At 67.3% G+C, this 56478-nt stretch carries 53 protein-coding genes, 1 tRNA gene and 1 pseudogene (1 of these 55 only partly in view); 40 read left to right on the forward strand and 15 right to left on the reverse strand.

Annotation, left to right across the window (positions count from 1 at the left end):
• From BM031_RS13500 to BM031_RS13510, 3 genes and pseudogenes are all read left to right on the forward strand, one after another.
• Positions 1–148: pseudogene (locus tag BM031_RS13500) on the forward strand (transposase); the annotation flags it as partial.
• Between the two features lie 423 nt (positions 149–571).
• On the forward strand, positions 572–1234 hold the full coding sequence (locus tag BM031_RS13505; protein ID WP_091875103.1) for a thiol:disulfide interchange protein DsbA/DsbL: 663 nt from the start codon (positions 572–574) through the stop codon (positions 1232–1234).
• Complete coding sequence (locus tag BM031_RS13510) at positions 1231–1560, forward strand: hypothetical protein (protein ID WP_091875104.1); 330 nt, start codon at positions 1231–1233, stop codon at positions 1558–1560. The genes BM031_RS13505 and BM031_RS13510 overlap by 4 nt, the downstream gene beginning before the upstream one ends.
• A 15-nt stretch (positions 1561–1575) precedes the next feature.
• Here BM031_RS13510 and BM031_RS13515 read toward each other — a convergent pair whose 3' ends face one another.
• From BM031_RS13515 to BM031_RS13535, 5 genes are read right to left on the reverse strand one after another with little or no spacing between them, the layout of a single operon-like run.
• Positions 1576–2166, reverse strand: coding sequence for a DUF6151 family protein (locus tag BM031_RS13515; protein ID WP_091875105.1), 591 nt, complete (start codon positions 2164–2166; stop codon positions 1576–1578).
• Positions 2163–3062: a hypothetical protein gene (locus BM031_RS13520; RefSeq protein ID WP_091875106.1), complete on the reverse strand. Its 900-nt coding sequence runs from the start codon at positions 3060–3062 to the stop codon at positions 2163–2165. Before BM031_RS13520 ends, BM031_RS13515 begins: the two co-directional genes overlap by 4 nt.
• A 7-nt stretch (positions 3063–3069) precedes the next feature.
• The gene (locus BM031_RS13525; protein ID WP_091875107.1) at positions 3070–3369 is read right to left on the reverse strand and encodes an antibiotic biosynthesis monooxygenase family protein; all 300 of its coding nucleotides are present in this window, start codon (positions 3367–3369) and stop codon (positions 3070–3072) included.
• Positions 3366–3938, reverse strand: a complete 573-nt coding sequence (gene lptA, locus BM031_RS13530) for a lipopolysaccharide transport periplasmic protein LptA (protein WP_091875108.1) — start codon at positions 3936–3938, stop codon at positions 3366–3368. The genes BM031_RS13525 and lptA overlap by 4 nt, the downstream gene beginning before the upstream one ends.
• Before the next feature lie 18 nt (positions 3939–3956).
• Positions 3957–5258 carry an ATP-binding protein gene (locus BM031_RS13535; RefSeq protein WP_091875109.1) on the reverse strand — a complete coding sequence of 434 codons (1302 nt, stop codon included), beginning with the start codon at positions 5256–5258 and terminating at the stop codon, positions 3957–3959.
• 292 nt (positions 5259–5550) lie between these two features.
• Here BM031_RS13535 and BM031_RS13540 point away from each other — a divergent pair, with 292 nt between their 5' ends.
• The 3 genes from BM031_RS13540 to BM031_RS13550 all read left to right on the forward strand — a co-directional run bounded on the left by BM031_RS13540 (position 5551) and on the right by BM031_RS13550 (position 8386).
• Positions 5551–6774: a protease complex subunit PrcB family protein gene (locus BM031_RS13540; RefSeq protein WP_143084585.1), complete on the forward strand. Its 1224-nt coding sequence runs from the start codon at positions 5551–5553 to the stop codon at positions 6772–6774.
• Positions 6775–6842: 68 nt separating this feature from the next.
• Entirely contained in the window at positions 6843–7688 is an 846-nt protein-coding gene (locus BM031_RS13545; RefSeq protein ID WP_091875111.1) for a MipA/OmpV family protein, read from the forward strand.
• Positions 7688–8386 carry a hypothetical protein gene (locus BM031_RS13550; protein ID WP_091875112.1) on the forward strand — a complete coding sequence of 233 codons (699 nt, stop codon included), beginning with the start codon at positions 7688–7690 and terminating at the stop codon, positions 8384–8386. The genes BM031_RS13545 and BM031_RS13550 overlap by 1 nt, the downstream gene beginning before the upstream one ends.
• Positions 8387–8401: 15 nt before the next feature.
• Here BM031_RS13550 and BM031_RS13555 read toward each other — a convergent pair whose 3' ends face one another.
• The gene (locus BM031_RS13555; RefSeq protein ID WP_091875113.1) at positions 8402–9091 is read right to left on the reverse strand and encodes a response regulator; all 690 of its coding nucleotides are present in this window, start codon (positions 9089–9091) and stop codon (positions 8402–8404) included.
• Positions 9092–9338: 247 nt separating this feature from the next.
• Between BM031_RS13555 and BM031_RS13560 the strand changes: the two genes are divergently transcribed.
• Positions 9339–11327, forward strand: coding sequence for a S9 family peptidase (locus tag BM031_RS13560; protein WP_091875114.1), 1989 nt, complete (start codon positions 9339–9341; stop codon positions 11325–11327).
• Positions 11328–11429: 102 nt separating this feature from the next.
• Here the strand turns inward: BM031_RS13560 and BM031_RS13565 are convergent, their stop codons facing one another.
• Positions 11430–12497 carry a tartrate dehydrogenase gene (locus BM031_RS13565; RefSeq protein WP_091875115.1) on the reverse strand — a complete coding sequence of 356 codons (1068 nt, stop codon included), beginning with the start codon at positions 12495–12497 and terminating at the stop codon, positions 11430–11432.
• Positions 12498–12592: 95 nt separating this feature from the next.
• On the opposite strand from BM031_RS13565, the gene BM031_RS13570 reads away from it, so the two are divergent.
• Positions 12593–13504, forward strand: a complete 912-nt coding sequence (locus BM031_RS13570; RefSeq protein WP_091875116.1) for a LysR substrate-binding domain-containing protein — start codon at positions 12593–12595, stop codon at positions 13502–13504.
• Between the two features lie 89 nt (positions 13505–13593).
• Here BM031_RS13570 and BM031_RS13575 read toward each other — a convergent pair whose 3' ends face one another.
• From BM031_RS13575 to xseA, 4 genes are all read right to left on the reverse strand, one after another.
• Positions 13594–15147 (reverse strand): TerC family protein, encoded by a 1554-nt coding sequence (locus BM031_RS13575; RefSeq protein ID WP_091875117.1) that lies wholly within the window; start codon positions 15145–15147, stop codon positions 13594–13596.
• Between the two features lie 125 nt (positions 15148–15272).
• On the reverse strand, positions 15273–15596 hold the full coding sequence (locus tag BM031_RS13580) for a hypothetical protein (protein ID WP_091875118.1): 324 nt from the start codon (positions 15594–15596) through the stop codon (positions 15273–15275).
• A gap of 102 nt (positions 15597–15698) precedes the next feature.
• The gene (locus BM031_RS13585; protein ID WP_091875119.1) at positions 15699–16277 is read right to left on the reverse strand and encodes a superoxide dismutase; all 579 of its coding nucleotides are present in this window, start codon (positions 16275–16277) and stop codon (positions 15699–15701) included.
• Positions 16278–16362: 85 nt separating this feature from the next.
• A complete protein-coding gene (gene xseA, locus BM031_RS13590) occupies positions 16363–17724 on the reverse strand; it encodes an exodeoxyribonuclease VII large subunit (RefSeq protein WP_091875120.1) in 1362 nt (453 codons plus the stop codon).
• A gap of 931 nt (positions 17725–18655) precedes the next feature.
• On the opposite strand from xseA, the gene BM031_RS13595 reads away from it, so the two are divergent.
• The 6 genes from BM031_RS13595 (at position 18656) to adk (ending at position 22547) form a co-directional block, all read left to right on the forward strand.
• Positions 18656–19264 carry a MotA/TolQ/ExbB proton channel family protein gene (locus BM031_RS13595; RefSeq protein WP_091875121.1) on the forward strand — a complete coding sequence of 203 codons (609 nt, stop codon included), beginning with the start codon at positions 18656–18658 and terminating at the stop codon, positions 19262–19264.
• Entirely contained in the window at positions 19264–19704 is a 441-nt protein-coding gene (locus BM031_RS13600; RefSeq protein WP_091875122.1) for an ExbD/TolR family protein, read from the forward strand. The genes BM031_RS13595 and BM031_RS13600 overlap by 1 nt, the downstream gene beginning before the upstream one ends.
• Positions 19705–19755: 51 nt before the next feature.
• Positions 19756–20784 carry a tetraacyldisaccharide 4'-kinase gene (gene lpxK, locus BM031_RS13605; RefSeq protein WP_091875123.1) on the forward strand — a complete coding sequence of 343 codons (1029 nt, stop codon included), beginning with the start codon at positions 19756–19758 and terminating at the stop codon, positions 20782–20784.
• Positions 20765–20935: a Trm112 family protein gene (locus BM031_RS13610; RefSeq protein WP_091875124.1), complete on the forward strand. Its 171-nt coding sequence runs from the start codon at positions 20765–20767 to the stop codon at positions 20933–20935. Before lpxK ends, BM031_RS13610 begins: the two co-directional genes overlap by 20 nt.
• Positions 20936–20945: 10 nt before the next feature.
• On the forward strand, positions 20946–21698 hold the full coding sequence (gene kdsB, locus BM031_RS13615) for a 3-deoxy-manno-octulosonate cytidylyltransferase (RefSeq protein ID WP_091875125.1): 753 nt from the start codon (positions 20946–20948) through the stop codon (positions 21696–21698).
• Positions 21699–21890: 192 nt separating this feature from the next.
• Positions 21891–22547: an adenylate kinase gene (gene adk, locus BM031_RS13620; protein ID WP_091875126.1), complete on the forward strand. Its 657-nt coding sequence runs from the start codon at positions 21891–21893 to the stop codon at positions 22545–22547.
• 125 nt (positions 22548–22672) lie between these two features.
• Here adk and BM031_RS13625 read toward each other — a convergent pair whose 3' ends face one another.
• A complete protein-coding gene (locus BM031_RS13625; protein WP_091875127.1) occupies positions 22673–23185 on the reverse strand; it encodes a DsbA family protein in 513 nt (170 codons plus the stop codon).
• A gap of 161 nt (positions 23186–23346) precedes the next feature.
• On the opposite strand from BM031_RS13625, the gene BM031_RS13630 reads away from it, so the two are divergent.
• From BM031_RS13630 to ggt, 3 genes are all read left to right on the forward strand, one after another.
• Positions 23347–23937 (forward strand): hypothetical protein, encoded by a 591-nt coding sequence (locus tag BM031_RS13630; protein ID WP_091875128.1) that lies wholly within the window; start codon positions 23347–23349, stop codon positions 23935–23937.
• A 132-nt stretch (positions 23938–24069) separates the two neighbouring features.
• Positions 24070–24828, forward strand: coding sequence for a 3-hydroxyacyl-CoA dehydrogenase (locus tag BM031_RS13635; protein ID WP_091875129.1), 759 nt, complete (start codon positions 24070–24072; stop codon positions 24826–24828).
• Positions 24829–24932: 104 nt separating this feature from the next.
• A complete protein-coding gene (gene ggt, locus BM031_RS13640) occupies positions 24933–26702 on the forward strand; it encodes a gamma-glutamyltransferase (protein WP_229408872.1) in 1770 nt (589 codons plus the stop codon).
• Between the two features lie 71 nt (positions 26703–26773).
• Here the strand turns inward: ggt and BM031_RS13645 are convergent, their stop codons facing one another.
• Entirely contained in the window at positions 26774–27301 is a 528-nt protein-coding gene (locus BM031_RS13645) for a PH domain-containing protein (RefSeq protein ID WP_177207753.1), read from the reverse strand.
• A gap of 109 nt (positions 27302–27410) precedes the next feature.
• On the opposite strand from BM031_RS13645, the gene BM031_RS13650 reads away from it, so the two are divergent.
• Both BM031_RS13650 and BM031_RS13655 read left to right on the forward strand, forming a co-directional pair.
• A complete protein-coding gene (locus BM031_RS13650) occupies positions 27411–27608 on the forward strand; it encodes a hypothetical protein (protein ID WP_091875131.1) in 198 nt (65 codons plus the stop codon).
• 96 nt (positions 27609–27704) lie between these two features.
• Positions 27705–28202, forward strand: a complete 498-nt coding sequence (locus tag BM031_RS13655; RefSeq protein WP_177207754.1) for a hypothetical protein — start codon at positions 27705–27707, stop codon at positions 28200–28202.
• A gap of 203 nt (positions 28203–28405) precedes the next feature.
• Here the strand turns inward: BM031_RS13655 and BM031_RS13660 are convergent, their stop codons facing one another.
• Together BM031_RS13660 and BM031_RS13665 are read right to left on the reverse strand one after the other, a co-directional pair.
• Positions 28406–29185, reverse strand: a complete 780-nt coding sequence (locus tag BM031_RS13660; RefSeq protein ID WP_091875133.1) for a YdcF family protein — start codon at positions 29183–29185, stop codon at positions 28406–28408.
• 6 nt (positions 29186–29191) lie between these two features.
• Complete coding sequence (locus BM031_RS13665; RefSeq protein ID WP_091875134.1) at positions 29192–29524, reverse strand: hypothetical protein; 333 nt, start codon at positions 29522–29524, stop codon at positions 29192–29194.
• Positions 29525–29758: 234 nt separating this feature from the next.
• On the opposite strand from BM031_RS13665, the gene BM031_RS13675 reads away from it, so the two are divergent.
• The 21 genes from BM031_RS13675 to BM031_RS13775 all read left to right on the forward strand — a co-directional run.
• Entirely contained in the window at positions 29759–30340 is a 582-nt protein-coding gene (locus BM031_RS13675) for a CHRD domain-containing protein (protein WP_091875136.1), read from the forward strand.
• A 114-nt stretch (positions 30341–30454) separates the two neighbouring features.
• Positions 30455–31609, forward strand: coding sequence for a patatin-like phospholipase family protein (locus BM031_RS13680; protein WP_370660055.1), 1155 nt, complete (start codon positions 30455–30457; stop codon positions 31607–31609).
• Positions 31610–31617: 8 nt separating this feature from the next.
• Positions 31618–35841, forward strand: coding sequence for a two-component regulator propeller domain-containing protein (locus tag BM031_RS13685; protein WP_177207755.1), 4224 nt, complete (start codon positions 31618–31620; stop codon positions 35839–35841).
• Positions 35842–35895: 54 nt separating this feature from the next.
• Complete coding sequence (locus BM031_RS13690) at positions 35896–36558, forward strand: response regulator (protein ID WP_091875138.1); 663 nt, start codon at positions 35896–35898, stop codon at positions 36556–36558.
• A 72-nt stretch (positions 36559–36630) separates the two neighbouring features.
• The gene (locus BM031_RS13695) at positions 36631–38262 is read left to right on the forward strand and encodes an AMP-binding protein (protein WP_091875139.1); all 1632 of its coding nucleotides are present in this window, start codon (positions 36631–36633) and stop codon (positions 38260–38262) included.
• A 7-nt stretch (positions 38263–38269) separates the two neighbouring features.
• Positions 38270–38794, forward strand: coding sequence for a MarR family winged helix-turn-helix transcriptional regulator (locus tag BM031_RS13700; RefSeq protein WP_091875200.1), 525 nt, complete (start codon positions 38270–38272; stop codon positions 38792–38794).
• 203 nt (positions 38795–38997) lie between these two features.
• A tRNA-Arg gene (locus BM031_RS13705) sits at positions 38998–39072 on the forward strand.
• A gap of 46 nt (positions 39073–39118) precedes the next feature.
• The gene (locus BM031_RS13710) at positions 39119–41956 is read left to right on the forward strand and encodes a hybrid sensor histidine kinase/response regulator (protein WP_091875140.1); all 2838 of its coding nucleotides are present in this window, start codon (positions 39119–39121) and stop codon (positions 41954–41956) included.
• Between the two features lie 339 nt (positions 41957–42295).
• Positions 42296–44233 (forward strand): ATP-binding cassette domain-containing protein, encoded by a 1938-nt coding sequence (locus BM031_RS13715; protein ID WP_091875141.1) that lies wholly within the window; start codon positions 42296–42298, stop codon positions 44231–44233.
• 41 nt (positions 44234–44274) lie between these two features.
• Positions 44275–45003: a CAAX prenyl protease-related protein gene (locus BM031_RS13720; protein WP_091875142.1), complete on the forward strand. Its 729-nt coding sequence runs from the start codon at positions 44275–44277 to the stop codon at positions 45001–45003.
• A gap of 61 nt (positions 45004–45064) precedes the next feature.
• Entirely contained in the window at positions 45065–46282 is a 1218-nt protein-coding gene (gene epsL, locus BM031_RS13725) for an XrtB/PEP-CTERM-associated polysaccharide biosynthesis outer membrane protein EpsL (RefSeq protein WP_229408876.1), read from the forward strand.
• Between the two features lie 29 nt (positions 46283–46311).
• Complete coding sequence (locus BM031_RS13730) at positions 46312–47694, forward strand: undecaprenyl-phosphate glucose phosphotransferase (protein ID WP_091875143.1); 1383 nt, start codon at positions 46312–46314, stop codon at positions 47692–47694.
• Positions 47695–47964: 270 nt separating this feature from the next.
• Entirely contained in the window at positions 47965–49080 is a 1116-nt protein-coding gene (gmd, locus tag BM031_RS13735; RefSeq protein ID WP_091875144.1) for a GDP-mannose 4,6-dehydratase, read from the forward strand.
• 2 nt (positions 49081–49082) lie between these two features.
• Entirely contained in the window at positions 49083–50117 is a 1035-nt protein-coding gene (gene fcl, locus BM031_RS13740) for a GDP-L-fucose synthase (protein ID WP_307186873.1), read from the forward strand.
• A gap of 98 nt (positions 50118–50215) precedes the next feature.
• The gene (locus tag BM031_RS13745) at positions 50216–51226 is read left to right on the forward strand and encodes an EpsD family peptidyl-prolyl cis-trans isomerase (RefSeq protein WP_229408877.1); all 1011 of its coding nucleotides are present in this window, start codon (positions 50216–50218) and stop codon (positions 51224–51226) included.
• Positions 51227–51277: 51 nt separating this feature from the next.
• Complete coding sequence (gene epsE / locus BM031_RS13750) at positions 51278–52066, forward strand: polysaccharide export protein EpsE (RefSeq protein WP_091875146.1); 789 nt, start codon at positions 51278–51280, stop codon at positions 52064–52066.
• Positions 52067–52121: 55 nt separating this feature from the next.
• Positions 52122–53525 carry a chain length determinant protein EpsF gene (gene epsF, locus BM031_RS13755; protein ID WP_091875147.1) on the forward strand — a complete coding sequence of 468 codons (1404 nt, stop codon included), beginning with the start codon at positions 52122–52124 and terminating at the stop codon, positions 53523–53525.
• 55 nt (positions 53526–53580) lie between these two features.
• Entirely contained in the window at positions 53581–54465 is an 885-nt protein-coding gene (gene epsG, locus BM031_RS13760) for a chain length determinant protein tyrosine kinase EpsG (RefSeq protein ID WP_091875148.1), read from the forward strand.
• 1 nt (position 54466) lies between these two features.
• The gene (gene xrtB / locus BM031_RS13765) at positions 54467–55384 is read left to right on the forward strand and encodes an exosortase B (protein WP_091875149.1); all 918 of its coding nucleotides are present in this window, start codon (positions 54467–54469) and stop codon (positions 55382–55384) included.
• The gene (gene epsI / locus BM031_RS13770) at positions 55381–56109 is read left to right on the forward strand and encodes an exosortase-associated protein EpsI, B-type (RefSeq protein WP_091875150.1); all 729 of its coding nucleotides are present in this window, start codon (positions 55381–55383) and stop codon (positions 56107–56109) included. Before xrtB ends, epsI begins: the two co-directional genes overlap by 4 nt.
• Before the next feature lie 13 nt (positions 56110–56122).
• Positions 56123–56478 carry the 5' portion of an O-antigen ligase family protein gene (locus BM031_RS13775; protein WP_091875151.1) on the forward strand. It continues 1117 nt past the right edge of the window, so 356 of the gene's 1473 nt are visible here — the first part of the coding sequence; its start codon is at positions 56123–56125; the stop codon falls past the right edge of the window.

Genomic DNA, 56478 nt, shown 5'->3' on the forward strand with positions numbered 1-56478 from the left:
GCCCAGCGCTATAAGGAACGCTGGGGCATCGAACTGTTCTTTAAGTGGATCAAACAGCATTTGAAGATCAAGTCGTTCCTGGGCCGCTCGGAAAATGCAGTCAGAATCCAGATCCTGACTGCCCTGATCACTTACTTGCTCGTGGCTCTGCTGCACCATTCAAGGCAAGCCACCAACTCGCTGTGGGACTTTCTCTGCCTGATCAGCGCCACCCTTTTCCAACGTCCTGACGCGGAAGCCGCTGCTGTCCGAAGGCGACGAGAATGGCAGACGCACGCCAAAAATCAGGGGTGCCTATTCTGATGAAGAGGTCAACAGAATTATTCCGGACAGCAGTGGGCCTGCGCCGGGATGACGGTCTTAAAGCTAACTAAGCAAGCACACCGTCGTTCCGGCGAAGGCCGGAACAATGCCACTGGCATTGTTTCGCCCAAGTCAGATCCGTACCCGCCAACGTAACAACCCCCGTTAATTCCGTAAGCAAATGCAAAATTCCCCCCTTCCCACGAAGGACAAGCCAAAAAAGTGGTAATCTCCCGGCGTTTGCTCAATCAATTGTGGAAGGAATCCCATGCGTTCACTGCGTTTTGCCCTCATCGCCGCCACCATGGTCGCCAGCGCTGCCTTTGCCTCGCCGGCCGATCCGAAGAACGGTGTCGATTTCCAGACGCTGGCCGCCGCGCAGCCGGTCCAGGCGACGGGCAAGAAGGTCGAGGTCATCGAATTCTTCGCTTACCACTGCCCGGCCTGTAATGCGCTGGAGCCGGCGTTCAACCAGTGGGTCAAGAAGCAGGGTGACAATATCGTCCTGCGCCGCATCCACCTGCCGTTCCAGGGCCCGGCCGATCCGGAAGCCCACCTGTACCTGACGCTCGAAGCGATGGGCAAGGTCGAGGAATACCACCACAAGATCTTCCGCGCCGTGCACGTCGAGCGCAAGCGCCTGATGACCGACGACGCCATCATCGACTGGGCCGTCAAGAATGGCCTGGACCGCGCCAAGTTCATGGAAACCTGGAACTCGTTCGGCGTGACCACCAAGCTGCGCCGCCTGGGCCAGGTGCAGAGCAGCTACAAGGTCAGCGGCACCCCGACCATCGTCATCGACGGCAAGTACGTGACTTCGCCAGGCCAGGTTGCCGAAGGCAACAAGATCCAGGACGGCAGCCAGGTCATGTCGGCCACCACCCAGGTGCTCGACGCACTGGTTGCAAGGGCGGCAAAAACGAAATGAGCAAGGACGTGGAACGCGAAGTCCTCAAGATGTACGATGGGTCCCGGCCCAACGAGGAGGACCTGTTCGAGACCAGCCATGTGAACCACGTGGCCTGGTCGCTGGCGGCGTTCTTCGCGGGCGTGGCGATCTGGCTCTGCATTGCTCTCGTCAATGCCGAGAACCAGCGCTACGCCCTGATGACCAACAAGTGCCCGGACCCGCTGTTCAAGGGCGGGATCGACAAGGCCTGCCTCGTCACCGTGCATTCGCGCGACCACTGGTGGGAACACCTGTGGTACGGCATCACGCACGTGCGCACCGTCCCCGAGACCAGCCAGCGCTGATCTCCCGCGCTGGCCCTACGGGGTCAGCGCCTGGCGTTCTTCCAGCGACAGCACCTGCGGCGACCTCAAAGGCTCGCTGCTGCCTGGCTTGAAGAACGGATTGTCCTTGTAGCCGCCGCCCAGGCGCGCCTTCAGCAGCATCACACTGACCTTCACCCCCACCCACGCCAGGCTGGCGGTGCTCGCCGGTACCGGCGCGGCCGCCGACGCGGTTTCGGCCCGCGCCTTGAGCGGCCCGAATGCGCGGTCGAGTTCAGCATCCGGCGCGTCCAGGCAGGCCCGCACGACCCCGGCATAGGACATGCGCGGGTTGCGCGGGGTATTGGCGATGGGCGTGCGGCAGCAGCCGGCATACCAGCGGTACAGGCCTTTCGGGCTGAGCGACATGCAGGCCAGGTGTTCGACGCCTTCGCTGAAACGCACGGCGGCGGGCAGGGTGGCCGCCACTTCGGTGCCGCCCGCCGGGTCGAGCACGTCCGTGCCGAGGAAATGCCCGTAGGCCTGGCAGTCCTTGCAGTAGCACATGGCGCGCGCGGCGACGCCCTGGGTGTCGACCTGGCCGCGGACCTGGCCGCAGCGGCAGCGCAATGCCATCGTCATCGTCATCGTGGTTCTCCTGGACAGCCGGGTTGGACGCAGAACCAGGCCGACACCAGCACGACCTTGCTCGCGAGTTCATGGACGGACGTTTCCGTCCCTTGTTCAGTATAAGTCCGCAGCCGCACCGTCGAGCGGCGCTCGCTGTCGCCGCCCAGCGCCGGCAGCCATGTCGACGGGTCCCACCAGGACGCGCCATGCTCGGCGGTGACTGCCTGCCAGCTGCCCTGGTCGGGCAGCTGGACGTCGAGCACGTCCTCGCCGGTGTTCACCAGGGCGGCGATGCGCGCCGGCGCGCCGAGCTCGACCAGCTGCACCGACTGCTGGCCGGTGAATTGACCCTCCCATTGCACGGTGCCGCCGATGGCGGGGAAGCGGATGCTGATTTCTTTCGATACCAGGGCGATGCGGCGCCGGTTGGGCGAGACCCGCAGCAGCGCACCGGAGGCGCCGCAGGCGGTGCCGGCCAGGCGCTTGCCGGTGGCGCGCTGCAGGATCACGGCTTTCTGGCCGTTGCCGGAGGCGACCAGCACCAGGTCGCCGTCCAGCGCCAGCGCCATCATGTCCCAGGCGCGCTCGCCATTGCCCAGCGCCAGGGTCTGGCGGCGCACCCACTTGTCGCGGCTTTCCAGCTGGTCCGGCGCGATGCCACAGTCGAGGAACTGGCCCATATAGGCCGCGTACAAGGCTTCATAGCCGGGGAAGGAGGCGAGCGGCACGGCGCCCGGCAGGGTGCGCACAGGCCGGTCGATGGCGGCGCGCCGCCCGAGCAGGCGCGGCGGCGTGTCGGCGCCGGCGTAGATGCGCACTTCGCGCGGCTTGTCCAGCACCAGCGCCAGGTCGGCCGCCGTGGCGGGCGCGCCGATGGCGAGCGCAAGGAACAATGCGAATAGGCGCCGGCTCATCGGACCATCAGGCGGCAAGGCTCACCGCGGTGTAGTGTTCGACCGTGGGGAAGGGGTCGTAGAAGTGGTGCAGCAGGGCTTTCCATTGCTGGTAGCCGGGCGAGCCGCGAAAGCCCACGGTGTGGTCTTCCAGCGCCTGCCAGTTCACCAGCAGGACGTAGCGGTTCGGTTTTTCCAGGCAGCGCTGGAGCTGGTGGGAGAGATAGCCCGGCATGCCGGAAATGATACCCGAAGCCTGGCGGAAGGCCGCTTCGAATGCGTCTTCCTGGCCCGCGCGCACGTCGAGGGTGGCGACTTCGAGGATCATGGCGTCCCCGCGCCGGCTGCCGCTTGCGCCGGCGCGCTGCGGCGCGGCTGCAGGATGATGGTATTGCGCCCGGCGCCCGGACGGTCTTCGCCGGTGTTCGTATTGCGCAGGGTGAAGACCTCGGTGCGGCTGTCGTAGGAAATGTACTCGCCCTCGGCCTGCTGGGACGGGCGGCCGTCGATCGTGCGCTGCATCTTCGCCGCCGAGAACAGCTTCACGGTGGCGGAGCGCTCGTCGTATTCGATGCGCCGGGCTTCGCCGTCCATCCATTGCTCGCCGGGGCCGTCGCCCTTCTGGCGAAAGCGCACCTTCTTGCCGGGGTCCGCTTCCAAGGTCACCCGCTGGTAGCCCTCGGGCGACTGCTCCACGCGCCCGCTGTCGGCGTCGATGCGCAATGTCCCGCGCGTGAGGTCGACGCCGCCGGACATCGTCATGATGCCGCTCAGGCCGTTGGCGTCGCAGGAACGGCAGTTGATCCTGGTGGGCTGGAAGGCGTCGTTCTTTTCGGCCGCGGCCGGCATGGACGCCAGCAGCAGGACAGGAAGGCAACGGGAAAGTAAACGCTTCATGGCAGTCTCTGGATAAGGTTAGACGGGCAGGGTGATGACGAAACGCGCGCCGCCCAGCGGCGAGCCCTCGGCGCGCAGGCTGCCGCCGTGCAGGGCCACCGCCTTGCGCGCGATCGACAGGCCCAGGCCGAAGCCGCCGGTGGCGCGGTCGCGGCTGCGGTCGAGCCGGTAGAAGGGGTCGAAGATCTTCTCGCGTTCTTCGTCCGGGATGCCGGGGCCGTCGTCATCGACCGCGATCTCCACCGCGCCATCGCTGCGGGAGGCGGACAGCACAATGCGGCCGGCGGCGTACTTCTGGGCGTTGCGCAGCAGGTTGCAGACGGCGCGCGCCAGCAGGCGGGCGTCGATCTCGAGTTCGCCCAGGTCGTCCGGCACGGTGCAGTCGAGCTGCTGCGGGGAGGGCGGCAGCATCTGCGTGCAGCCGCGCAGCACCGGCGCCAGCTCGGCCAGTTCGGCCTGCAGGTTGCGCGCGCTCTCCAGCTTGCTCATATCGAGCAGTTCGTTGACCAGGGAATTGAGCTCGCGCAGGTCGCCTTCCATGGCGCCGATGCGCCGGCTCAGGTCCGGGTCCTTGGCGCGCGCATCGAGCAGCTCCAGCGCGAATTCCAGCCGCGCGATCGGGGTGCGCAGCTCGTGCGACACCGAGTGCAGCAGGCTTTTCTGCGCTTCCAGCAGATCCTCGATGCGGTCGGCCATGTGGTTGATGCGCTCGGCCAGCGGATAGATGCTGGCGGACGGCTTCATCTGCGAGCGCGCGGTCAGCTTGCCGCTGCCGAATTCGTCGGCCACCCGCGACAGCGACTGCAGCCCCTGCCAGTGCGAGCGCGACCACAGCGCGATCGGCACCAGCAGCGCCACCGCGACGATGATGTAGCGCAGCGCTTCCATGATGAGCGCCTGCTTGACGTCGACCGGCAGGTTTTGCGCGCGCAGCACTTCCTCGTGGCTGCCGATGTAGCGCTCGCCCTCGAGGTCGACCCGGCGGTAGAAGCTGCGGCTGGACGGGTCGAGTACGATCTCGCCGCGGTCCAGCGCGGCGCGGCGGCTGTCGGGCAGCGCGCTGCGCGCCTCGCCCAGGGCGATCAGGTCGTAGCGCACCTCCGACACTTCGCGCACATTGTTCAGGCGCGTGAGCCAGTCGTCGGTCGCCGCCTTGTCGACGTATTGTTCGAGCAGGAAGATCTGGGCCGCCGCCTGGCGCCGCGCGATGTCGTCGAGCGGATCGCCGAACAGGCGGCTGAACGCGAAGTAAATGACGAAGGTGGCCGCCGTGATCGACAGCATGACCAGCACGAAGAAGCGGAAGAAAATCCGGTTCACGTGCCCATCCTGCATAACTGGCGGTTACGACGTGCTGCCCACACCATAGTATCTCCTTGGCGGCATTGTATAGGAGCAATCGATCGCGTGCGACTTACAAATTGATGACAATTCCTCGACAGTTCGAGGGGGAATAGATCGCCGGGAATTCTTACTATGCTCATACATCAGGTTCAGGTTTATCTGGTTTTCCGTTTGCCCGCCTGATATGCGAGTGTCCGGCGGGTTTTTTTATTCATAAGGAAACGATCGGTGCCATCCAGCGCCGGCGACGTATGGGGAGAAGAAGAACATGAACATGGTTGGACGCATCCTCGTTACCGCCTTCGTGGCCGGCGCTACCCTGTCAGCTTGCGGTGGCGGCAATGACGGCCCCGCCGTCATGCGGAACCAGCAGGCGGGACAAGGCATCGCCGTAGGCGAGCCGAACGGTGGCGTTCCGGTCGTTTCCGAGTACATCAAGCTGGCACAAGAGGCCTCGTGCGCCTCGACCCGTAATAACTTGTACCTGATCGACAGCAAGTACGTGCTGTGGGACCGCGCCGGCGACTGCGCCGACAATGCCCATGGCCAGGCGCTGATGGGGGCGACCCCGCAGGCCGTGCTGTGCAGCGCCGGCGACAGCATCGCCGGCCCACGCACCAGCTGCACCGATGCGGGCCTGCGTCCGCTGTTCGACACCATACTGGCCAACCTCGGCAAGCCCGACCTGGGCCTGGGGAGCAGCCACAAGGTAGAAGCCATCAGTTTCCTGCCCAAGTCGGGCACGCCGATCGCCTTCAAGCCCTTCGTGAGCGACAGCTTCTCGAACATCACCGCGCCGCGCGAGGTGGTCGTGAAGGATGCCGCCGCCTGGGCCGCCCTGTGGGCCGAGCACAGCAAGACCCGGATGGCGGCGCCGGAATTCGATTTCACCCGCAATATGCTGGTGGCCGTGTTCTCGGGCGGCGCCAATGCCGGTTGCCGCACTTTCAACGTGGTCTACGCCGGTTCGCACAACGGCAAGCTGCTGGTGGAAATCGACGACCGCGACGTCAGCCCGGTCGCCATCTGCCCGGCGGTGGTGACCCAGCCGATGCAGGTGGTGTCGGTGCCGCGCACCGACGCCCCGGTGGAGTTCCGCCGGATCGTGTCCGAATTCGTCAACTTCAAGTCGGTCGAGCCGCTGCTGCGCACGCAAGTGACGACGGCGCGCAATGTCGTGGTGCGCGACGAGGCAGCCTGGGCCGCCCTGTGGGCCGAGCATGCCGGCAAGGACGTGGCCCTGCCCAAGGTCGACTTCAGCCGCCAGATGGTGGTCGGCGTGTTCCGCGGCGCCCAGCCGGACGGTTGCCGCAGCACCGGCATTTCGTCGGTCGGTTTTGACCAGGGCAAGCTGCGGGTGGTCCATACCGACACCGTGCCTGGCCCGGGCGTGATCTGCACCATGGCAATCGTCTATCCGGCGCACCTGGTGACGCCCCCCCGCAGCGAGGCCCCGGTGGAGTTCGTTCAAAATATCCGTACCCTACAGTAACAATTCGTGAGAGTTTTGCTTGCTCGACGTAAAATATCGGCATGCCGAACTCCCCGATTGTTGAAGACATGAAAAAGCTTTTCGCCCTGGTCCTGGCTGTCTCCGGCAGCGCCGCAAGCGCACAGACGCCGACCACCAACCCGATGCCCGATGGCAGCCGCGATATGTACGCGGGGCTGGGCATCGTGTCGGCGCCGCGCTACGACGGGGCGGACCGGCGGAAAGTCTCGGCACTGCCGGTGCTCCAGGTCCAGTGGAGCAATGGCGTGTTCGTGTCGGGCATGAGCGCGGGCATGCACCTGTCCGGCAGCCCGACCGCCGAATACGGCCCGCTGCTGGCGATCCACCCGCGCCGCAGCGAATCGGGCTTCGGCGGGCGCATCGGCGATGTCCAGGGCGCGACCCTGCTGCCGACCTCCGTGCGCGAGACCATGAGCCGCACCAACCGGCTGGCCGGCATGGACGAGATCAAGGCGCGCCCGGAGCTGGGCGGCTTCTTCAATTACTACGTGACGCCGGAATGGCGCCTGACCAGCAGCCTGCTGGCCGGCGCCGGCAACGACCGTCATGGCGTGCGCGCCGAAGTCGGCATCCAGCGCCTGGCGCTGCAGCTCGCACCGCACCACACGGTGTCGGTATCGGCCGCCATGCAGTTCGCCAACCGCGCCTACGTGCATGAATATTTCGGGGTGAACCCCGGCCAGGCTTTCGTGAGCGGCAATCCCGAGTACCGCCCCGGCGGCGGCCTGAAGGACGTGCGCATCGGCGCGCGCTGGAACTGGGTGCTGACGCCTTCCTGGATGCTCACCTCGTCCGTGCAGGCCACCCGCCTGGCCGGCGACGCCCGCCTTAGCCCGCTCGTCGAGCGGCCCAACAACGTGACGGTTTCGACCGCCTTCGCCTACCGGTTCTGATGATGCGATCCGCACACGCCACCGCCTGCGTATGCCTGTTCGCCACGGCCAGCCTGGCCATGGCGCAGGCGCCTGCGCCCGCGTCGGAATGGGCGAGCTACCGCGACGCCTACCGCGCGGTGGTGGTGTTCGAAAAATACGGCGGCGCCAAGAACCTGCTGCAGAACCAGCTGCAACTGCTGCCGCGCGAGCGCGGCGTGCTGGGCGAGGGCGTGCAGCTGGTCCTGACCGGCAAGACCGTGCAGACCAGCCTGGCCCTCGACGCGCTGGGGCGCGGCGTGCTGCCGCTGGTGAAGGCGGCCTACGATGAAAACGCCGTGCTGGCGCCGAACCGCCGCATCGGGCCTTTCAGCCTGCGCGCGCGCGTGACGATCGCCCCGCAGGCCGACAATACCTATGACACGGCCGACCTGCGCGCGGCCTGCGAACAGGCGCTCGCCTTCACCCGCCATGTGGACGCCAGCGCGCGCACGCGCCAGTGCACCGGCGTGCGCCTGGTGTTCCCGAAGAAGGGTTTCGACACGTCGGTCAAGCTGCGCCGGGCCGAGGGCGAACAGGCACTGGCGGTGGCGCCGGGGGCGGCCTTCGCGGGCGACCCCGATGCCGACTTCCCGGTGGTGAGCTACCGCTTCGGCAGCGAGCGCGCCCAGCTCATTACCTACAGCGCGCCGCTGGCGATCGTGCCGGTGTTCGAATAAGCGGGCGATGCCCGCTCAATTCCACGCCGACGGCGAGAACAGGTAACCCTCGCCCCACACCGTCTTGATCTTCTCCGACTCGGCATCGTCGAACTTGCGGCGCAGCTTCGAGATGCAGTTGTCGATGCTGCGGTCCAGTCCATCGAACTCGATCCCGCGCATTTTCTTGAGCAGGGCGTCGCGCGAGAGCACGCGGCCGGCCGCTTCGGCCAGCACCAGCAGCAGCTTGTATTCGGTATTCGACAGTACGCAAGGCTCGCCGCGCCACATCACGCTGCGGTCGGTGGTGACGATGCGCAGCGCGCCGAACTGCAGCACGCGCGAGTCCGCGCCGGTCTTGGCCTGGGCAGTGCGGCGCATCAGCGCGCGCAGGCGCGCCAGCAGCACGCGCGGCTGCACCGGCTTGTTCACGAAATCGTCGGCGCCCTGTTCCAGGCCCGAGACTTCGTCGTAGGAATCCTCGCGCGCGGTCAGGATCAGGATCGGCACCTCGGACATTTCGCGGATCTGGCGGCACACCACCATGCCGTCCAGGCCGGGCAGCATCAGGTCGAGGACGACCACGTCGGGCGCGAGCGCCTTGAAGCGCTCCAGCGCCGCATCGCCGCGCGTGACGAGATCGACCGCGAACTCGTAGCCGGACAGGTATTCGGTCACGAGCTCCGCCAAACGGGCGTCGTCTTCCACCAACATCACTCGGTACATGCTGAAATCTCCTTAGGCCCAGATTGTATAAGACCGGTTGCCCAAAAGCACAGCCCCTACAAAGGGGGGACATTTGCGTACATTTCGGTGACACATGGCGTGCGATCGATACAGAATCGGAAACATCTTACCCGTCGTCGGAATTGTCTGCTCAAGGCCCCCTCATCCCGCTGATCGGCACGGGACAGGATCGTGTAGAGTTGAAGCGCGTTTTTCCAATAAACTGACACGCATCGGAGATTGCTGGATGAGACTTGCCCACCGCCCGCTCGGGCTGACCTTGATCGCCACCCTGTTCCTCGCCGCCGGCGCCGCCACCGGCCAGGAGGCCAGCATCGCCGCGCCGGCCGCGATGGTGCTGGAAAACGTGCCGCCGGTGCGCGCCGGCCTGGCCGCCCAGGTGGCGAAGTACAACGAGTTCAAGCCGACCTCGTACGCCGCCTGGCACCCGACCCGCCTCGAGATGATCGTCGCGCGCCGCCACGACAATACGCCGCAGCTGTTCCGCGTCGCCAGGCCCGGCGCGCCGCTCGAACTGATGACCGACTACGCCGAGCCGGTACGCTCGGCCCAGTACGAGCCGCGCCACGGCAAGTACTACGTGTTCGGGCGCGACAGCGGCGGCAACGAGGTGTTCCGCGCCTACCGCCGCGACGCCGGCACCAGGGCCGGCAATGCCGACGCGATCCCCATCACGCCCGACAACCGGCGCGTGCAGGACACCGCCTGGGCCAAGGCCAGCGGCAAGCTGCTGTACGTCACGGTGCCGGTTGGGCGCCAGGGCTCGAACGACTCGGTCACCTCCACCGTCAGCCTCGCCGACCCGCTGCAGCCGGAGCAGGTGCGCATCCTGGCCGAACTGCCGGGCGGCGGCTGGAATTCGTTCGTGTTCTCGCACGACGACAAGCAGCTGGTGTACAGCGAAACCGTGTCGGCCAACGAGAGCTACCTGTGGCTGATGGATGTCGCCAGCGGCAAGAGCCGGCGGCTTACGGACAAGACCGGGGGCGACAAGGTGGCCTACAGCGGCGCGGTGTTCGCGCGCGACGGCCGCGGCCTGTATGCGACCAGCGACCGCGGCTCCGAATTCCGCCGCCTGGTCCATATCGACCTGGCCAGCGGCATGGAGACCGTGCTCACGCCGGGCATCGAATGGGACATCGACGACATCAGCCTGTCGAAGGATGGCAAGCTGCTGGCCTTTGTCGCCAACGAAGACGGGACCAGCGTGCTGCGCATGATGCGTACCAGCGACCGCAAGCTGGTGGCCCAGCCCAAGCTGCCGGTCGGCGTGATCGGCCGCATCGAGTGGCACGACAACAGCCGCAACCTGGCGCTGTCGCTGGCCTCGGCGCGCAGTCCGTCGGAGGTCTACAGCGTCGATGCGAAGACCGGCGCCGTCACGCGCTGGACCACGCACGAGAAGATGGAGGTCGACATGAACCGTTTTGTCGAACCCTCGCTGGTGCGCTGGAAGTCCTTCGATGGCCGCATGATCTCGGGCTTCGCCTACCGCGCGCCCGGCGCCAGGTTCCCCGGCAAGCGCCCGGTGATGATCAACATCCACGGCGGGCCGGAAGGCCAGTCCACGCCTGGCTTCCTGGGCCGCAGCAACTACTACACCGACGAGATGGGCATCACCGTCATCTACCCGAACGTGCGCGGCTCCGCCGGCTACGGCAAGAGCTTCCTGAAGCTCGACAACGGCATGCTGCGCGAGGATTCCGTGCGCGACATCGGCGCGCTGCTCGACTGGATCGCGACCCAGCCCGACATGGACGCCACGCGGGTGGCGGTGGTGGGCGGCTCCTACGGCGGTTACATGACGCTGGCGGTATCGACCATGTACCCGGAGCGCATCGCCGCGGCGATCGACATCGTCGGCATCTCGAACATCGCCACCTTCCTCGAACGCACCGAAAGCTACCGGCGCGACCTGCGCCGCGTGGAGTATGGCGACGAGCGCGATCCGGAGATGCGCAAGTGGATGGACGCCACGGCGCCAGCCAGCAACGCGGCGAAGATCAGGAAGCCGCTGTTCGTCGTGCAGGGCAAGAACGACCCGCGCGTGCCGTGGCAGGAGGCCGACCAGATGGTGGCCACGGTAAAGAAGAACGGCACGCCGGTGTGGTACATGACGGCCAACGACGAGGGGCACGGCTTTGCCAAGAAGCTTAATGCCGATTACCTGTTCTATGCGGGGATCGATTTCTTCAATACCTACCTGCTCAAATAACGCGTGGCGGTGAATGTGGCGCCGCGGTAGGGTGGGCGGGTTTCCCGCCCGCGCGTTCAACAGGTGCATGCGTAACTTGAACGCGCGGTCGGCCCGACCACCCTACGCGAGGAGATACTCGCTGATCGCCCGCCCCACGTCGGTGGTGCTGGCCGCGCCGCCCATGTCGGGCGTGCGCGGCCCGTTCACCAGGCAGTGTTCCATCGCCGCCACGACCGCGTCGTGCGCTTCGGTGTAGCCAAGGAATTCCAGCATCATCGCCCCCGACCAGATCATCGCGATCGGGTTGGCGATGTTCTTCCCGTAGATATCGGGCGCCGAGCCGTGCACCGGCTCGAACAGCGATGGGAAGGTCCGCTCCGGATTCAGGTTGGCCGAGGGCGCGATCCCGATCGTGCCGGCGCAGGCCGGTCCCAGGTCCGACAGGATGTCGCCGAACAGGTTCGAGGCCACCACCACGTCGAAGCGTTCGGGCGAGAGCACGAAGCGCGCGGCCAGGATATCGACGTGGTACTTGTCCCAGCGAACCTCCGGATAGGATTCGCCGATCGCCGCCACGCGCTCGTCCCAGTAAGGCATCGAGATGGCGATGCCGTTCGACTTGGTGGCGGCGGTCAGGTGCTTCTTGGGACGGCGCTGGGCCAGCTCGAAGGCATATTTGAGGATGCGGTCGGTGCCGTGCCGGGTGAAGATCGCCTCCTGCAGCACCAGTTCGCGCTCGGTGCCTTCGAACATGCGCCCGCCCACGGCCGAGTATTCGCCCTCGGTGTTTTCGCGCACCACATAAAAGTCGATGTCGCCCGGTTTTTTTCCGGCGAGCGGGCAGGGCACGCCCGGCATCAGGCGCACCGGGCGCAGGTTGACGTACTGGTCGAACTCGCGGCGGAACTTCAGGAGCGATCCCCACAGCGAGATGTGGTCGGGCACGATGTCCGGCCAGCCGACCGCGCCGAAGAAAATCGCCTCGCATCCCGCCAGCTGGGCCTTCCAGTCGTCCGGCATCATCTTGCCGTGGCGGGCGTAGTAGTCGCAACTGGCCCACTCGAAGGTTTCGTACTCCAGCGCGAAGCCGAAGCGCTTGCTGGCCGCGTCCAGCGCGCGCAGGCCTTCGGGCATCACTTCCTTGCCGATGCCATCCCCGGCGATCACGGCGATCTTGTGCGTTTTCATGCTGGCTCCCTGTGCGTTGATATGTTGGCGATCAGCTTAGCAAGAAAACGCGGTGTATATAATCCCCTCAATTGTGATGCTATAGAACACGAATCGTGAATAATCAAATCGAGAACGAAGACTTGCGGGTGTTCGTCGCCGTGGTGCGCAAGGGCAGCTTCATCGGCGCGGCCGAGGAACTGGGCATGTCGCCGCCCTACGTCAGCAAGCGGGTCGGCGTGCTGGAGTCGCTGCTGGGGGTGAAGCTGTTCGAACGCTCGACCCGGCGCGTCGTCATTACCGACGACGGCGAGCAGGTCTACGCGCGCGCCCAGTTGATCCTCGGGCAGCTCGACGACATGCTCGACGACGTCGCCGAGCGCCGGCGCGAACCGGCCGGCCGCCTGCGCATCTGCAGCAGCTTCGGCTTCGGCCGCAACGTGGTCGCGCCCGTGATCGCCCGGCTCTCGGCCGCCCACCCCGGCCTGCAGATCCGCTTCGAAGTATTCGATCGGCTGGTCGACACGGTGGCCGAAGGTTTCGACCTCGACGTGCGCATCGGCGACGCTATCGCGCCCCAGCTGGTGGCGCGCAAACTCATGGACAACCACCGCATCCTGTGCGCCGCGCCGGCCTACATCGCGCGCCACGGCAAGCCGCGCACGCTCAGCGAGCTGGCCAGCCACCAGTGCCTGGCCATCAAGGAGCGCGACCATCCGCTCGGCACCTGGCGCCTGCAAGGGAAGAACGGCGAAGAATCGGTGCGCGTGTCCGGCGCCCTGTCCACCAACCACGGCGAGATCGCGCTGCGCTGGGCGGTGGAGGGCGCCGGCATCGTCCTGCGTTCCCAGTGGGACGCCCGCAGCTACCTCGCCGACGGCGCCCTGGTGCAACTGTTGCCCGACTACACCCAGCCGGCCAACGTCTGGGCCGTCTATCCCCAGCGCCTGGCCGGCTCCGCCCGAGTACGCGTCTGCGTCGACTTCCTGCGCCACCACCTTCAATCCCAACTTCGGGGTCAGGTCTGACAATCGGACACGGCCTCGGCAGTACAAACGAGATCCCGGCCTTTTTTGCGCAAAATATGTGCAGAAATGGCTGAGCTCGTGTCCAAATGTCAGACCTGACCCCGAAGGGAACGCTTGATCGCGACTTTGGTGATACGGCGGTTTTCGACGGCGAGGATGTCGTAGCGTACGCCGTCGAGTTCGACCGATTGGCCGACTTCGGGCAGCATCTCGAAGCGTTCCAGCAGGAAGCCGGCGAGCGAGCTGTATTCGGCGGCGTCGTCGACCAGGGTGTCCGTTTCCAGCACTTGCTCGAGCAAGTGCAGGTCGGCGTTGCCGTCGGCTTCCCAGCGGCCCGGGCCTTGCGGGCGGATGGCGGGTTGCTCGTCTTCGTCCGGGAACTCGCCGGCGATGGCTTCGAGGATGTCGATCGGGGTCAGCAGGCCCTTGACGGTCCCGTACTCATCGGCGACCAGCACCAGCTGGCCGTGCGCGCGCTTGAGCGTTTCCATGGCCCGCAGCACGCCGGCCGTCTCGGGCAGGACCAGCGGCGCGCGCAGCGGCCCGGTGGGCGATGCGTCGATCCCCTGGCCCAATAGCAGGGAACCGATCAGGTCCTTGGTGCGGGCGATGCCGATGACATGGTCGATCTCGCCGCGGCACACCGGCAGCAGGCTGTGCGGCGTGGCGTGGAGCTGCTGCAGGAGGCCGGCCGCATCGTGGTCGAGGTTGACCCATGACATCTCCGAGCGCGGCGTCATGATCGAGCGCACCGAACGATCGGCCAGCGCCAGCACCCCGCTGACCATGTTGCGCTCTTCCACCCCGAAGGCTTCTTCCGCGATTGCCGGGCTGTCGGCCGGATCGGCTTGCGGTGCGGCGTGCTTGCGGTTGCCCAGCAGGCGCAGCACCGATTCCGCGGTGCGTTCGCGGAAGGGCACGCGCGCCTCGTGCTTGAGCGAATTGCGGCGGGCGAACTGGTTCAGGCTTTCGATCACGATCGAAAAACCAATCGCCGCGTACAGGTAGCCTTTCGGGATATGGAAGCCCAGGCCTTCGGCCACCAGGCTCAGGCCGATCATCAGCAGGAAGCTCAGGCACAGCACGACCACGGTCGGATGGGCATTGACGAAGCGCGTCAGCGGCTTGGAGGCGAGGATCATGATGCCGATCGACACGATCACGGCCGCCATCATCACGCCCAGGTGGTCCACCATGCCCACCGCCGTGATCACGGCGTCGAGCGAGAACACGGCGTCCAGCACCACGATCTGCACCACCACCGAGGCGAAGCTGGCATACACCTTCGTTTGCGACTGGGTATGCACGACGCCTTCCACGCGCTCATGCAGTTCGACCGTGGCCTTGAACAGCAGGAACACCCCGCCCAGCAGCAGGATCAAATCCCGCCCGGAGAAACTGAAGGACCCGAGCGCGAACAGCGGCGTGGTCAGGGTCACCAGCCAGGATACGATGGTGAGCAGGCCCAGGCGCATGCCCATGGCCAGCGTCAAGCCGATCAGGCGCGCCTTGTCGCGCTGGTGCGGCGGCAGCTTTTCCGCCAGGATGGCGATGAAAATCAGGTTGTCGATTCCCAGAACAATTTCCAGGAGAATTAAAGTCAGCAGACCCACCCATATGGTCGGGTCGAATAGCCATTCCATCTTGCATACCTCACGAAGTCGATTGCGCGTCCGGCCAGGTGGCGCTGGACGCAGGATGCCGGTCGCGCTCGCCACGCCACGCGCAGGCGCGGGCGGGCCGGGACCAGGCCAGTAAAAGCGCGGGACTAGGCGCGCGGTGGCTTGACGGGAGGGGGGAGGGAATGGCAGCGGCTGCGGGCCTCATGGCCCAGGGCCGCGCGGTCGGGCGGGCCGGCCGGGCGCAAGGACCCCTCGACGTACACGATGTCGTGCAAGTCCTGGTGGCCGGGCGGCTCGTCCGGGTCGAGGTCGCAGGCCAGCGCGCAGGCCGATCCGCTGTCCGCCTGGACAGTCGCGGCATCCACCGTGGACGCGACCGGGCCGTCCTGCATCAGCGACGCAGACATGGACAGCGCGAAAACGTTCAGGGGAAACAGCAGGACCAGGAGGATGACGAGCAGTCGTCTCATACGCAAGCGGGATACATGAGGCTGCCAGTATAGCATGGCGACCACCCGCGAAAAAAAGGCCCGCACGCGGCGGGCCAGTGGTGCATCAAGAACGAGAAAGGCTTACGCCATGTTCTGGTTCGCGAATTCCCAGTTGGCGACGTTCCAGAACGCTTCCAGGAACTTGGCGCGGGCGTTGCGGTAGTCGATGTAGTAGGCGTGTTCCCAGACGTCGGCGGTCAAGAGGGCCTTGTCCGAGGTGGTCAGCGGGGTGCCGGCGTTCGAGGTGTTGACGATGTCGACGCTGCCGTCGGCCTTCTGCACCAGCCAGGTCCAGCCCGAACCGAAGTTGCCCAGGGCCGATTTGTTGAACTCTTCCTTGAACTTCTCGACCGAACCCCACTTGGCGTTGATGGCGTCCGCCACTTTGCCGCTTGGTGCGCCGCCGCCGTTCGGGGTCATGCAGTTCCAGAAGAAGGTGTGGTTCCAGACCTGGGCCGAGTTGTTGAACACGCCACCCGAGGACTTCTGGATGATCTCTTCCAGGGACATGTTTTCGTACTCGGTCCCCTTGATCATGTTGTTCAGGTTGGTGACATAGGTCTGGTGGTGCTTGCCATGGTGGTATTCCAGGGTCTCGGCCGAGATGTGTGGCTGCAGAGCATCTTTGGCGTATGGCAGTGGCGGCAGGGTATGTTCCATGGTTCTTCCTTATTTGGTTGGACGGGTTTTGTTCCAGAGCGCCGTTATTCTAAACCGGATAGCGCGGCGTTGCATGTCTGGCTAGTCATTCGAGCACTGCTTGCACGCTGGACACGACAATTTCGGCGCTGCCACCGGCCAAGCGCACGCTGAGCTTGTTGCGCGCCTTGACCTGGGCCGGGTCGCGCAGCACCTCGCCCTTGGCATTGCGCACGATCGCATAGCCGCGCTCGAGCGTGCGCTGCGGATTCAGCATCTCGAGCTGGGCCGACAGGGCGCCCAGCGCGTCGCGCCGCGCCTTGATCTGCGCGCACAGGCCGGTGTTCAGGTGGCGCTGGTCGGACAGCAGCTGGGCGCGCAGGGCGCGCATGTCCGGGCGGTGGCGCATCCAGCGTTGCTGCAATTGCGCCAGCACCAGGTTCTGGCGGTTGATGGGGGTGCGTACGGCGTGCGTCATCGCCGCCGCCATCGACAGCAGCTTCATGCGCTGGTGGCGGATCTGGGCCGATGGGCTCAGCAGGCGGCGGCTGGCGTTGTCCAGGCCCTGGCTCGCTTCCGACAGGGTGCGGCGCATGGCGCGCCGCAAGTCCTGCGCGTCGCTCGACAGGGAGCCGAGCCAGTCGGCGCGCGGGGTGGCCGCCAGTTCGGCGGCGGCGGTCGGGGTGGCGGCGCGCACGTCGGCGGCGAAGTCGGCGATGGTGACGTCGGTCTCGTGGCCCACGCCCGAGATCACCGGGATGGCGCAGGCGTCGATTGCGCGCGCCACGCATTCCTCGTTGAAGCTCCACAGATCTTCGATCGAACCGCCGCCGCGGCACACCAGCAGCACATCGGCTTCCTGGCGGCGCGAGGCGGTCATGATGGCTTCGGCGATCTTGTCTGCGGAGAATTGGCCTTGCACGGGCGCCGGATACAGGATCACCCGCACATGCGGGGCGCGGCGGCGCAGGGCGGTGAGCACGTCGCGCAGGGCGGCGGCCTGGGGGCTGGTGACGATGCCGATGGTGCGCGGGAACAGCGGCAGCGGGCGCTTGCGGTCGGCATCGAACAGGCCCTGGCTGGACAGCTTTTCTTTCAGGCGCAGGAAGGCTTCATACAGCTGGCCGACGCCGGCGCGGCGGATGGTTTCGACATTGATCTGGTAGTCGCCGCGCGCGCCGTACAGGGTGACGAGGGCGCGCACCTCGACCTTGTCGCCTTCGCGGGGGGTGAAGCCGGCGTACTGGGCGCGGCTGCGGAACATCACCGCGCGCACCTGGGCCGCATCGTCCTTGAGCGTGAAGTACCAGTGGCCGGAACTGGCCCGTGTGAAATTGGAGATCTCGCCACCGATCCACACCAGCGGGAAACTGCGCTCGAGCAGGCGTGCCACCTGCTGGTTCAGGGTGGTGACGGTGATGACGGGTGGGGCGCTGTAGGCCGGGTCGGCGTCGGTAAGGGTGTCCATGGGGCGCAAGAGGCGAAGGTGCAAAGCTGATGCTTATGTCATATCCGGGCCAAAACGACAAGCACCGCAGGCTGCCGTGCGGCCCGCTCGCCGCGCGGTACTGTGCACAAGTGTTTGTTGCCTTTTTTCAATGCATGCACATGAAAGCCTTTCAAATCAATGGCTTGCGCTTGCGTACAGGCACTTGGTCACAATCTTATCCACACAATCTGTGGGGAACTCATCTATAAGAGCCAAGGCGGCCGTGGCCAGCCACCTGCCCGTTTCGATGGCACGCCGTGCTCATCCTTTTAAAATCAAACACTTGCGCGACGATGTGCAGGCTTCATCACATCCTTATCCACAAAATATGTGCAGAGAGTGAATTTCGTATGCCCCTCGATCAAAAACGCTTAATAACTCATGCATGGGAGGGCGTTTTTGCACAGATTCGACGGCAAAACAGCTCGGTGATGAAATTTGATGCAGATTGATTTTGTTGTTGTGGATCAAGCACTTAGCTTGTGACTGAGGGCCTTGCTCACATTATTGTCCACAGAAAATGTGCGGAACCTGAAACGGGGGGCGGGCGGCCGGCAGCCGTCCTGCTGCCTAAAATTTGCGCCAAAGAAATTTATCCTTGAAAATCAATCACTTGCATCCAGTAGCGCCCCCTTGCGCACAATTTTGTCCACAGATTGTGTTCGTAAGTGCAAATGCTTGAGCTGGATCAAAACGTAGTGTTCCGCCCGCTTGAGGTACTAGCCTAGCCCATCTGACACGTGCCATTTTCTTGCGCACCGTAAAAAAGTCCTTTCAAATCAAGCCTGTTTGGCCAAACCATCCCGCTTGCGCACATTTTTATCCACAGATCTTGTGCAGAACTAGACTTGCCGCCCTGCTGGCAACTTGTTACATTGCTGAATTGATTTCTTACCCTCAGGAGTTTCTCTTGCTCGCTATTTTCCAAGCTGCAGGCTGGCCCATCTGGCTGCTGCTGATTGCCTCGATCGTCGCTGTCGCCCTGATCGTGGAACGCCTGATCTACCTGCGCCGCGAGAAAATCCTCCCGAAGCAATTGCTCGATGAAGTGATCCGGGTCTACCGCGCCGGCAAGGTCACGCCCGACGTCATCGACAAGCTCGAACACAATTCTCCGCTCGGCACCGTGCTGGCCGCCGCGCTGCGCAACGTCGACGCCCCGCGCGACGTCATGAAGGAATCGATCGAGGAAGCCGGCCGCGGCGTGGCCCAGGGCCTGGAGCGCTTCCTGACCACGCTCGGCACCATCGCCTCGCTGGCCCCGCTGATGGGCCTGTTCGGTACGGTGGTGGGCATGATCGAGATCTTTGGCGCCCAGAGCCCGACCGGCGGCAACAACCCGGCGCAACTGGCCCACGGTATTTCGGTGGCCCTGTATAACACCGGCTTCGGCCTGGCCATCGCCATGCCGGCCCTGGTGTTCTACCGCCACTTCCGCGCACTGGTCGACAGCTTCGTCATCGAGATGGAACTGCAGGCCGTGAAATTTGTCGACGTCGTCCACGGTGCCCGCAAATGATGGATTTCCGCCGCGGCCGCAAGCGCGAAGAACCGGAGATCAACCTGATCCCGTTCATCGACGTGCTGCTGGTCGTCCTGATCTTCCTGATGGTCTCGACCACCTACAGCAAGTTCACCGAATTGCAGATCACCTTGCCGACGGCCGACGCGGCCAAGGTCGAGCAGCGTCCCTTCGAGATCAATGTCACGATCGATGCCAAGGGCAACTACACTGTGAACAATGTGCCGGTGTCCTTCCAGAGCGTCGCGGGCCTGGCCGAAGACCTCCGCAGCGCCGCCCGCAGCGGCCCGGGTGGCCAGCCGGCAAGCGACCCGGTGGTCATCGTCAACGCCGACCAGTTCGCCATGCACCAGATGGTGATCAATGTGCTGGAAGCGGCGCGCGTGGCCGGCTACGACAAGCTGACCTTCGCCGCCCAGACCGGCGCCAAGAAATAAACGACACGCGGGCGCCGCCGGCGTCCGCTCCTTCATGGCGTTCGCCCTTGCATGGCTCACTCCCTCGAATCGACCCTGACCCGCGCCTGGCTGCGGCGCGGCCCGCTGGCGCTGGCGCTGCTGCCGCTCGCGCTGGTGTTCCGCCTGCTGTCCGGCTTGCGCGCGCTGCTGTACCGCCTCGGCATCAAGCGGGGTGGGCGGCTGCCGGTGCCGGTCATCGTGGTGGGCAACATCTTTATTGGCGGGACCGGCAAGACGCCGCTCACGATCTGGCTGGCCGAGGCCCTGCGCGCGGCCGGCATGCGCCCGGGCGTGATTTCGCGCGGCCATGGCGGCGCGCAAAGCGCACCGCGCGCGGTCACGCCGCAATCCGATCCACGCGAGGTCGGCGACGAGCCGCTCCTGATCGCGGCGCGCGCCGGCTGCCCGGTGGTGGTGGGGCGCCGGCGTTTCGAGGCGGGCAGGGCGCTGCTGGCTGCCTACCCGGAGGTCGACGTCCTGATCACCGATGACGGACTGCAGCACTACGCCTTGGGGCGCGACATCGAGATCGTCCTGTTCGACGGCCGCGGCGTTGGCAATGGCTGGCTGCTGCCGGCCGGCCCGCTGCGCGAGCCGCCCTCGCGCCGCCGCGATTTTACAGTGGTCAATGCCCCCGAGATCAGCCCGGCGCTGGCAGAGTCGGTCGGCGGCCAGCCCTTCCGCATGCAGCTGGCGGGCGGCTTCGCCGAACCGCTGGCCCGGCCCGGCCAGCAATTGCCGCTGGCGCAGTTAATGGGCAAGCGCATCGTGGCGGCGGCCGGCATCGGCAACCCGGGCCGCTTCTTCGCCATGCTGCGCGCGGCCGGCCTGCAGGTGGGCGAGCTGCCGCTGCCCGACCACCACGACTTCCTCGACCGTCCCTTTGACGGGGTCGACGCCGATGTCATCCTGATCACGGAGAAGGATGCAGTAAAATGTCGGCAACTTGATAACCTGAAGGACGACCCGCGCTTGTGGGTCGTGCCCGTGACGGCGCGGATCGATCCTGCGCTGGCCGAACAAATCGTGGAGAAATGTCGTGGACGCTCGACTGCTTGATATCCTGGTCTGCCCTTTGTGCAAGGGCCCCCTCCAGTACGACAAAAAGGCGCAGGAATTGACCTGCGGCCCGGACCGCCTGGCTTACCCGATCCGCGACGGTATCCCGATTATGTGGGCCGACCAGGCGCGCAAGATCGAGCCGGCCTGACAGGGCGGCGATGCGCTTCACCGTCATCATTCCGGCGCGGCTGGCCTCGACCCGCCTGCCGAACAAGCCGCTGGCCGACCTGGGCGGCAAGCCGATGATCGTGCGCGTGGCCGAGCGCGCGCGTGAATCGGGCGCGTCCCGCATCGTCGTCGCCACCGACCACGCCGACATCGCCGCGGCCTGCGCCGCCCACGGCATCGAAGCCTGCATGACACGCGCCGACCATCCGTCCGGCACCGACCGCATCGCCGAAGTGGCCCAGGTCCTGGGCCTTGCCGCCGATGAGGTCGTCGTCAACCTGCAGGGCGACGAGCCGCTGATCGACCCGGCCCTGCTGGCCGCCTGCGCCGCCTGCATCCGCAATGGCGTGCCGATGGCCACCGTTGCGCATCCGATCACGGACGTTGCCGAGGTGTTCAATCCGAATGTGGTGAAGGTCGTGCTCGACAAGGCGGGGCGCGCCCTGTACTTTTCGCGCGCCACGATTCCCTGGAGCCGCGACGCTTTTGCGCTGAGCAAGGAGTCGCTGCCGGCCGGCTACGCGCCGCTGCGCCACGTCGGCCTGTACGCCTATAGCAACGCCTTCCTGCAGGCCTACCCGGCCCTGGAAGCCTCGCCGCTCGAAACCATCGAGGCGCTGGAACAGTTGCGCGTGCTGTGGCATGGCTACCCGATCGCCGTCCACATCACCGGCAGCGCGCCGCCGGCCGGCGTCGACACCCCGGACGACCTGGAACGCGTGCGCCGCCACTACGCCGCGTGAGGCTGTCAAGTACCTATTTCAGCGTGTCTGCGCGACATCAAAACATGCCGGGGGAGGGCCCCGGGATTGGCGTTAAAGCTGACTTTTGTGGTAACTTTCGTGTCAAGTAGCCAGATATGCATCAAAGGCGCGCAGCCGTCACGCGTCGCCCACATAAAAATTATCAACATCCTCTAAGAATCTAGGAAACTCATGCGTCTCATTCTGTTAGGAGCACCCGGAGCCGGTAAGGGCACCCAAGCCAATTTCATCAAGGAAAAGTTCAACATTCCGCAGATTTCCACCGGCGACATGCTGCGGGCGGCAATCAAGGCGGGCACCGAACTGGGCCTGGCTGCCAAGAAGGTCATGGATGCGGGCCAGCTGGTGTCGGACGACATCATCATCGGCCTGGTGAAAGAGCGCCTGAAAGAAACCGACTGCGCCAACGGCTACCTGTTCGACGGCTTCCCGCGCACCGTGGCCCAGGCCGACGCCATGAAGGATAGCGGCGTCACCATCGACTACGTGCTGGAAATCGACGTGCCGGACGACCTGATCGTCGAGCGCATGTCGGGCCGCCGCACCCACGCCGGCTCGGGCCGCGTGTACCACACCAAGTTCAACCCGCCGAAGGCCGAAGGCATCGACGACGTCACCGGCGAGCCGCTGGTGCAGCGCGACGACGACAAGGAAGAAACCGTCCTCAAGCGCCTGTCGGTGTACCACAACCAGACCGAAGTGCTGCTCGGCTACTACAACAAGTGGGCCCAGTCCGGCCTGCCGGGCGCGCCGAAGTACCGCAAGATCACCGGCGTCGGTCCGGTCGAGCAGGTGCGCGACGCCGCTTTTGCGGCACTGTCCGAGTAAATAATCGGCAGCTTGCTCAAACGGCCCCGCGTGGCCGTTTTGCATATGCGCCCCCATGCCTCCGGCCACGTCCAACAGCCCGTCGTACCGGCGCAGGCCGGTACCCAAGTGACGCCCGCATACGCTTACAGGTAGCGTTCCACCGCGGCGGTGAGCAAGTCCGGATCCGAATCCCCCTCATATCGCTCGCCGTTGATGAAAAAGCTCGGCGTCCCGTGCGCCCCCAGCGCCTTGCCTGCCTGCGCTTGCCCGCGCACCCGCTCGCGATAGGCGCCCGCGCCCAGCGCTTCCTCGAAGCGCCCGCCATCGAGCCCCAGCTGCCGCGCCAGCAGCGGCAACTGTCCCGGCGCCAGCTGCGCCTGGTGCGCGAACAGCGCGTCATGCATCTCCCAGAAACGCCCCTGCGCCCCGGCCGCTTCCGCCGCCTCGGCCGCTTCCTGCGCATACGGATGCATCGCCAGCGGCAAATGCCGGTACACCAGCGCGATCCGTTCGCCGTACTGTTCCCGCAGCGCGCCCAGCGTCGCATGCGCCCGCGCGCAGTACGGGCACTGGAAATCCCCGTACTCGACAATGACGACGTCCGCTTCCGGATTCCCGCGTAGATGGTCGTTTTGCGCGATCTGCACTTCGTTCATGCCTGCTCCTGTGCTTGTGTTCGCCTTGATCTTCGCATGGGCTTGCGCCGGCCCGCCGCCCGTTACCGCCCATCAATGATGTGAACGATTGTTTCGCGTGCGACGCGGCGGCAGGGGCAGGCAGATAATGACCCATCCACATCGACCAGCAGGGGAGCGCCATGCGTCCGCTACCATCCATCATTGCCGTGCTGTTCGCGCTCGGTTCCGCCACTGCGCTGGCCCAGAACCAGGCCGCGCCCACGCCGGCGCCGCCCAAGCCCGCCAACAGCCCGACCTATGGCCCGGTGCTGCACCCGCAGGCCACGCCCGCGGCTCCGCTGCCGCCGGCCAGTACGCCCGCGGCCGGCGAGGCCAGGCCGCAGGCGCAGGAAGAACGCGCCGGCCAGCCGCCCACCACCGGCAAGCACAATGAAGTCGACCCGTCGGCCCGCCCGGCGCCCGAGGCGGTCCAGCCCCAGCAGCGCCCGCAGCCGGCCAAGAAAGACAAGCAGGCCCAGCGCCGTCCGGGCGCGGTGCAGCGCATCGAGAGCACGCCGCGCATTGCCGTGCCGGCGCCGGCGCCGATGCCGCGCGTGGCGCCCCCGTCCGCGCCGGCCGGCCCGCAATCGACCCAGGTGATGGGCTGCATGGGCAGCATGTGCACCGACGCCAATGGCGCGACCTACAATGCCGGCGGGCCGGGCAACACCGCGGTCAGCAGCAGCGGCCGCCTGTGCACCCGCAATGGCGCCACGATGCAGTGCCTTTGACCGGGCGGCTATAAAGCGTGCGCCACATGGTTTTTCCGGCCAAAAGTTCGCTACAATGCCGCTGCTTGACGTTTACGTTAACGTAACTGGACGTCAACATCAGCGGCACTAGAACTTTTATAAGGGAAAACCATGCAAATTCAGAACAGTGTGTTCATCGTGACCGGTGGCGCGTCGGGTCTTGGAGCGGCCACGGCGCGCATGCTCACCGAAGCGGGCGGCAAGGTCGTCATCGCCGACGTGCAGGCTGAAGCCGGCGCGGCGCTGGCGGCGGAACTTGGCGGCGTGTTCGTCAAGTGCGACGTCACCTCGGAGGCCGATGGCCTGGCGGTGGTCGCTGCGGCCACGGAGCTGGGCATCCTGCGCGGCCTGGTCAACTGCGCCGGCGTGGCGCCGGCCGTCAAGACCGTCGGCAAGGACGGCCCGCACCCGCTGGAATCGTTCCAGCGCGCGGTGAACATCAACCTGGTCGGCACCTTCAATATGTGCCGCCTGGCCGCCGATGCGATGGGCAAACTCGATGCCGCCGAATACGGCGAGCGCGGCGTCATCATCAACACCGCCTCGGTCGCGGCCTTCGATGGCCAGATCGGCCAGGCCGCCTATGGTTCGTCCAAGGCCGCCGTGGCCGGCATGACCCTGCCGATGGCGCGCGACCTGGCGCGCAGCGGCATCCGCGTGATGACCATCGCCCCCGGCATTTTCGAAACCCCGATGCTGATGGGGATGCCGGAAGAAGTACGCGACGCGCTGGGCAAGATGGTCCCGTTCCCACCGCGCCTCGGCATGCCGAAGGAATACGCGCATCTGGCCCGCGCCATCATTGAAAACGTGATGCTCAACGGCGAAACGATCCGCCTCGACGGCGCGATCCGGATGCAGCCGAAGTAAGAAACCAGGCTTCTCCTGAACGCCCCCGCCAATTGTTGTACGATTGGCGGATGTGGGGCGCGCGGCGCAAGCCGCGCGCCCCTTTTTGCTTCCTGGAGAATCGATTGAACAAACTCAATGTGCTGGCCCTCGCCACGCTGCTCGCGTGCGCCCAGCCGGTACTGGCGCAGGACACGCGCCAGGCCGCCCCCGAAGCCGCCACCGGCTACGCCGAAAAATCCGGCTGGCCCGCAAAAACCTACATGGTGGCCGCGGCCAACCCGCTGGCGGTGGAAGCGGGCTACCAGATCCTGAAGCAGGGCGGCAGCGCGATCGACGCCGCCATCGCCACCCAGCTGGTGCTGACCCTGGTCGAGCCGCAATCGTCCGGCATCGGCGGCGGCGCCTTCCTGGTGCACTACGACGGCCACAAGACCCAGGCCTTCGACGGCCGCGAAACCGCGCCTTCGAAAGCCGACGAGCGCCTGTTCCAGCGCGCCGACGGCACGCCGGTGTCGCGCACCGAAGGCGTGGTGGGCGGCCGCTCCACCGGCGCGCCGGGCGTGCTGCGCATGCTGGCGCTGGCGCACAAGGAGCACGGCAAGCTGCCGTGGAAGGCGCTGTTCGCGCCCGCCATCCGCCTGTCCGAGGACGGCTTCGCGGTCAGCCCGCGCCTGCACGCGCTGCTCTCTGGCGATGCGCACCTGCGCAAGGACCCTGAGGCGGCGCGCTACTTCTACGGCAACGCCGGCAAGCCCTGGCCGGTGGGCCACGTGCTGAAGAACCCCGCGCTGGCGACGACCTTGCGCGAGATCGCCGATGGTGGCGCCGACGCCTTCTACACCGGCCGCATCGCGCGCGACATCGCGGCCAAGGTGCAGGGCCACCCGACCAACCCGGGCCTGCTCAGCGCGGCCGACATCGCCGCCTACCAGCCCAAGGTCCGCACCCCGGTGTGCAGCGACTACCGCGCCTATACGGTCTGCGGCATGCCGCCGCCTTCGTCCGGCGGCATCGCGGTGGCGCAGATGCTGGGCATGTTCGAGACCATCGACATGAAGGCGCTCGCCCCCGGCAACGGCGTGCCGGGAGCGCAGGCGCTGCACGTGTTCACCGAAGTCGGGCGCCTGGCCTACGCCGACCGCAACCGCTATGCGGCCGACACCGATTTCGTGCCGCTGCCCGGCCGCGGCGTGCCGAGCCTGATCGACAAGACCTACCTGGCCCAGCGCGCCAAGCTCATCGGGCCGCGCTCGATGGGCGAGGCGCCGGCCGGCACGCCGCCGGGCATGGACGTCGCGTGGGGCACCGACAACGCCATCGAAACCCCGTCCACCTCGCATGTGGCGGTGGTCGACGGCTTTGGCATGGGCCTGTCGATGACCACCACCGTCGAAGACGCCTTCGGCTCGCGCCAGATGGTCGATGGCTTCATCCTGAACAACCAGCTCACCGATTTCTCGTTCGCCTCGCGTGACGCCGACGGTCCGGTGGCCAACCGCGTGGAAGCGGGCAAGCGCCCGCGCAGCGCGATGTCGCCGACCGTGGTGTTCGACCGCAAGACCGGCAAGCTGGTGCTGACCGTGGGCTCGCCCGGCGGGCCGGCCATCATCAATTATGTCGCCAAGGTGCTGGTCGGGACCCTCGACTGGGGCCTGAACGTGCAGCAGGCCATCGCCCTGCCGAACTTCGGCAGCCGCAATGGGCCGACCGAACTGGAAGTGGGGCGCTTCCCGTCCACCACCATCGAGGCCTTGGGCGCGCGCGGCCACAAGGTACGCCTGGGCGAGCAGACCTCGGGCCTGCACGGCATCCAGCGCATCGACGTGCATGGCGTGCCGCTGTGGTACGGCGGCGCCGACCCGCGCCGCGAAGGCGTCGCCAAAGGCGACTGAGCTGTTCGATCGTAGGGTGGGCGGGTCTCCCGCCCGCGCGTACACATCACGCCGGCAGGCCGACGCAGGATTTACTGCTTCTGGCGCAGCAGCTCCGCGATCTCGCCCAGCTTCGCCTCGATCGCGCGCAGCGCCGCCAGCTGCGTATCGTCGCCCTTGTCCTGCGGCGCATGGCGCAAGGCCTCGCGCGCCCCCATGATCCTGGCGCGGAACGCCTGCGCATCGATGATGCCGGTCAGGTGCATGTCCGAGGCCTGTCCCGCGCTGTGGCCGGCCGTTTCGAATTTCAGGGTGCTCAGGTCGAAGCGCCGCAGTATCGGTCCCTCGATGAAGGTCACGTCCTGGATGTTCTCGAGCGGGATGGTCTTTTCGGTCGTGACCAGGATGCCCTTGCGATAGCGCAGGCTGCGCGGCCCCAGCTGGCATTCGAGCCGCTCGAAATAGTGTCGCGCCCACCAGCGGCCGACACCCAGGAACCAGACGATCGCCAGCGGAATCCCGACGATCGTGCACATCATCGTCACGCCGATCTTCATCACCAGGAAGGGCTTGATCAGCGGATTGAACTGGGCGTGGAAATTCGCGTTGTTGTCAGTCATGGCGGATAGTAAGGGTTTTGTACCTAAGTGTATTCGGGATGCTGCGTGCAAGCAGGTAAAATTCGCACAAGGACAATCGCACCGATGAGTCAACAGTAAAGGAAACGAGATGGCAAAGAAAGAAGAACTGGACGAAGAGACCCTGGCGTTCATCCACTGGTGCATCGACGTCGAAGGCTTCCTGGTCGCCGGCGGCGCCACCATCGAGCAGGCGCAGGAACACATCGAAGAACAGATCGAATGGTTCATGGACCAGTTCTACGACGGCCTGTCCGCCGAAGACGCCGCCAAGGAAGCCCTGGCCTGAACCCATTACTTCGGGGTCAGGTCTGACATTTGGACACGAGCCCGGCCGTTGCCCATCTGAGCAACTGGTTTTGCGCTACTTTTCATCGAGGCGATCTTGCAGAAACCTGTCCGTTCGACCATGAAGGCCTTGCTGCTCGTGAGCTGGCTGCTGGCCAACTCGTCCGGCGCAGGCGCCGCGTCGGCGGCTGGCATTGACGCTCGCTCCGAGCCGGAAAAAGCGCGCTACGAGGCTGCCTGCGCCTTCCTTGGCGACGAGGTCCGCCGCCTCGATGCGATCGTCGAAAAGAGCATCGCCGGCGACGAATTGCTGCGCGAGGATCGCGACAGCGGCGCCATGCTGCTCCGGCACCGCGATGCCGGTGTTCGCATCGACTACATTGTTACGGCAGGTGGCAAGGTCATCGTTAGCCGGGCGGAACTGGCTGCCGGCTATCTCGGCAAGCGTCTCACCGCACGCTCGCTCCAGAGCAGCCTGAACTTGCCCCACGTCTTGCCGAAAACCTTCAAGACCGGCTGCGACCGGCTCTACCTGACGGTCTGGACGCATGGTCCGCACATCGCCTCGATGACGATCGACGTCGACATGGACTGAGCTGGACGCCGACACTTACAGTCGAGGTCGTGTCCAAATGTCAGACCTGACCCCGAAGTGCTGGGCATGACGGTCCGGACGCATGGTCCGCACATCGCCTCGATGACGATCGACGTCGACGTGGACTGAGCTGGACGCCGGCATCTACAGTCGAGCTCGTGTCCAAATGTCAGACCTGACCCCGAAGTGCTGGGCACCGGCGGTCAGCTGCGCAGCCGGTACCAGACCAGGCCGAGCAGTTCGTACACCGCATACCATGAGCGGCGCATGCCTTCGGCGCTTGGCACCCATGCCCCCAGGCTTTTGGCCTGGTCGCCGAAGAACATGGTCGGTGCATCGACCACCTCGAGCCCGGCGCGCTGGAAGGCTTCGCGCGAGCGCGCCATGTGCATCGCGTCGGTCACCAGCAGCACGCGCCGGACGCCGTCGCGGCGCAGCAGCGCGGCGCTGAAGTGGGCGTTTTCAGCGGTGGTGCGGGAGCGGTCTTCGGTCCACCTGACCGGTACCCCGAAATCGCCGCGCAGGGCGGTGGCCATGGCGTCGGCCATGGCATAGCGTGGCTTCCCGGCTGCCGTCGCGGCGCTGGCGGAAGGGTCGCCGCCGCTGACCAGGAGCGGCAGGGCGGTGCGGCGCTGCAGGTGCGCGGCGTAGCGCAGCCGCGCCAGGCCGGTGTAGTCGGGGATGTCGTGGCCGCCGTATTCAGGCGCCTGCTGCAGGCGGCCGGCGGCCAGGACCACGATCGCCTGCGCGCCGGCGCGCTCCGGCGCCAGCAGCGGCGCCGTCATGCGTTCCAGCGGCCTGACGAAAAAACCCGCGCCGGCATTGGTGGACAGGAAGGCAAGCGCCGCCAGCCCCGTCCCCGCGACGATGCGCCCGGCGCGCGGCCAGCGGCGCCACAGCAGCAGGCCGATGGCGATCGCGAGGAACAGGCTGGCCGGCGGCAGGAACAGGGCGCGCGGGATGGCGTCGAGCAGGTCGAGCATGGCCGGTCAGCGCGTGGTGGCGGGTGTTGGGGCTGGCGCCGCCAGGCGCTCGAAGCGTGCGGCGGCGGCCGGCCCCATGCCGGTGGCGGTGGCGCGCAGGCAGTCGAGGACGTCGGCGCGCACGGCCGGGCGGGCCACCACGTTGCAGGTCAGCGCCAGCTCGGTCAGGAAGGCGCGCTCCGGTTCCGGCATGGACGCCAGCTGTGGCCAGGCGAGCGCGAGCTGCGACTGGGTCGCGTCCGAGTGGCTGCCCAGCATGTATTTGGCGCCGACGACGCCGAAGACCGCCAGTACCACGAGGAAGGCGAGCAGGGCAAGAAGGCTGGGGGGTTTGGGCATGGGGTGGCGATTGAGGTCGTTTGTTGGCACGAAAGCTTGATGTCGGTGCATGGCTGTTGTCGCGCAGATTCTACAGCAGAGCAGGTCCGCCGATAAAAGGGATGGCCTGGGGATTGTCGGCAGAATTTACAGCCTGGCCAGGAGTGGCAGGCAGACGCGGCCGGACGCCCGGGACGAGGGTGAAGGCACGACTTATGCTTCGACCCCGCTACATTCTTTTTTCGAGGATTCGCCATGAAACGGCTTGCCCTTTGCCTCTCCACCATCGTGCTGCTGGCCGCCGCGCCGGCGCAGGCGGGATTGCTGACCTACACGGCCACCCTGGGCGGCGCCAACGAGGCGCCGCCCAACGCCTCGCCCGCCACCGGCCTGGCAACCGTGGTGATCGACGACGCGGCCTCCACGATGTCGGTCGCGATCACCTGGTCTGGCCTGAGCGGCACCACCACGGCCGCGCATCTCCACTGCTGCACCACGCTGCCGTTCGACGGCAACGCCCAGATCGCTATCGGGTTTCCCAGCTTCCCGACTGGCGTGAGCGCCGGTTCCTTCAGCGCCAGCTACAACCTGCTCGACGCGAACTCGTACACCCCGGCCTTTTTCACCGCCAACGGTTCGGCCGCCGGGGCGGAAGCGGCCATACTGGCGGGGCTGGCGACTGGGCGCGGCTACGTCAACCTGCATACGACAAGTTTCCCGGGTGGCGAAATCCGTGGCTTCCTGACGGCGGCGGCGGTTCCGGAGCCAGGCAGTGTCGCGCTGCTCGGCCTGGGCCTGGCCGGCCTGGCCTGGTCCCGGCGGCGCTCGCTGCGCTGACGCCGAACGGCCGGCGGCCGGCTTCGGCGTAAATGCAACTGACAGGCATTTATTTCCCAAGGGATAGGCGTTTTTTGCTACCCTTGGCAGGTGGACTGCAAAGAAAAAACAGGCCTGGTCCTCACAGGCGGTGGAGCACGCGCCGCCTACCAGGCTGGCGTGATGCATGCGATCGCACGCATTCTTGCCGATGCCGGCCGCCCGGCCCTGCGTTCCCCCTTCGACATCATCTGCGGCACCTCGGCCGGCGCGCTCAATGCGACCGCGCTGGCCTGCCGCGCCGACGACTTCACCAGCGCCGTGCGCGGCCTGCTCACCGTGTGGGAAGGCGTGTCCGCCCACCAGGTCTACCGCGCCGATTCGCTGGCCGTGCTGCGGTCCGGCGCGCGCTGGCTCTCGCTCCTGTCGTTCGGCTGGCTGCTGCGCAAGTGGCACGCCGCGCCGCCGCAGTCGCTGCTCGACAACACCCCGCTGGCAGGGCTGCTGCACCACGCGCTCGACCTGCCGCGCCTCGACGCGGCGCTGGCCGACGGCGTGCTGCACGCGCTCGCGATCACGGCCTCTTCGTACAGCAGCGGGCGCCACATCACCTTCTACCAGGCCGCGCGCGAGATTGCGCCGTGGACGCGCCACCAGCGCCTCGCCTTGCCGACCCAGATCAGCGTCGAACACCTGTTGGCCTCGAGCGCGATCCCGTTCATGTTCCCGGCCGTGCCGCTTTACCTGGGCGGGCGGCGCGAATACTGCGGCGACGGCGCCATGCGCCAGCTGGCGCCGATCGCGCCGGCCATCCACCTGGGCGCCACCCGCGTGCTGGTGGTGGGCGCGGCGCGGGTGCCCGAGGCGGCCGGGATGGGGGGCGAGCCGCTGCCGCACGCCGGCTACCCGAGCCTGGCCCAGGTCGGCGGCCATGCGCTGTCCTCGATCTTCCTCGACAGCCTGGCCTCCGACGTCGAACGCCTGCAGCGCGTCAACCAGACGCTGGAGCGGGTGCCGGTGGAAGCGCGCGCCGCGCTGCCGCTGCGGCGCGTGGAACTGCTGGTGATCTCGCCCTCGGAGCGGCTGGACGACATCGCCTGCCGCCACGTCCACACCCTGCCGGCCCCGGTGCGCACGCTGCTGGGCGGGATCGGGGCGCTGGAGGCGCGCGGCGCGGCGCTGGCGTCCTACCTGCTGTTCGAAGGCAGCTATACGCGTGAGCTGATCCGGCTTGGCGAACACGATACCCTGGCCCGGCGCGACGACGTGCTGGCCTTCTTCCCCGAATGAAGGCGCTGATGAGACTCCTGGCCGGCATGCTGCTGCTGGCCTTGTGCGGCAGCGTGCTGGCCGCGCCGCCGCGCCCGTCGCTGCGCTTCGAGCACCTGTCGGTGGCCGAAGGGCTGGCCCAGGAAACGGTGCTGGCCATGGTCCAGGACCGAGACGGCTTCATGTGGTTCGGCACCCAGAACGGCCTGTCGCGCTTCGACGGCTACCGCGTCATCAACTACCGCAGCGTGCCGGGCAAGCCGCGCACCCTGTCCAACAGCTGGGTGCGGGTGCTGCACCTCGACCGCCACGGCCGGCTGTGGCTCGGCACCGACGGTGGCTTGAACCTGTACGACCCGGCCACCGGCTCGTTCACGCTGTTCGTGCCGGATGAAACCGCGCGCCGCGGCAACGGCAACCGCCACATCAACACCATCATCGGCGACGGCCGCGACGGGCTGTGGATCGGCACCAACGACGGCCTGCAGTTCTTCGACACGGTGCTGCGCCGCTTCACCACCTGGCACCACGAGAAGGGCAACGAGCGCAGCCTGAGCGACGACAACGTCAATGCGCTGGCGCTCGACGCCAGCGGGCGCCTGTGGGTCGGCACCGGGGGCGGGCTCGACAGCCTGGCCGCGGGCGCCAAGCGCATCGAGCATCATCCGTCCGGCCTGGGGGCGCGCCACAACCCGGTGCACGCGCTGATGGTCGACGGCGAGCAGCGCCTGTGGACCGGCCGCCTGGGCGGGCTGGAACGGCGCACGCTCACCGGCCCGCAGGCCGGCGCGGTGCGCCGCTTCGGGGCGGCCGACGGCATCGGCCCGTGGTGGATCACGGCGCTGTACCGCGACGCCGGCAACGAGATCTGGATCGGCACCCACGACGACGGCCTGCTGCGCTGGCTCGGCCGCGAGGACAAGTTCGAAAGCCACCGCCACGCCGTCACCGACCGCCACAGCCTGGGCGACAACCAGGTCTCGGCGCTGTACCGCGACCGCCTCGGCACCTTCTGGGTCGGCACCTGGTATGCCGGGGTGTCGCGGGTCGACCTGGGCAGCGGCGGTTTCGCCCGCATCGTGCGGCGCGACGACGTGCCCGATACGCTGGCCGACAACAAGGCGCGCGCGCTGCTCGCGGGGGAGGGCGGGCGCCTGTGGGTCGGCACCGGCACCGCGCTCAACGACATCGACCCGGCCACCGGCGTGACCACCGTCTACCGCCACGACCCGCGCAACCCGAACAGCCCGATCGACGTGCCGGCGTCGGCGCTGGCGCGCGACCACCGCGGCGTGCTGTGGATCGGCAGCCGCACCGGCCTGACCTCGTTCGACCCGCAAACGAAGCGCTTCATGCGCCTGGCGCTGCCGGGCGACGCCGACGCCAACAACGTGCGCGGCGTGTACGCGGGCGCCGACAAGTACGTCTGGATCACCACCCGCGGCGGCCTGCACCGGCTCGACCCGCACACCCGCAAGATCGAGAGCTGGCGCCACGACCCGTCCCGTTCCACCAGCCTGGCCGACGACATCGCGCGCCCGGTGCTGCAGGACCGGCGCGGCCGCATGTGGGTCGGCACCTTCGACGGCCTGGACCTGATGGACCGCGAGAGCGGGCGCTTCCGCCACTTCCGGCACGACCGCTACGACGCGGCCAGCCTGAGCCACGACGAGGTGCACTACCTGTTCGAGGACAGCCGCGGCGACGTCTGGGTCGGCACCGCGGTGGGCCTGAACCGCATGGTCACGGCCAAGGACGGCTCGGTGAGCTTCGTGCGCTATACCACGCGCGACGGCCTGATCGACGATGCGGTGGCGGCGATGCAGGAAGACGCCGACGGCCGCCTGTGGATCAGCACCACCAGCGGCATCTCGTGCTTCGACCCGGTGAACAACCGCTGGCGCAGCTATACCTCGGCCGACGGCATTACCGAAGGCGCCTTTTTCGATGCCTCGGCGCTGCGCGGCGCCGACGGCACCCTGTATTTCGGCGGCTTCAACGGCATCACCGCGTTCGATCCGCGCGCGATCCGCGACAACCGCGCGGCGCCGCGCCCCGTGATCACCGGCCTGACCATCTTCAACAAGCCGGTCGAGGAAGCGCTGCCCGGGGTGCTCAAGGGACCGGTGGAGCATGCGGAAACCGTGACCCTGCCGGCCGGGGCTTCGGTGTTCTCGCTGGAGTTCTCGGCGCTGCACTTCGCCGCGCCCGAACGCAACCGCTTCGCCTACCGCCTCGACGGTTTCGACAAGGACTGGGTGCAGACCGACGCCAGCAAGCGCTTCGCCACCTACACCAACCTCGATCCGGGCACCTATGTGTTCCGGCTGCGCGCGGCCAACAAGGACGGCGTCTGGAGCGAGCAGGTGGCGGCGCTGGCGATCACGATCGAACCGCCGCCCTGGGGCACGCCCTGGTTCCGCGCGATCGCCGCGCTGCTGCTGGTGGCGCTGGCCTATGCCGCGATCCGCATGCGCCTCTCAAGCCTGCGGCACCAGAAGGAGCACTTGGCGCGCCAGGTCAGCGTGCGCACCGAGCAGGTCGAGCAGCAGAACCGCGTGCTCGAGCGCCAGACCCAGGAGCTGCGCGACCAGGGCGAGCGGGTGCGCCAGCAGTCCAACGAGCTGGCGCGCGCCTACCGCGCGCTGCAGGAGAACGAGGAATTCCTGCGCCAGGCCAAGCAGCGCGCCGAGGATGCGACGCGCCAGAAGTCCGAATTCCTGGCCAATATGAGCCACGAGATGCGCACCCCGCTGGCCGGCGTGATCGGCATGCTCGGCTTCGCGCTGCGCGACCAGGGCCTGCGCGAGACCACGCGCGAACAGATCCAGCGCGGCGAGGGCAACGCCCAGGCCCTGCTGACGATCATCAACGACCTGCTCGACTTCTCCAAGATCGAGGCCGGCAAGCTCAGTATCGAGAACATCGACTTCGACCTGCACGCCATGGTCCGCGGCGTGGCCAGCCTGTTCGAGGAGCAGGCCGCGGGCAAGAGCGTCGGCTTCGACGTGACGATCGACCACGCCCTGCCGCGCTTCGTGGTGGGCGACCCGACCCGCCTGCGCCAGGTGCTGGTCAACCTGGTCGGCAACGCCTTCAAGTTCACCCGCACCGGCAGCATCGGCCTGGCGGTGGACTGCCGGCATGACGACCAGGTGCGCGGCGAGGGCTGGAACATGGTGCGCTTCACGGTGCGCGACACCGGCATCGGCATCCCGGCCGACGCGCTGCCGCGCCTGTTCCAGAAGTTCGAGCAGGCCGACACCACCACCACCCGCCGCTACGGCGGCACCGGGCTGGGGCTGGCGATCTGCCGCCAGCTGGTGGCGCTCATGGGCGGCAACATCGGCGTCAACAGCACCGAGGGCAAGGGCAGCACCTTCAGCGTGCTGCTGCCGCTGGCCGACGGCGTCGAGCCGCCGCACCAGGAACACGCGGCGCTGGCCCCGCACACGCACCGCCTGCGCATCCTGTGCGCCGAGGACTTCCCCACCAACCAGATCATCGCCCGCACCATGGTGGAAGAGATGGGCCACCAGATCGACATCGCCGACAACGGCGCCCAGGCGGTGGAGGCCTGCGCCCGCACCCGCTACGACCTGGTGCTGATGGACGGGCGCATGCCGGAGATGGACGGCGCCACCGCCACCCGCATCATCCGCGCCGGCGGCGCGCCGGACGCGCGCGTGCTCGATCCGCACCTGATGATCGTGGCGCTGACGGCCAACGCCAGCGGCGAAGACCGCGCGCGCTACCTGGCCTGCGGCATGGACGCCTTCCTGACCAAGCCGATCGACGAGGATGCGCTGCACCAGCAGATCTCGCGCGCCATCGAGCGCCAGCTCGGGCGCGGGGTGCCGCTGGCGCCGATGCCGGCCCAGCCGGCGCCGGGCAGCGCTCAGCTGGACGCGCTGGACGCCATGTTCGGCGTCGGCCCGGCCGCGGACGCGGCGCCGTCGGCTTCAAGCGCCGGCCGGCGCGCCCGCGACCTGGCGCTGCGCATGCGCGCCGCCTTCGTGGCCGACCTGCCGCGCCGCCGCGCCGAACTGGCGGCGGCGCTCGCGGCCGGCGACATGGGCGCGGCCGGCCTGGTGCTGCACGGCCTGCGCGGCAGCGCCGCCCACCTCGGCGAGGAGGCGCTGGGGACCTTGTGCGCGGAGCTGGAGGATGCCGCCAATGCGGGCCAGCGCGAACGCCTGCTGGCCGGGGCCGGGCAGCTGGAGGCGCAGCTGGCCGCGTTCCAGACGTCCTGAACATCGGCCGCCCATTGCCTATAATGTCCGCATGACTGCAACGAGGATGGCCGCATGAAGGTGCTGGTGGTGGACGACGACGTGGTGTCGCGCATGATGCTGATGCATCTGGTCGACAGCTGCGGGCAATACCAGATCGTGGAAGCGGAAGACGGCGAGGATGCGTGGCGCCAGCTGGCGGCCGGGCTGCGTCCCGCCCTCGTGTTCTGCGACCTGCGCATGCCGAACCTGGGCGGCCTGGAGCTGCTGGTGCGGCTGCGCGCCGACCCGGCCCTGGCGGCGCTGCCCTTCGTGCTGGTGTCGGCCGCCTCCGATGCGCACACCCTCGAGCAAGCCGGGCGCCTGGGCGCCGACGGCTACATCGGCAAGCCCTTCGCGGTGGACCAGGTGCGCGCGCAGCTGGCGCGCCTGCAGCAGGACGAAGAACCGCAAACGGTGCTGCAGCGCCTGGGCATACCGCTGGAACGCCTGCAGCTCTACCTGGCCGGGCTGCAACGCCAGCTGGAGGAGGCGGGCACTGGGCTGGCCGATGCGCCGCAGCGTGCGCAGCGCCTGCAGCGCCTGGCCGAAGGCTGCGCCACGCTCGGCCTGGCCGGCAGCGCGGCGCGGCTGCGCGCCATCGGCGCCGCCGACGGGCCCGAAGCCCTGCAGGCGGCGCTGGCGCATGCGCTGGGGGCGCTCATGCGCCAGCAGCAGCGCGCGCAAGCCGGCGCATGAATCTGCTTGCTGGCGAATTGCTTTAGATTTAAAGTAAAGCGCTTGTTGCCGGAATTTCACCAGGGACCCGACATGACCGATGCTTGCGCAGCACTGCACCCCTCCGGCTATGCCGACGGCTTCGCGCGCGCCAACCTGCCGCCGCCAGGCGAGTGGCCGGACTTCCTGTTCGACCTGCCCGAGCTGCAGTACCCGGCGCGCCTGAACTGCGTGGCCGAACTGCTCGACAGCGCCAGCCTGCGCGGCTGGGACGGGCGCACCGCACTGGTCGGCGCGCGCGAGCGCCTCACCTACGCCCAGCTGCGCGAACGGGTCGACCGCATCGCCCATGTGCTGCGGGACGACCTCGGCCTTGCCACCGGCAGCCGGGTGCTGCTGCGCGGCGCCAACTGCCCGATGATGGCGGCCTGCATCCTGGCCGTGATCAAGGCCGGCTGCATCGCCGTGCCCACCATGCCGCTGCTGCGCGCCCGCGAGCTGGGCGTCATCGCCAGCCGCGCCAGGGTCGGCGCGGTGCTGTGCGCGGCGGCGCTGCGCGGCGAAGTCGATGCGATGGGGCAGGGCGCGCTGCCGCTGGTGCTGTTCGACGACCCGGCTTCCAGCGACGGCCTGGAAGCGCGCATGCAGCGCCACCCGGAACCCTTCGCGGCCCCGGACACCGCGGCCGACGACGTCTGCCTGATCAGCTTCACTTCCGGCACCACCGGCGTGCCGAAAGGGACGATGCACTTCCACCGCGACCTGCTCGCGATCTGCGACGGCTTCCCGCGCCATACGCTGGGCGCGCGCGGCCACGACATCTTCATCGGCACGCCGCCGCTGGCCTTTACCTTCGGCCTGGGCGGGCTGTTGCTGTTCCCGCTGCGGGTCGGCGCCTGCGCCGTCCTCATCGAAAAGCTCAGCCCGGAAACCCTGCTGGCGGCCATCGAGCAGCACCGCGCCACCGTGTGCTTCACCGCGCCCACCTTCTACCGCCAGATGGCGCAGCTGGCCCCGCGCTTCGACCTGCGCTGCCTGTCGCGCAGCGTGTCGGCCGGCGAAGCGCTGCCAAACGCCACGCGCGACGCCTGGCGCGCGGCGACCGGGCTGGAGATGATCGACGGGATCGGCGCCACCGAGATGCTGCACATCTTCATCTCGGCCGCCGGCAGCGAGGTGCGGCCCGGCGCCACCGGCAAGCCGGTGCCCGGCTACCGCGCCTGCATCCTCGACCATGACGGCAAACAGGTGGGGCCGGGCGTGATCGGGCGCCTGGCCGTGAAGGGCCCGACCGGCTGCCGCTACCTCGACGACCCGCGCCAGCGCGACTACGTCGTCGATGGCTGGAACGTCACCGGCGACGCCTACGAGATGGACGCGGACGGCTATTTCTACTACCGCTCGCGGCTGGACGACATGATCATCTCGGCCGGCTACAACATCGCCGGCGCCGAAGTGGAGGAAGCGCTGCTGCACCATCCGGCGGTGGCCGAGTGCGGGGTGGTGGGGCGCGCCGACGACGAGCGCGGGCAGGTGGTCGAGGCCCACGTGGTGCTCAAGCCGGGCGTGGCCGCCAGCAGCGAAACGGCGGTGGACCTGCAGGAATTCGTCAAGGCCCGGATCGCGCCCTACAAGTATCCGCGCGTGGTCCGGTTCCGCGAACAGCTGCCGCGCACCGAAACCGGTAAACTGCAGCGGTTTAAATTACGCAGCGATGCAGCCTGAGGAAACCATGTCCGACCGCGAGGGGCACCAGGATGACAATACGGAGCTCGACCCGCCGGGGCTGGACCTGGCCAGCCGGCTCACGCAGGAACACCACCAGTCGCTCAAGCTGTGGCTGCGCATGCTCTCGTGCACCGTGCGCATCGAAAACGAGATCCGCACCCGCCTGCGCGCCAGCTTCGGCATCACGCTGCCGCGCTTCGACCTGATGGCCCAGCTCGAGCGCCACCCGGACGGCCTGCGCATGGGCGAACTGTCCAAGCGCATGATGGTCACCGGCGGCAACGTCACCGGCATCACCGACCAGCTCGAACGCGAAAAGCTGGTGGTGCGCGTGCCCGACCCCAACGACCGCCGCGCCTGGGCCGTGCGCCTCACCCCGGCCGGGCGCAGCGCCTTCGCCGAGATGGCGGCCGTGCACGAACGCTGGATCGACGAGATGCTGGCCGATATCCCGCCCGAGGACAAGGCCAGCCTGATCGACCAGCTGGCGTCGATGAAACGGAAACTGAAGGTGGACGAGGCGAAGTAAGGCCGAACCACCGCCCGCCGCCCGCCGCCCGCCCGCCGGCCGTCGACGTCATTCTCTCGCTACCCCCAAGACCGTCGCACCGGCGAAGGCCGGTGCCTAATTTTGATGAGTAGCCGTGATGCATGCAAAATCAGTCGGATTGGCGGACACGCTCGCCACTATTCTGCTTTGGCAAGACCGCTGTTACAATACGGACCGCGCGTGTCGCCATAGTACAATGGATAGTACAAGGTCCTCCTAAGACTTAGATGCAGGTTCGATTCCTGCTGGCGACACCACTTTTCCCTGCCCATCCCGGCAACGCGTCCGAACCCTGACCCCACGATGTTCCTTGCCGCCTCCGCACCCACCCATGGACCAGGCGCAGTCGAGGCCCTGATGGCGGCCCATGACTGGCGCGGCGCGCCCTGCGGCCAGCCCGGCGACTGGGAACCGGCCCTGCAGCACGCGGTGCGCCAGATGCTCGATGCGGCCGTCCCGATGTTCATCGTGTGGGGCAGTGGCGAAACCTTCCTGTACAACGACGCCTACCTGCCGATCCTGGGCCAGCGCCATCCGGCCGCCCTGGGCCAGCCGTTTGCCGCCGCCTGGCCCGACGCCTATCCGGCCGTGCAGCCGGCGGTGGCGCAGGCCATGGCGGGCCAGCCGGTGAGCTTCGAGAACACGCCCTTCACCGTCACCCGCAACGGGGTCGAACAACAGTCCTGGTTCTCGTTCACCTATTCGCCGCTGCGGCGCCTGGACGGCGCGGTGCGCGGCCTGTCCTGCGTGGTGGCCGAGACCACCGACCGCATGCGCGAAGCCCAGCGCCTGCACGACGAGGCAAGCTGCATCTCCGGGCTGTTCCGGCAGTCCACCAGTTTCATCGCCGTGCTGTCCGGGCCCGAGCTGGTGCACGAGCGCGTCAACGCCGCCTACATGTCGCTGGTGGGCGAGCGCGACGTCATCGGCCTGCCGCTGCGCGAGGCGCTGCCCGAGCTGGCCGAACACGGCTACCAGGAGCGCCTGCTGCACGTGATGGCCAGCGGCGAGCCGGCCGTGCACCGCAGGGCCGGAATCGCGCTGCGGCGCGTCCAGGATGGCGCGCCCGACATGCGCTACGTGGACTTCTCGATCCAGCCGCTGGGCGATGCCGGCGGCGCCGTCATTGCGCTGCTGGTCGAAGGGGTGGACGTGACCGGCCACGTGCTGGCCGAACGCAGCGCCGCCGACTCGTCGCGGCAACTGCGGCACGGGCAGGACAGCATGCGGCGCGGCGAGGCGGCGCTGCGCGACGCCCAGCTGCGGCTGGAGGGCGCGCTCGGCGCCGCCGAGGTTGCGACCTGGACCTGGAACCTGCGCGAGAACCGGGTCTACGCCGACGCCAACCTGGCGCGCCTGTTCGGCGTGTCCGGCCAGGATGCCGCCGGCGGCCCGGTCGAAGCCTACCTGGCGGCGATCCATCCGGACGACGTGGCGCGGGTCGGGGCGCGCATCGAGGGCGCACTGGCCAGCGGGGACGCCTTCAGCGACAGCTACCGCGTGCGCGGCGCCGATGGCAGCTACCGCTACGTCGAGGCGCGCGGCAAGCTTGCCCTGGGCAGCGACGGCCAGCCCGAATGGCTTCCCGGCGTGGTGCTCGACATCAGCGCCCAGAAGGAGGCCGAGGCACGGCTGCGCGACAGCGAGGCGCGCTTCCGCGTAATCGCCAACGCCATGCCGCAGTCGGTCTGGTCGACCCGGCCGGACGGCTTCCACGACTACTACAACGACCAGTGGTATGCCTTCACCGGCGTGCCCTACGGCTCGACCGACGGCGATGGCTGGAACGGCCTGTTTCACGCCGACGACCAGCCGCTGGCCTGGGAAAAATGGCGCCATTCGCTCGAGACGGGCGCGCCCTACGAGATCGAATACCGCCTGCGCCACCACTCGGGACACTACCGCTGGGTGCTCGGGCGCGCGCTGCCGGTGCGCGCCGAGGACGGCGCGATCATCCGCTGGATGGGCACCTGCACCGATATCCACGAACAGAAGCTGGCGCAACAGGCGCTGCAGGAAGCCGACCGCCGCAAGGACGAGTTCCTGGCGATGCTCGCGCACGAGCTGCGCAACCCGCTGGCGCCGATCGCCACCGCCGCCTCTCTGCTGGCGCTGGCGGCCAACGACCCGGCGCGTGTGCAGCAGGTGGCCAAGGTGATCTCGCGCCAGGCCGCCCATATGACCGGGCTGATCGACGACCTGATGGACGTCTCGCGCGTCACGCGCGGGCTGGTGACCCTGGAACGGCAGGCGGTGACGCTGGCCCAGGTCATCGACGACGCGCTCGAGCAGGTGCGCCCGCTGATCGAAAGCAGGCAGCACGCGCTCGAGCTGCAGTCGGCCGCCGGCGGCGCCGTGGTGAACGGCGACCGCAAGCGGCTGGTGCAGGTGCTGGCCAACATCCTCGGCAACGCCGCCAAGTACACGCCGGCGGGCGGGCACATCGTGCTGTACGCGGGCATCGAGGACGGCTGCGCGGTGCTGCGGGTGCGCGACAACGGGGTCGGCATGGCGCCCGAGCTGGTCGGCAGCGCCTTCGAGCTGTTCCACCAGGGCACGCGCAGCCCGGACCGCTCGCAGGGCGGCCTCGGCGTCGGCCTGGCGCTGGTGCGCAGCCTGGTGCAGCTGCATGGCGGCACCGTGCACGCGGCCAGCGGCGGGGAAGGGCGCGGCAGCACGTTCACGGTGCGCTTGCCGCTGCCTGCCGACCAGGACGGCGCGGCGCGCGGCCCGGACGCGGGTGCGGCCACGGCGGCGCCCGGCGCGCTGCGGGTGCTGGTGGTGGACGACAATACCGACGCGGCCGAGCTGGTGGCGATGTTCCTGCAGCTGCTGGGCTATGAGGTCAGCGTGGAATTCGGCGCGATCGCCGCGCTGGAGCGGGCGCGCCAGGTGCAGCCGCATATCTGCCTGCTCGATATCGGCCTGCCCGGCATGGACGGCAACGAACTGGCGCGCCGCCTGCGCCAGCTGCCCGGGCTGGAAGGGGCGCGCATGGCCGCCATGACCGGCTACGGCCAGCCGCACGACCGCCGCGAAACCGAGGCGGCGGGCTTCGATGCGCATTTCGTCAAGCCGGTGGAGACGGATGCGCTGGCGGCGTGGCTGGCGGGGGTGGGGTTGCCTGTGAAATCCGATTGATTCTACGATTCCACGTTAGTCCCGTACCGTCACCCCGTCGTTCCCGCGCAGGCGGGAACCCAATTTTGCACGCACTCCCGCTGCCCGACAAAATTAGGCACCGGCCTTCGCCGGTGCGACGGTTCTGCTGTTAGCGCAGCGAATGCTTTACGTGGTTATCAGCCTTCGCCGGTGCGACGGTTCACCTGTTAGTGGTGAAGGGTATGCGTTGGCATGCGCACCGTAAACCACAGCCCTCGCCGAAACTTCGGCCGCAACGCGCCCAGTCGGTACAATGGCGTCCTCTTTCAACATTTTACGTTCGGCGCCAGCGAGTGGCGGCGGGCGGGTTCACGGATCATGGCTGTCATTTCCCTCTCCTCCGCGCAACTGGCCTTTGGCCACGTTCCGCTGCTCGACCACGCTGACTTTTCCCTCGAATCCGGCGAACGCGTCGGCCTCATCGGCCGTAACGGCACCGGCAAGTCGTCGCTGCTGAAAATCATTTCGGGCCGCTCGCGCCTCGACGACGGCTTGCTCGTCATGCAGCAGGGCATCAAGATCGCCTATGTCGAGCAGGAGCCGCAGTTCGATCCGGAGACCACCGTGTTCGATGCGGTCGCCGCCGGCATGGGCGACCAGCAGGCCATGCTGGCCGAGTACGAAGCGCTCACCGGCCAGTTCGGCGGCAACGACGACGAGGCGCTGATGGAGCGCATGCACGAGATCCAGCTCAAGCTCGACGCCACCGATGGCTGGAACCTGGCCAACAAGGTCGACACGACCCTTGACCGCCTTGGCCTGATGGCCGACGCGAAGATGGGTACGCTGTCGGGCGGGATGCAAAAGCGCGTGGCGCTGGCCGTGGCGCTGGTGTCGGCGCCCGATGTGCTGCTGCTCGATGAACCGACCAACCACCTCGACTTCACCTCGATCAAGTGGCTAGAGGGCTTGCTGCGCGCCTTTGCCGGCTCGGTGCTGTTCATTACCCACGACCGCAGCTTCCTCGATAACGTCGCCACCCGCATCCTCGAACTCGACCGTGGCCGCCTGTTGTCCTTCCCGGGCAACTTCACCAAGTACCAGGAGCGCAAGCAAGAGCTGCTGGCCAACGAGGAAGTGGAGAACGCGAAGTTCGACAAATTCCTGGCCCAGGAAGAAGTGTGGATCCGCAAGGGCGTGCAGGCACGCCGCACCCGCGACGAAGGCCGCGTGCGCCGCCTGGAAGCGCTGCGCCTGCACCGCGCCGCGCGCCGCGAGCAGCAGGGCAACATCAAGCTCGACGTGGGCACCGGCGAACGTTCCGGCAAGATTGTGGCGGACCTGGAAAACGTGTCGAAAGCCTACGGCGAGAAAATCATCGTGCGCAACTTCACCGGTACGGTGCTGCGTGGCGACAAGGTCGGCCTGATTGGGCCGAATGGCGCCGGCAAGACCACCCTGCTCAAGATCATCCTCGGCGACGAAACGGCCGACGAAGGCAAGGTCCGCCTCGGCACCAAGCTCAACGTGGCCTACTTCGACCAGATGCGCGCCCAGCTCAACGAAGAGGCGAGCCTGGCCGATACCATCGCCCCGGGCAGCGACTGGGTCGAAGTCAATGGCCAGAAGAAGCACGTGATGACCTACCTCAACGACTTCCTGTTCGCGCCGGAGCGTGCGCGTTCGCCGGTCAAGTCGCTGTCGGGTGGCGAGCGTAACCGCCTGCTGCTGGCGCGCCTGTTCGCCAAGCCGGCCAACTGCCTGGTGCTCGATGAACCGACCAACGACCTCGACATCGAAACCCTGGAATTGCTGGAAGAACTGATCGAGGAATACACGGGCACCGTCTTCCTCGTCAGCCACGACCGCACCTTCCTCGACAATGTCGTGACCGAGGTGATCGTGGCCGAAGGCGATGGCGTCTGGCGCGAATATGTCGGCGGCTATTCCGACTGGGAACGGGTCAAGGCGGCCGCACCGGCGCCTTCCAGCAAGCCTGTTGAGCCAGCGCAAACGGCAGCCGGGGCGGGCGCCGCCAAACCCAGTGATATGTCATCCGGCGCACAGGCCGCCACTGGTAAAAAGCTAAAGTTGAGCTACAAGGAACAGCGCGAACTCGAGGAACTTCCCCTCCTGATCGCTTCGCTGGAAGACGAGCAATCAGCCATCACGGCACAGCTGAACGCGCCCGACTTCTACAAGAAGAACCCGGCCGACGCCAAGCGCATCAATGCGCGCTACGCCGAGATCGACGACCTGCTGCTCGACGCCCTCGAACGCTGGGAGCGGATCGACGCCCGCGCCAAGGGCGAGTAGGCTAACCAACCAGGCAGGCCGGGCGCCTGTACGACGAGCACATGACCGAGCATAAGGATTCACCTACCGCACCCAACGCTGCTGCCGCGTTACCGGCCGACACTCCGCTGTTCAGCCGGGCCGCCTGGGTGCGGATCCTGCCGTTTGGCGCCTATATCTTCTTCATCATCCTGGGCGACATGCTCGAGCGCACGGGCGTCGCCCGTGCCGACCTGCGCTGGCTCTATCCGGTGCAGGCCGGCGTCGTCGCCGTGCTGCTCGCCTTGTTCTGGCGCCGCTACCACGAGCTGCGCGGCCCCCTGCCCAGTCCCCTGCAGCTGCTGGTTGCGGTGGCTACAGGCGTGCTGGTGTTCTTCCTCTGGATCCAACTCGACGCCCCCTGGATGACGGTGGGAACGAGCCCAGGCTACGATCCCCGCAGCAATGGCGAACTTGACTGGCTGCTGGTCGTCCTCCGCATTGCCGGCGCCGCCCTGGTCGTGCCCATCATGGAAGAATTGTTCTGGCGCTCCTTCGTCATGCGCTGGGTCGACGCCATCGACTTCGAAGCCCTCGAACCGGCCCGCGCCGGCATCAGGGGATTCCTGGTCTCGGTGGTCCTGTTCGGCTTCGAACACAACCTGTGGCTGGCCGGTATCGTCGCCGGGGTCGCCTACAGCCTGCTTTATATGCGCCATCGCAAACTCTGGTCGGCCGTACTCGCCCACGCTGTCACCAACGGCCTGCTCGGCGTGTGGGTGGTCGCGACCGGTAGCTGGGTCTTCTGGTAGACCCGGACTGAAGGTTTCGGCTGTCAACAACAGCATAAGGACTTCAGAAGAGACGAACGACATGATGCATTCCTGCCTTCATCCCGCGCGCCCGCTCGCCGTGCTCGCAGGCGCCCTGTTCCTCCTTCCGGCCCGGCAGGCCGGCGCGCAGCAGCAGGAAGAAGGGCTGCAGCTGTACGGCGGCATCGGATGGGGCCATGACGACAACCTGCTGCGGGTGCCGGACAACCGCCCCGCGTTCCAGGGCAAGCGCAGCGACCGCTGGCGGCAGCTCGATGCCGGTGTGGTGTACAACAAACGCATCAGCCGGCAGCGGGTGGCGCTGGTGGCCAAGGCCTCGAAGGTCCAGTTCGATCATTTCAGGCAGCTCGACTATGACGGGCGCGACCTGCAGGCCACCTGGTTCTGGGAAGTGGGCAACAAGTTCGACGGCCAGGCCGGCGCCCTGGTCGACAAGACCCTCGCGCCCTACACCGACTTCTTCAGCGACGAGCGCAATGTGCGCGAGCGCCGCCGCCAGTGGTTCGACGCCGGCTGGAAAATGCACCCGAGCTGGAAACTGCGCAGCAGCTTCACGCGCGAGCGCTACGAGTACGAGCTGCTGAGCCAGCGCTTCAACAACCGCACCGAGAAAGCCTCCGAACTCGAGCTCCTGTACACGCCGAAAAGCCGCAGTTCGGTGGGCCTGGTGGCGCGCCGCGTGAAGGGCGACTACCCGTTCCGGCGCCCGGCGACGGCGGGCGTGCTGGTCGACGACTTCACCCAGGACGAACTGAAAGTACGCGTCAACTGGGATGCCAAGGGCGCGACCACGCTGCAGGTGCTGGCCGGCTATGTGCGGCGCGAGCAGCCCTCGTACGGCGAAGGTAGTACCAGCGGGTTCAATGGCCGCCTGAACGCCACTTACCAGCCGCGCGGCAAGATCAGCTACAACGCGTCGCTCTGGCGCGAGTTCGCCCCGATCGAAAGCACGATCGTCAGCTATACCCTCAACCGCGGCGCCAGCCTGGGCGCCAGCTGGGTGGCAAGCGGCAAGCTCAAGGTCGACGCCCAGGCCGCCTACGAGCAGCGCGCCTTCAACCCGCGCGCCAGCTTCAATGGCGCCGGCGGGCTGGGCGACTCGCTGCGCAGCGCCAGCCTGCGCGCCACCTGGCAGGCCAGGCCCAAGCTGCAGGTGTCGGCCGGCTGGCAGCACCAGTCGCGCAGCGGCTCCGAGGCGCTGGGCCTGGGCAAGTTTGACGCCAACACCATGATGGTCAACGCGAACGTGCTGTTCTGAAGCCAACGACGCAGGCGTGCAGGCTCCCCATGACGGTCAACGACATCCCGATCATCTCCTTCTTCCAGCGGGTGCTCGATCCCCTGATCATCATGGGGACCCTGTACCTGACGACGCTGTACTACCAGGAGCCGTTCTCCGGTTACTCGCTGGTGCTGATGATCCTGGCCTTCTTCATCTCCTCGTCCGTCTACCAGCACGTCGACCCCTACCGCACCTGGCGCAGCGGCCGCATGCTGGCCTATGCCCGCGACACCATGTTCGGCTGGTGCCTGACCATCGCCGTGCTGGTCTTCCTGGGCTCGGCCAGCGGCCTGAAGTACTTCTACGACGAGCGCGTGCTGCTGGCCTGGTTCATCGCCACCCCCCTGATCATCCTCGCGACCCATCTTGCGGTGCGCAAGGCCACCGGCAGCCAGGACCGCAACCGCGAGGTGCGCACGATCGTGGTGGTGGGCGCCAACGACACCGGCATCAAGTTCGCTCGCGTGTGCGGGCAGCACCCCAACCTGTTCATGGAAGTGGAGGGCTTCTTCGACGACCGCACCGACGCGCGCCGCCCCGCCACGCTGGCGCATCCGGTGCTGGGCGGCATGGCCGACGTGGCCGGCTACGTGCGCCGGCACAACGTCAAGATGATTTTCGTCAGCCAGCCGATCTCGGCCCAGCCGCGCATCCGCAAGCTGGTCGACGAGCTGAAGGACACGACGGCCTCGGTCTATTTCCTGCCGGACGTGTATGTGTTCGACCTGATGCAGGCGCGCTTCGATACCGTGGGCGGCATGCCGGTGATCGCCATCAGCGAGACCCCGTTCATGGGCTTTAACAGCGTGATCAAGCGCGGGAGCGACATCGTGATCGGCAGCCTCATCCTGCTGCTGCTGGCGCCGCTGATGCTGGCCACCGCCATCGCCGTCAAGCTGAGCTCGAAAGGGCCGGTGATCTTCCGCCAGCGCCGCTATGGCCTCTACGGCGAAGAAATCTACGTCTACAAGTTCCGCTCGATGACCGTCACCGAAGACGGCGCCACCGTGGTGCAGGCCGCGAGGAACGACCAGCGCATCACGCGCATCGGCGGCTTCCTGCGCCGCAGCTCGCTCGACGAGCTGCCGCAGTTCATCAACGTGCTGCAGGGACGCATGAGCCTGGTCGGGCCGCGGCCGCACGCCGTCGCCCACAACGAGCAATACCGCAAGCTGATCAAGGGTTACATGCTGCGCCACAAGGTGCGGCCAGGCATCACCGGCTGGGCCCAGGTGAACGGATTGCGCGGCGAAACCTCCACCCTCGACAAGATGGAAGCGCGGATCCAGCACGACCTCGACTACCTGCGCAACTGGTCGCTGTGGCTCGACCTGTGGATCATCCTGAAAACCGTCAAGGTGGTGCTCACCCGCCAGAACGCGCACTGAGGCGCCGACTGAACTGGAGGACGCCGGCGGCATCGAAGGAGTAAGCGGGTTTTTTTGATGGCATGCCAAAAGCAGTCATTGTCAGCATCATGCTGTTATTTATCATCGAACTCGATGTAATTGTGCGAAAACAATGTTCCACTTAGGTTCGCCTTAACAAGGACAGGCACGATTGGAATGCCCTTGCACTGCCGAGCGGGCTGGGTAGAATTGTTAACCAGTTTGCAACTTGTTGGGGCCGCCAGGACTGGCTCCCCATGGGAAACGAACATGAAGACAGCACTGATCACCGGTGTGACCGGCCAGGATGGCTCCTACCTGACCGAGCTGCTGCTTGCCAAGGGCTATGAAGTCCACGGCATCAAGCGCCGCGCTTCGCTGTTCAATACCGCGCGCATCGACCACATCTACCAGGACCCGCACGCGGAAGACCCGCGCCTGTTCCTCCATTACGGCGACCTTGGCGATACCTCCAACCTGACCCGCATCCTGCAACAGGTCCAGCCCGACGAGGTCTACAACCTGGGCGCCATGAGCCATGTCGCGGTGTCCTTCGAGTCGCCCGAATACACGGCCGACGTCGACGGCATCGGCACCCTGCGCCTGCTCGAAGCGATCCGCTTCCTCGGGCTCGAGAAAAAAACCCGCTTCTACCAGGCTTCCACCTCGGAACTGTACGGCCTGGTACAGGAAACGCCGCAGCGCGAGAGCACGCCGTTCTACCCGCGCAGCCCGTATGCGGTGGCCAAGCTCTACGCCTACTGGATCACGGTGAACTACCGCGAGGCTTATGGCATGTATGCCTGCAACGGCATCCTGTTCAACCACGAATCGCCACGCCGCGGCGAGACCTTCGTCACCCGCAAGATCACCCGGGCACTGGCCAATATCGCGCAGGGCCTGGAGCGGCAGCTGTTTCTTGGCAACCTCGATGCGCTGCGCGACTGGGGCCACGCGCGCGACTACGTCCAGATGCAGTGGCTGATGCTGCAACAGGCGCTGCCGGAAGACTTCGTGATCGCCACCGGGCGCCAGCATTCGGTGCGCCGCTTCGTCGAGGTCGCCGCGCGCGAACTGGGCATCGAGATCGCCTGGCAGGGGCAGGGCGTGGACGAGCGCGGGCTGGTCGCGAAGGTGGAAGGCGAGCGCGCGCCTGGCGTGGCGGTCGGGCAGGCCATCGTGGCGGTGGACCCGCAGTATTTCCGTCCGACCGAGGTCGAGACCCTGCTGGGCGACCCGAGCCGGGCGCGCGAGCGCCTCGGCTGGGAGCCGACGACGAGTTTCGAAGCGATGGTGCAAGAGATGGTGGCGCACGACCTCGATACGGCGCGCCGCCACAAGCTGCTCGCGTCGCATGGGTACAACGTTGCACTTTCACTGGAGTAAACGTGTCGAACATTTCACCGTCCCATCCGCAGCCGACCCGGCCCCGCATCTATGTCGCCGGCCACCGCGGCCTGGTCGGCTCGGCCATCGTGCGCGCCCTGCATGCCCGGGGCCATACCGAGATCGTCACCCGCGGCCACCACGAGCTCGAACTCACCGACCAGGCCCAGGTGCGCGCCTTCTTCCGCAGCGAAGCCATCGACCAGGTCTACCTGGCGGCGGCGAAGGTGGGCGGCATCCATGCCAACAACAGCTACCCGGCCGAGTTCATCTACGACAACATGATGGTGCAGGCCAATGTGGTGCACGAAGCGTGGCGCGCCGGGGTACGGAAGCTGCTGTTCCTTGGCTCGTCCTGCATCTACCCGCGCCTGGCGGCCCAGCCGATCCGCGAGGAATACCTGATGAACGGCATCCTCGAGCCCACCAACGAACCGTATGCGATGGCCAAGATCGCCGGCATCAAGCTGTGCGAGAGCTACAACCGCCAGTACGGCACCGACTACCGCAGCGTGATGCCGACCAATCTCTACGGCCCGGGCGACGACTATCACCCGGAAAACAGCCACGTGATCCCGGCCCTGCTGCGCCGCTTCCACGAGGCGCGCGTGGGCGGGGCGACGGAAGTGGTGATCTGGGGCAGCGGCCGGCCGATGCGCGAATTCCTGTACGTGGACGACATGGCCGCCGCCAGCGTGTACGTGATGGAGCTGCCGCACGACGTGTATGCGGCCAACACCGACCCCATGCATTCGCACATCAATGTCGGCACCGGCCAGGATGTCACGATCGCCGAACTGGCGCGGCTGGTGGGCGAGACCGTCGGCTACCGCGGCCAGGTCGTGTTCGACGCGAGCAAGCCGGACGGCACGCCGCGCAAGCTGCTCGACGTGTCCAAGCTGGCCGCGCTCGGCTGGCGCGCCAGCACGCCGCTGCACGATGGCCTGCGCCGCGCCTACGAAGCCTTCCTGGCGCAGCAGGACGAGCAGGCCGGGGCCGGGCACGCATCGGGCGCGGCGGACAGGGTGGCGGCATGAGCCCGGCCAGGATGCCCGGGTCCCGTTCCTGCAGCGGGTTGCATGACAACACGAACCAGCGGCGGGCCAGCCCGCTCACCAACGTCGAGGACACTATCTTGAAAACATTCCATGTGGCAGCCAACCCATCCCTCCCATCCTTGACGCGCCAGCTGTCGGCAGCGGCGCTGCTGCTGTGCGCGACGGCCCTGGCCGGCTGCAGCAAGGACGACGCGCCCAGGGACGCCAAGCCCGGACAGGCGCTGGCCAGCGTCAACGGCGAGGAAATCACCGTGCTGCAGCTCAACGAGGAATTGCAGCGCCTCGGCGTGCCGGCCCAGCAGCAGCAGGTGGCCGGCAAGCAGGTGCTGCAGGCGCTGGTCGACCGCGAGCTGCTGGAGGGTGAGGCGGCCAAGGAAAAGCTCGACCGCGACCCGAAAGTGATGCAGGCCATCGAGCGGGCGCGCTCGCTGATCATCGCCCAGGCCTATATGCAGAAGCGCCTTGGCGAGCCGGTCAAGCCGTCGCCGGCCGAAGTGGAAGACTATTTCAACAAGAACCCGCAATTCTTCGCCAACCGCAAGCAGTTCGCCATGAACGAGCTGATCATCGCGGCGGGCGACCTCAGCGCCGAAGTGCGGGCCGCCGCCGACGCCGCCAGGTCGCTGGAAGAAGTCGCCGTGTTCCTCGATGCCCGCAACATCAAGTATGGCCGCGCCCAGGTAACCCGCAGCACCGCCGACCTCAATCCGCAGCTCTCCGGCAAGCTGCTCGGCATGCCCAAGGGCCAGCTGTTCGTGGTCAGGGAGGGCGACCGGGCCATGCTGATCTCCATCGCCGAAGTGCGCGACGCGCCCGTAACGCTGGCGATCGCCGCCCCGCAGATCAGCCAATACTTGCTGAGCAAGAAGCAGAAGGAACTGGCCGCCGCCGAGATCCAGCGCCTGCGCGGCAGCGCCAGGATCGCCTACCTGAACAAGGACTATGCGCCGGACCCGAATGCGCCGGCCGCCGCGCCCCCGGCGCCTGCTGCCCCCGCGCCGGCCCCGGCCCCCGACGCCACCGTCGCCGGCGCGCCGCGCAATACCGACAATGCCGCACTCGACCGCGGGGTGGCAGGACTGAAGTAAAGCAAGGCACCGCATTGCAGCTCACCGACAACCAGACTGGAAGGAGCAATCATGAAACGATTCATCAAGTGGATGATGGCCGCGGCGCTCGTACTCACGATGGGCGTGGCCGGCGCCGCCGACACCGTGCTGGGGCCGGGCGACGTGGTCAAGCTGTCGGTCTACGGCAGTCCCGACCTGGCGCTGGAGACGCGGGTGTCCGACAGCGGCAGCATCACCTTCCCGCTGCTGGGCCAGGTGGCGGTGGGCGGCTTGCCGGTGGCGGCGGCCGAGAAGAAGATCGGCGACCTGCTGGAGAAGGGCGGCTACCTCAAGAAGGCCCAGGTCAATATGCTGGTGACCACGCTGGCCAGCCAGCAGGTGTCGGTGCTGGGCTATGTCAACCGTCCGGGCCGCTACGCGGTGGACGGGCGGCGCAAGGTCCTGGACCTGCTGGCCATGGCCGGCGGCATCCACGGCGACGGCGGCGACATCATCAACCTGGTGCGCACCCGCAACGGCGACACCACGCGCGAGACCATCGATGTGGTCGACATGGTCCGCAAGGGCGAGCTGAACAAGGATGTCGAAGTGGCCGGCGGCGACATCATCTACGTCGAGCGCGCCCCGCGCGCCTACGTGACGGGTGAGGTGACGCGGCCCGGTCCGTTCCGCCTGGAACGCGGCATGACCGTGCAACAGGCGGTCTCGGCCGGCGGCGGGCTGAGTATCCGCGGCAGCAACAACGGCATGAAGATCACGCGCAAGGACGCCGGCGGCAACCCGGTCACAATCAATGTCAATGCCGGCGACCCTGTGCAAGTTGACGACGTGATTGTCGTCAGGGAAAGCTGGTTCTAGGCAGTCGCCGAATCGTCCACCCCGCTGTCGCAGCACCTGATGCAAAGGCAAGGTCATGAACGTCCATCAATTCCTGCTCATCCTTCTTGCCAGGAAGAAGGTCATCCTGTCGACCCTGCTCGTCACGGTGCTGCTGGCGCTGGGCTGGAGCCTGGTGCAGCAGAAGACCTACAAGGCCAGCGCCTCCGTGCTGCTGAACTACAAGGGGGTGGACCCGGTGAGCGGGCTCACCATGCCGGGCAACCTGATGCCGGGCTACATGGCCACGCAAATCGACATTATCAGCAGCCCCAACGTGGCGCTGCGGGTGGTGGATGCGCTGCGGCTGGCGTCGAGCCCGGCCGTGCAGGCCCAGTGGCGCGAAGCGAGCGAAGGCAAGGGCACGGTGCGCGACTGGCTGGCCGACCTGCTGCTGAAAAAACTCGAGATCATTCCTTCGCGCGAATCGGCCGTGGTCGAGATCAGCTTCAAGGGCGCCGACCCGGCCTTCGCCGCGGCGGTGGCCAACGCCTTCGCCGACGAATACCAGAAGATCAGCGTTCAGCTCAAGACCGAGCCGGCCAAGAAAGCCTCGCACTATTTCAATGAACAGACCAAGCAGCTGCGCGACAACGTCGAGGCGGCCCAGGCGCGCCTGTCCAAGTACCAGCAGGAGAAGGGCATCGTCAGCCTCGACAACAACCGGGTCGATGTCGAGCTGTCGCGCCTGAACGACCTGTCGGCCCAGCTGGTCGCGGCCCAGACCCAGGCCATGGAAGCGACGTCGCGCGAGCGCGCGGCCACCGGCGTCGGCTCGCCCGACGTGGCCAACAACCCGCTGGTGCAAAGCCTGCGCGTGAGCCTGGCCAGCGGCGAAGCCAAGCTGGCAGAAGCCGCCTCGCGCTACGGCCGCAACCACCCGGTCTACCAGTCGGCCAGCGCCGAAGTGGGCAAGATGCGGGCCGAACTGGGCGCCGCGCTGGGCAGCGTGTCGCGCAGCGTGGGCGCCAACGCCCAGGTGGTCCGCCAGCGCGAATCCGAACTGCGCGCCGCCCTGGCCGCGCAAAAGTCGCGGGTGCTCGAACTGAACCGCACCCGCGACGAACTGGGCGTGATGCTGAAAGACCTCGACAGCGCCCAGCGCGCTTTTGATGCCGCCAGCCAGCGCTTCTCGCAGACCCGCATCGAGTCGCAGTCCGAGCAGTCCGACATTTCCATCCTGAACCCGGCGGTGCCGCCGACCGCGCCCGCCGGCCCGCGCGTGCTGCTCAATACCCTGGTCTCGATCCTGCTGGGCACCATCTTGGGCGTGGGCCTGGCCCTGCTGCTGGAACTGCTCAACCGCCCGGTGCGCTCGAGCGGCGACATCAAGGACATGCTGGGCATTCCGGTGCTGGGCACCATCGAGTGGCGCGTCAAGCGCCCGCGCACCGGCCTGCGCGCACTGATGACGCCGCGCCGCCTGCTGCGCCTGAACTGAGGTTCTTGCCGGACCTGCCCGCTGCCCCCGGCCGACTTAACCATAGGACACCACCATGAATTCCTCCGTGCTCTCCGCCTTGCCTGCCGACGCACTGCCAATGGACCATCGCGCCGATTCGAGCATGGGCGCGCTGCTGCTCGATTCCGGCAAGCTGAGCCTGGACGATGCGGAGCGCGTCCTGCGCATGCAGAAAGACCTCGGGATCCGCTTCGGCGAGGCCGCCGTGCGCCTGGGGCTGGTGAGCGAGGCCGATATCCAGCAAGTGCTGGCGCGCCAGTTTTCCTATCCCTACCTGCAAAAGGGACAGGCCAACCTGTCGCCCAAGCTGGTGGCCGCCTACGATCCCTTCTCGCCCCAGGTCGAGGCCCTGCGCGCGATCCGCAGCCAGCTGATGCTGCGCTGGTTCGCGCGCGGCCGCCGCGCGCTGGCCATCGCCGGCCTTACCCCGGACGACGGATCCAGCCTGTTCGCCGCCAACCTGGCGGTGGTGTTCTCGCAGCTGGGCGAGCAGACCCTGCTGGTGGACGCCAACCTGCGCAGCCCGCGCCAGCAAGACATGTTCGGCATCAAGCCGCGCCAGGGCCTGTCCGACCTGCTGGCGGGGCGCGCCGACCTCGACGTGATTACGCGCGTGCCGGCCTTCGTCGACCTGTCCCTGATGCCGGCCGGCACCTTACCGCCCAACCCGCAGGAGCTGCTGGCGCGCGAAGGCTTCCGCAACCTCAATACCCAGTTGGAATCGCGCTACGACGTGGTGCTGTACGACCTGCCGCCGTTCGCCAGCGGCGCCGATGCGCTGGCGGTGGCCGGGCGCGCCGGCGGCGTGCTGCTGGTGGCCTGCAAGCACCGCACCCGCATCGCCAACATCAGCCGGATGGCCGAGCAGATGGCCGAGTCCGGGGCCGAGGTGGTCGGCTCGGTGGTGGTGGAGTTCTGAGATGGGCGCCGCGCTGCGCAAGGGCGATACCGGCGCTGCGCTGCGCGCCGCAGTGCCCGAATGGTGGCCCGTCGTCGCCGGCCTGGCGATCCTGTTCGGCCCCACCTTCCACGACCTGTTCACCGGCGCCTGGATCGGCGAAGAGCAGGGCCACGGCCCCATCATCTTCTTCCTGGCGCTCTGGCTGATTTGGCGCAAGTGGCCTGAGGTCATGGCGCTGCCGCAGGCGCCGGGCTGGGCCGGCTGGCCGGTGCTGGCCGCGGGCCTGGGATTGCACCTTCTGGGCCGCTCGCAGAGCATCCTGATGTTCGAGGTAGGCTCGATTTTGCTCGTGATGGCGGCCGTGGTGCTGCTCAAGTTCGGAGGGCGCGCGCTGCGGGTGCTGTGGTTCCCGTTCTTCTTCATGCTGTTCATGGTGCCGCTGCCGAGCGAACTGGTGGCGGCAGTGACGATGCCGATGAAGATGGCGGTGTCCTGGGTGACCGAGCACATCCTGTTCGCGCTGGGCTACCCGATCTCGCGCTCGGGCGTGGTGCTGCAGATGGGCCAGTACCAGCTGCTGGTGGCCGACGCCTGCGCCGGCCTGCAGACCCTGCTCACCCTGGAAGCGCTCGGCCTGTTCTACCTCAACCTGATGCGCCACCCCTCGGCCTTCCGCAACATGACGCTGGCGATCCTGATCGTCCCGATTTCGTTCACCGCCAACGTGATCCGCGTGATCGCGCTCACCCTCATCACCTATCACTTCGGCGACGCCGCCGGCCAGGGCTTCCTGCACGGCTTCGCCGGCATGGTGCTGTTCGTCACCGCGCTGGTGCTGATCCTGGCGGTCGACAACGGCTTGCAGTGGTGGCTCAAGCGCCGTGAAGACGGCGGCGGTCCCGGCGCCGGCCCGTCGGTCATGAAGGGGGCGGCATGAAGCGCCGGCTCGCCATCAGCCTGGTGCTGGGCCTGGCCATGGCCGGCACCTCGGCCCTGACCGGCGCGCTCACGCCGAGGGCGCGGGTGCCGCAGGCCCACGAACGCTTCAGCCTCGAGCAGATGATCCCGCAGCGCTTCGGCGACTGGCGCCTCGATCCCTCGGTGGTGCCGCTCACGCCCGACCCGGACCAGCAGGGTGTGCTGGAAAAGATCTACGACCAGACCCTGTCGCGCACCTATATCAACGGGCAAGGCGAGCGCGTGATGCTGTCGATCGCCTACGGCGGCGACCAGAGCAAGTCGCTGCAGCTGCACCTGCCGGAAGTGTGCTACGTGGCCCAGGGTTTCCAGATGCTCAAGGAAGGCGAGGGCGGCCTGCCCACCCGCTTCGGCGAGCTGCCGGTCAAGCGCCTGGTGGCGCGCCTGCATGAGCGCAACGAGCCGATCACCTACTGGGTGACGATTGGCGAGCACGCCACCAAGGCCGGCATCGGGCAAAAGCTGCGCCGCCTGGCCTATGGCCTGTCGGGCGAGATCCCCGACGGCATGCTGGTGCGGGTCTCCACCATCCAGGCCAACGAGGCGCAAGCCTACCGGGTGCAGGACCGCTTCGTGGCCGACATGCTGGGCGTGATGGCGCCGCGCGACCGCAGCCGCCTGCTCGGATCCAGCCTGGCCCCGGCGCCGGCCCAGGCGCACGGCCCGGCGCCGGCGCGCGGCTGAGCCGGTACGCCCGATGAACGAGATCCTTCCGTACATCTATTACTCGCTGCCATGGGCCGTCGTGCTCGGCCTGTCGCTGGCGGCCGTGGCGGCGATCGGCATCGGCATCGCGTGGCCGCGCTTGCTGGTCTACCCCTATCTGGCGATTTACTTCTGCATGAACTCCACCAGCTACGGGAACATGACGATCTTCGCCACCCGCAGCATCTACAGCCGCGGCTCGGGCCTGCTGTTCTTCGGCCTGCTGCTGTGGTACGTGCTGGGGGCCTGGGCCTGCGCCCGCGTGGCCGCCAGCTTCCAGCGCTACCCGGCGCCGGCATGCAATCTGCGGCCCTGGTTCTGGGGCTGGTTCGTGCTGCTGCTGGGCCA

Origin of the sequence: Massilia yuzhufengensis (genome assembly GCF_900112225.1) — a bacterium.
Taxonomy (GTDB): Bacteria; Pseudomonadota; Gammaproteobacteria; order Burkholderiales; family Burkholderiaceae_D; genus Telluria; species Telluria yuzhufengensis.

What these genes read in the sequence shown, in the direction of transcription:
- BM031_RS13505 (WP_091875103.1), top strand. Translation starts at nt 572, where the DNA reads ATGCGTTCACTGCGTTTTGCCCTCATCGCCGCCACCATGGTCGCCAGC.
- BM031_RS13510 (WP_091875104.1), top strand. Translation starts at nt 1,231, where the DNA reads ATGAGCAAGGACGTGGAACGCGAAGTCCTCAAGATGTACGATGGGTCC.
- BM031_RS13515 (WP_091875105.1), bottom strand. Translation starts at nt 2,166, where the DNA reads ATGACGATGACGATGGCATTGCGCTGCCGCTGCGGCCAGGTCCGCGGC.
- BM031_RS13520 (WP_091875106.1), bottom strand. Translation starts at nt 3,062, where the DNA reads ATGAGCCGGCGCCTATTCGCATTGTTCCTTGCGCTCGCCATCGGCGCG.
- BM031_RS13525 (WP_091875107.1), bottom strand. Translation starts at nt 3,369, where the DNA reads ATGATCCTCGAAGTCGCCACCCTCGACGTGCGCGCGGGCCAGGAAGAC.
- lptA (WP_091875108.1), bottom strand. Translation starts at nt 3,938, where the DNA reads ATGAAGCGTTTACTTTCCCGTTGCCTTCCTGTCCTGCTGCTGGCGTCC.
- BM031_RS13540 (WP_143084585.1), top strand. Translation starts at nt 5,551, where the DNA reads ATGAACATGGTTGGACGCATCCTCGTTACCGCCTTCGTGGCCGGCGCT.
- BM031_RS13545 (WP_091875111.1), top strand. Translation starts at nt 6,843, where the DNA reads ATGAAAAAGCTTTTCGCCCTGGTCCTGGCTGTCTCCGGCAGCGCCGCA.
- BM031_RS13550 (WP_091875112.1), top strand. Translation starts at nt 7,688, where the DNA reads ATGATGCGATCCGCACACGCCACCGCCTGCGTATGCCTGTTCGCCACG.
- BM031_RS13555 (WP_091875113.1), bottom strand. Translation starts at nt 9,091, where the DNA reads ATGTACCGAGTGATGTTGGTGGAAGACGACGCCCGTTTGGCGGAGCTC.
- BM031_RS13560 (WP_091875114.1), top strand. Translation starts at nt 9,339, where the DNA reads ATGAGACTTGCCCACCGCCCGCTCGGGCTGACCTTGATCGCCACCCTG.
- BM031_RS13565 (WP_091875115.1), bottom strand. Translation starts at nt 12,497, where the DNA reads ATGAAAACGCACAAGATCGCCGTGATCGCCGGGGATGGCATCGGCAAG.
- BM031_RS13575 (WP_091875117.1), bottom strand. Translation starts at nt 15,147, where the DNA reads ATGGAATGGCTATTCGACCCGACCATATGGGTGGGTCTGCTGACTTTA.
- BM031_RS13580 (WP_091875118.1), bottom strand. Translation starts at nt 15,596, where the DNA reads ATGAGACGACTGCTCGTCATCCTCCTGGTCCTGCTGTTTCCCCTGAAC.
- BM031_RS13585 (WP_091875119.1), bottom strand. Translation starts at nt 16,277, where the DNA reads ATGGAACATACCCTGCCGCCACTGCCATACGCCAAAGATGCTCTGCAG.
- xseA (WP_091875120.1), bottom strand. Translation starts at nt 17,724, where the DNA reads ATGGACACCCTTACCGACGCCGACCCGGCCTACAGCGCCCCACCCGTC.
- BM031_RS13600 (WP_091875122.1), top strand. Translation starts at nt 19,264, where the DNA reads ATGGATTTCCGCCGCGGCCGCAAGCGCGAAGAACCGGAGATCAACCTG.
- lpxK (WP_091875123.1), top strand. Translation starts at nt 19,756, where the DNA reads ATGGCTCACTCCCTCGAATCGACCCTGACCCGCGCCTGGCTGCGGCGC.
- kdsB (WP_091875125.1), top strand. Translation starts at nt 20,946, where the DNA reads ATGCGCTTCACCGTCATCATTCCGGCGCGGCTGGCCTCGACCCGCCTG.
- adk (WP_091875126.1), top strand. Translation starts at nt 21,891, where the DNA reads ATGCGTCTCATTCTGTTAGGAGCACCCGGAGCCGGTAAGGGCACCCAA.
- BM031_RS13625 (WP_091875127.1), bottom strand. Translation starts at nt 23,185, where the DNA reads ATGAACGAAGTGCAGATCGCGCAAAACGACCATCTACGCGGGAATCCG.
- BM031_RS13630 (WP_091875128.1), top strand. Translation starts at nt 23,347, where the DNA reads ATGCGTCCGCTACCATCCATCATTGCCGTGCTGTTCGCGCTCGGTTCC.
- BM031_RS13635 (WP_091875129.1), top strand. Translation starts at nt 24,070, where the DNA reads ATGCAAATTCAGAACAGTGTGTTCATCGTGACCGGTGGCGCGTCGGGT.
- BM031_RS13645 (WP_177207753.1), bottom strand. Translation starts at nt 27,301, where the DNA reads ATGACTGACAACAACGCGAATTTCCACGCCCAGTTCAATCCGCTGATC.
- BM031_RS13650 (WP_091875131.1), top strand. Translation starts at nt 27,411, where the DNA reads ATGGCAAAGAAAGAAGAACTGGACGAAGAGACCCTGGCGTTCATCCAC.
- BM031_RS13660 (WP_091875133.1), bottom strand. Translation starts at nt 29,185, where the DNA reads ATGCTCGACCTGCTCGACGCCATCCCGCGCGCCCTGTTCCTGCCGCCG.
- BM031_RS13665 (WP_091875134.1), bottom strand. Translation starts at nt 29,524, where the DNA reads ATGCCCAAACCCCCCAGCCTTCTTGCCCTGCTCGCCTTCCTCGTGGTA.
- BM031_RS13675 (WP_091875136.1), top strand. Translation starts at nt 29,759, where the DNA reads ATGAAACGGCTTGCCCTTTGCCTCTCCACCATCGTGCTGCTGGCCGCC.
- BM031_RS13685 (WP_177207755.1), top strand. Translation starts at nt 31,618, where the DNA reads ATGAGACTCCTGGCCGGCATGCTGCTGCTGGCCTTGTGCGGCAGCGTG.
- BM031_RS13690 (WP_091875138.1), top strand. Translation starts at nt 35,896, where the DNA reads ATGAAGGTGCTGGTGGTGGACGACGACGTGGTGTCGCGCATGATGCTG.
- BM031_RS13695 (WP_091875139.1), top strand. Translation starts at nt 36,631, where the DNA reads ATGACCGATGCTTGCGCAGCACTGCACCCCTCCGGCTATGCCGACGGC.
- BM031_RS13700 (WP_091875200.1), top strand. Translation starts at nt 38,270, where the DNA reads ATGTCCGACCGCGAGGGGCACCAGGATGACAATACGGAGCTCGACCCG.
- BM031_RS13710 (WP_091875140.1), top strand. Translation starts at nt 39,119, where the DNA reads ATGTTCCTTGCCGCCTCCGCACCCACCCATGGACCAGGCGCAGTCGAG.
- BM031_RS13715 (WP_091875141.1), top strand. Translation starts at nt 42,296, where the DNA reads ATGGCTGTCATTTCCCTCTCCTCCGCGCAACTGGCCTTTGGCCACGTT.
- BM031_RS13720 (WP_091875142.1), top strand. Translation starts at nt 44,275, where the DNA reads ATGACCGAGCATAAGGATTCACCTACCGCACCCAACGCTGCTGCCGCG.
- epsL (WP_229408876.1), top strand. Translation starts at nt 45,065, where the DNA reads ATGATGCATTCCTGCCTTCATCCCGCGCGCCCGCTCGCCGTGCTCGCA.
- BM031_RS13730 (WP_091875143.1), top strand. Translation starts at nt 46,312, where the DNA reads ATGACGGTCAACGACATCCCGATCATCTCCTTCTTCCAGCGGGTGCTC.
- gmd (WP_091875144.1), top strand. Translation starts at nt 47,965, where the DNA reads ATGAAGACAGCACTGATCACCGGTGTGACCGGCCAGGATGGCTCCTAC.
- epsE (WP_091875146.1), top strand. Translation starts at nt 51,278, where the DNA reads ATGAAACGATTCATCAAGTGGATGATGGCCGCGGCGCTCGTACTCACG.
- epsF (WP_091875147.1), top strand. Translation starts at nt 52,122, where the DNA reads ATGAACGTCCATCAATTCCTGCTCATCCTTCTTGCCAGGAAGAAGGTC.
- epsG (WP_091875148.1), top strand. Translation starts at nt 53,581, where the DNA reads ATGAATTCCTCCGTGCTCTCCGCCTTGCCTGCCGACGCACTGCCAATG.
- xrtB (WP_091875149.1), top strand. Translation starts at nt 54,467, where the DNA reads ATGGGCGCCGCGCTGCGCAAGGGCGATACCGGCGCTGCGCTGCGCGCC.
- epsI (WP_091875150.1), top strand. Translation starts at nt 55,381, where the DNA reads ATGAAGCGCCGGCTCGCCATCAGCCTGGTGCTGGGCCTGGCCATGGCC.